The 53,685-nt window shown below is 27.7% G+C and carries 45 protein-coding genes, 5 tRNA genes and 1 pseudogene; 23 read left to right on the top strand and 28 right to left on the bottom strand.

From position 1 onward, the window contains the following. The 5 genes from ACH5BK_RS13455 to ACH5BK_RS13435 all read right to left on the bottom strand — a co-directional run. The coding region (locus ACH5BK_RS13455; RefSeq protein WP_404308261.1) for a tetratricopeptide repeat protein at positions 1 to 551 on the bottom strand (551 nt) is incomplete at its 3' end. A 103-nt stretch (positions 552 to 654) separates the two neighbouring features. Next, positions 655 to 1,020: a hypothetical protein gene (locus tag ACH5BK_RS13450; protein ID WP_404308259.1), complete on the bottom strand. Its 366-nt coding sequence runs from the start codon at positions 1,018 to 1,020 to the stop codon at positions 655 to 657. A gap of 79 nt (positions 1,021 to 1,099) precedes the next feature. Further along, positions 1,100 to 3,361, bottom strand: a complete 2,262-nt coding sequence (locus ACH5BK_RS13445) for a methyl-accepting chemotaxis protein (RefSeq protein WP_404308257.1) — start codon at positions 3,359 to 3,361, stop codon at positions 1,100 to 1,102. Positions 3,362 to 3,454: 93 nt separating this feature from the next. Beyond that, positions 3,455 to 4,960, bottom strand: coding sequence for an HD domain-containing protein (locus ACH5BK_RS13440; RefSeq protein WP_404308255.1), 1,506 nt, complete (start codon positions 4,958 to 4,960; stop codon positions 3,455 to 3,457). A gap of 189 nt (positions 4,961 to 5,149) precedes the next feature. Continuing rightward, positions 5,150 to 6,529, bottom strand: coding sequence for a PhoH family protein (locus tag ACH5BK_RS13435; RefSeq protein WP_404308253.1), 1,380 nt, complete (start codon positions 6,527 to 6,529; stop codon positions 5,150 to 5,152). Between the two features lie 117 nt (positions 6,530 to 6,646). Between ACH5BK_RS13435 and ACH5BK_RS13430 the strand changes: the two genes are divergently transcribed. After that, positions 6,647 to 8,212, top strand: a complete 1,566-nt coding sequence (locus tag ACH5BK_RS13430) for a PAS domain S-box protein (RefSeq protein WP_404308251.1) — start codon at positions 6,647 to 6,649, stop codon at positions 8,210 to 8,212. Between the two features lie 272 nt (positions 8,213 to 8,484). On the opposite strand, the gene ACH5BK_RS13425 is transcribed toward ACH5BK_RS13430, so the two are convergent. From ACH5BK_RS13425 to selA, 14 genes are all read right to left on the bottom strand, one after another. Further along, complete coding sequence (locus tag ACH5BK_RS13425; protein WP_404308249.1) at positions 8,485 to 8,994, bottom strand: NADPH-dependent FMN reductase; 510 nt, start codon at positions 8,992 to 8,994, stop codon at positions 8,485 to 8,487. Between the two features lie 125 nt (positions 8,995 to 9,119). Beyond that, positions 9,120 to 12,131 carry an ATP-binding protein gene (locus ACH5BK_RS13420; protein WP_404308247.1) on the bottom strand — a complete coding sequence of 1,004 codons (3,012 nt, stop codon included), beginning with the start codon at positions 12,129 to 12,131 and terminating at the stop codon, positions 9,120 to 9,122. A 1-nt stretch (position 12,132) separates the two neighbouring features. Next, a complete protein-coding gene (locus ACH5BK_RS13415) occupies positions 12,133 to 13,173 on the bottom strand; it encodes an HD domain-containing phosphohydrolase (RefSeq protein WP_404308245.1) in 1,041 nt (346 codons plus the stop codon). 192 nt (positions 13,174 to 13,365) lie between these two features. After that, positions 13,366 to 13,452 (bottom strand) — tRNA-Leu (locus tag ACH5BK_RS13410). A gap of 26 nt (positions 13,453 to 13,478) precedes the next feature. Next, positions 13,479 to 13,554, bottom strand: a tRNA-Phe gene (locus tag ACH5BK_RS13405). Between the two features lie 10 nt (positions 13,555 to 13,564). Beyond that, positions 13,565 to 13,649, bottom strand: a tRNA-Tyr gene (locus ACH5BK_RS13400). A gap of 22 nt (positions 13,650 to 13,671) precedes the next feature. Continuing rightward, positions 13,672 to 13,746: transfer RNA gene (locus ACH5BK_RS13395), tRNA-Gln, on the bottom strand. A 114-nt stretch (positions 13,747 to 13,860) separates the two neighbouring features. Further along, entirely contained in the window at positions 13,861 to 14,610 is a 750-nt protein-coding gene (locus tag ACH5BK_RS13390; RefSeq protein WP_404308243.1) for a hypothetical protein, read from the bottom strand. Between the two features lie 29 nt (positions 14,611 to 14,639). Next, a complete protein-coding gene (locus tag ACH5BK_RS13385; protein WP_404308241.1) occupies positions 14,640 to 16,793 on the bottom strand; it encodes a hypothetical protein in 2,154 nt (717 codons plus the stop codon). Next, positions 16,790 to 17,728 (bottom strand): hypothetical protein, encoded by a 939-nt coding sequence (locus tag ACH5BK_RS13380; RefSeq protein WP_404308239.1) that lies wholly within the window; start codon positions 17,726 to 17,728, stop codon positions 16,790 to 16,792. The genes ACH5BK_RS13385 and ACH5BK_RS13380 overlap by 4 nt, the downstream gene beginning before the upstream one ends. Next, positions 17,718 to 19,343: a UvrD-helicase domain-containing protein gene (locus ACH5BK_RS13375; protein WP_404308237.1), complete on the bottom strand. Its 1,626-nt coding sequence runs from the start codon at positions 19,341 to 19,343 to the stop codon at positions 17,718 to 17,720. Before ACH5BK_RS13375 ends, ACH5BK_RS13380 begins: the two co-directional genes overlap by 11 nt. A gap of 6 nt (positions 19,344 to 19,349) precedes the next feature. Beyond that, the gene (locus ACH5BK_RS13370) at positions 19,350 to 19,895 is read right to left on the bottom strand and encodes a manganese efflux pump MntP family protein (protein WP_404308235.1); all 546 of its coding nucleotides are present in this window, start codon (positions 19,893 to 19,895) and stop codon (positions 19,350 to 19,352) included. A 62-nt stretch (positions 19,896 to 19,957) separates the two neighbouring features. Beyond that, complete coding sequence (gene selB / locus ACH5BK_RS13365) at positions 19,958 to 21,787, bottom strand: selenocysteine-specific translation elongation factor (protein WP_404308233.1); 1,830 nt, start codon at positions 21,785 to 21,787, stop codon at positions 19,958 to 19,960. Next, positions 21,787 to 23,133 (bottom strand): L-seryl-tRNA(Sec) selenium transferase, encoded by a 1,347-nt coding sequence (selA, locus tag ACH5BK_RS13360; RefSeq protein ID WP_404308231.1) that lies wholly within the window; start codon positions 23,131 to 23,133, stop codon positions 21,787 to 21,789. The genes selB and selA overlap by 1 nt, the downstream gene beginning before the upstream one ends. Positions 23,134 to 23,191: 58 nt before the next feature. Between selA and ACH5BK_RS13355 the strand changes: the two genes are divergently transcribed. Further along, positions 23,192 to 23,290, top strand: a tRNA-Sec gene (locus tag ACH5BK_RS13355). A gap of 134 nt (positions 23,291 to 23,424) precedes the next feature. Here ACH5BK_RS13355 and ACH5BK_RS13350 read toward each other — a convergent pair. Further along, positions 23,425 to 23,700, bottom strand: coding sequence for a cupin domain-containing protein (locus tag ACH5BK_RS13350; RefSeq protein ID WP_404308265.1), 276 nt, complete (start codon positions 23,698 to 23,700; stop codon positions 23,425 to 23,427). Positions 23,701 to 23,968: 268 nt separating this feature from the next. Here ACH5BK_RS13350 and ACH5BK_RS13345 point away from each other — a divergent pair, with 268 nt between their 5' ends. From ACH5BK_RS13345 to ACH5BK_RS13335, 3 genes are all read left to right on the top strand, one after another. Continuing rightward, on the top strand, positions 23,969 to 24,703 hold the full coding sequence (locus tag ACH5BK_RS13345) for an endonuclease (RefSeq protein WP_404308228.1): 735 nt from the start codon (positions 23,969 to 23,971) through the stop codon (positions 24,701 to 24,703). Positions 24,704 to 24,784: 81 nt separating this feature from the next. Beyond that, the gene (locus ACH5BK_RS13340) at positions 24,785 to 25,960 is read left to right on the top strand and encodes a class I SAM-dependent methyltransferase (protein WP_404308226.1); all 1,176 of its coding nucleotides are present in this window, start codon (positions 24,785 to 24,787) and stop codon (positions 25,958 to 25,960) included. Positions 25,961 to 25,978: 18 nt separating this feature from the next. After that, positions 25,979 to 26,380 carry a DUF695 domain-containing protein gene (locus tag ACH5BK_RS13335; protein ID WP_404308224.1) on the top strand — a complete coding sequence of 134 codons (402 nt, stop codon included), beginning with the start codon at positions 25,979 to 25,981 and terminating at the stop codon, positions 26,378 to 26,380. Between the two features lie 10 nt (positions 26,381 to 26,390). On the opposite strand, the gene selD is transcribed toward ACH5BK_RS13335, so the two are convergent. Continuing rightward, complete coding sequence (selD, locus tag ACH5BK_RS13330; protein ID WP_404308222.1) at positions 26,391 to 27,428, bottom strand: selenide, water dikinase SelD; 1,038 nt, start codon at positions 27,426 to 27,428, stop codon at positions 26,391 to 26,393. A 249-nt stretch (positions 27,429 to 27,677) separates the two neighbouring features. Between selD and ACH5BK_RS13325 the strand changes: the two genes are divergently transcribed. The 3 genes from ACH5BK_RS13325 to ACH5BK_RS13315 are packed head-to-tail and all read left to right on the top strand — an operon-like array spanning position 27,678 to position 30,665. Beyond that, positions 27,678 to 28,523: a putative selenate ABC transporter substrate-binding protein gene (locus tag ACH5BK_RS13325; protein ID WP_404308220.1), complete on the top strand. Its 846-nt coding sequence runs from the start codon at positions 27,678 to 27,680 to the stop codon at positions 28,521 to 28,523. Next, the gene (locus tag ACH5BK_RS13320) at positions 28,523 to 29,182 is read left to right on the top strand and encodes an ATP-binding cassette domain-containing protein (RefSeq protein WP_404308218.1); all 660 of its coding nucleotides are present in this window, start codon (positions 28,523 to 28,525) and stop codon (positions 29,180 to 29,182) included. The genes ACH5BK_RS13325 and ACH5BK_RS13320 overlap by 1 nt, the downstream gene beginning before the upstream one ends. Then, entirely contained in the window at positions 29,169 to 30,665 is a 1,497-nt protein-coding gene (locus ACH5BK_RS13315; RefSeq protein WP_404308216.1) for a PhnE/PtxC family ABC transporter permease, read from the top strand. The genes ACH5BK_RS13320 and ACH5BK_RS13315 overlap by 14 nt, the downstream gene beginning before the upstream one ends. On the opposite strand, the gene ACH5BK_RS13310 is transcribed toward ACH5BK_RS13315, so the two are convergent. From ACH5BK_RS13310 to ACH5BK_RS13295, 4 genes are read right to left on the bottom strand one after another with little or no spacing between them, the layout of a single operon-like run. Beyond that, positions 30,657 to 31,340: a metallophosphoesterase gene (locus ACH5BK_RS13310; RefSeq protein ID WP_404308214.1), complete on the bottom strand. Its 684-nt coding sequence runs from the start codon at positions 31,338 to 31,340 to the stop codon at positions 30,657 to 30,659. The genes ACH5BK_RS13315 and ACH5BK_RS13310 overlap by 9 nt on opposite strands. Beyond that, a complete protein-coding gene (locus tag ACH5BK_RS13305; RefSeq protein ID WP_404308212.1) occupies positions 31,340 to 32,002 on the bottom strand; it encodes a response regulator in 663 nt (220 codons plus the stop codon). The genes ACH5BK_RS13310 and ACH5BK_RS13305 overlap by 1 nt, the downstream gene beginning before the upstream one ends. Next, entirely contained in the window at positions 31,995 to 33,593 is a 1,599-nt protein-coding gene (locus tag ACH5BK_RS13300) for a sensor histidine kinase (protein WP_404308210.1), read from the bottom strand. Before ACH5BK_RS13300 ends, ACH5BK_RS13305 begins: the two co-directional genes overlap by 8 nt. Next, positions 33,587 to 34,735 carry an ABC transporter substrate-binding protein gene (locus ACH5BK_RS13295; protein ID WP_404308208.1) on the bottom strand — a complete coding sequence of 383 codons (1,149 nt, stop codon included), beginning with the start codon at positions 34,733 to 34,735 and terminating at the stop codon, positions 33,587 to 33,589. Before ACH5BK_RS13295 ends, ACH5BK_RS13300 begins: the two co-directional genes overlap by 7 nt. Positions 34,736 to 34,940: 205 nt before the next feature. Between ACH5BK_RS13295 and ACH5BK_RS13290 the strand changes: the two genes are divergently transcribed. The 14 genes from ACH5BK_RS13290 to wtpA all read left to right on the top strand — a co-directional run bounded on the left by ACH5BK_RS13290 (position 34,941) and on the right by wtpA (position 49,367). Next, entirely contained in the window at positions 34,941 to 36,638 is a 1,698-nt protein-coding gene (locus ACH5BK_RS13290) for a 4Fe-4S binding protein (RefSeq protein ID WP_404308206.1), read from the top strand. Further along, positions 36,628 to 37,401: a molecular chaperone gene (locus ACH5BK_RS13285; protein WP_404308204.1), complete on the top strand. Its 774-nt coding sequence runs from the start codon at positions 36,628 to 36,630 to the stop codon at positions 37,399 to 37,401. The genes ACH5BK_RS13290 and ACH5BK_RS13285 overlap by 11 nt, the downstream gene beginning before the upstream one ends. Positions 37,402 to 37,503: 102 nt before the next feature. Further along, entirely contained in the window at positions 37,504 to 37,716 is a 213-nt protein-coding gene (locus ACH5BK_RS13280) for a Tat pathway signal protein (protein ID WP_404308202.1), read from the top strand. Positions 37,717 to 37,741: 25 nt separating this feature from the next. Continuing rightward, on the top strand, positions 37,742 to 40,573 hold the full coding sequence (locus ACH5BK_RS13275) for a formate dehydrogenase subunit alpha (protein WP_404308200.1): 2,832 nt from the start codon (positions 37,742 to 37,744) through the stop codon (positions 40,571 to 40,573). A gap of 10 nt (positions 40,574 to 40,583) precedes the next feature. Then, complete coding sequence (fdh3B, locus tag ACH5BK_RS13270; RefSeq protein WP_404308198.1) at positions 40,584 to 41,198, top strand: formate dehydrogenase FDH3 subunit beta; 615 nt, start codon at positions 40,584 to 40,586, stop codon at positions 41,196 to 41,198. After that, a complete protein-coding gene (locus ACH5BK_RS13265) occupies positions 41,188 to 42,147 on the top strand; it encodes a cytochrome b/b6 domain-containing protein (protein WP_404308196.1) in 960 nt (319 codons plus the stop codon). The genes fdh3B and ACH5BK_RS13265 overlap by 11 nt, the downstream gene beginning before the upstream one ends. 201 nt (positions 42,148 to 42,348) lie before the next feature. Beyond that, positions 42,349 to 43,137, top strand: coding sequence for a formate dehydrogenase accessory sulfurtransferase FdhD (gene fdhD / locus ACH5BK_RS13260; protein WP_404308194.1), 789 nt, complete (start codon positions 42,349 to 42,351; stop codon positions 43,135 to 43,137). Positions 43,138 to 43,147: 10 nt separating this feature from the next. Next, positions 43,148 to 43,534 (top strand): winged helix-turn-helix domain-containing protein, encoded by a 387-nt coding sequence (locus ACH5BK_RS13255; protein WP_404308192.1) that lies wholly within the window; start codon positions 43,148 to 43,150, stop codon positions 43,532 to 43,534. Beyond that, positions 43,518 to 44,507: a cysteine desulfurase gene (locus tag ACH5BK_RS13250; RefSeq protein ID WP_404308190.1), complete on the top strand. Its 990-nt coding sequence runs from the start codon at positions 43,518 to 43,520 to the stop codon at positions 44,505 to 44,507. The genes ACH5BK_RS13255 and ACH5BK_RS13250 overlap by 17 nt, the downstream gene beginning before the upstream one ends. Beyond that, the gene (locus ACH5BK_RS13245) at positions 44,497 to 45,744 is read left to right on the top strand and encodes a molybdopterin molybdotransferase MoeA (protein WP_404308188.1); all 1,248 of its coding nucleotides are present in this window, start codon (positions 44,497 to 44,499) and stop codon (positions 45,742 to 45,744) included. The genes ACH5BK_RS13250 and ACH5BK_RS13245 overlap by 11 nt, the downstream gene beginning before the upstream one ends. Before the next feature lie 21 nt (positions 45,745 to 45,765). Then, positions 45,766 to 46,578, top strand: coding sequence for a substrate-binding domain-containing protein (locus tag ACH5BK_RS13240; RefSeq protein ID WP_404308263.1), 813 nt, complete (start codon positions 45,766 to 45,768; stop codon positions 46,576 to 46,578). Positions 46,579 to 46,608: 30 nt separating this feature from the next. After that, a complete protein-coding gene (locus ACH5BK_RS13235; RefSeq protein ID WP_404308186.1) occupies positions 46,609 to 47,304 on the top strand; it encodes an ABC transporter permease in 696 nt (231 codons plus the stop codon). Next, positions 47,301 to 48,320, top strand: coding sequence for an energy-coupling factor ABC transporter ATP-binding protein (locus tag ACH5BK_RS13230; protein WP_404308184.1), 1,020 nt, complete (start codon positions 47,301 to 47,303; stop codon positions 48,318 to 48,320). Before ACH5BK_RS13235 ends, ACH5BK_RS13230 begins: the two co-directional genes overlap by 4 nt. Positions 48,321 to 48,410: 90 nt before the next feature. Continuing rightward, on the top strand, positions 48,411 to 49,367 hold the full coding sequence (wtpA, locus tag ACH5BK_RS13225; RefSeq protein ID WP_404308182.1) for a tungstate ABC transporter substrate-binding protein WtpA: 957 nt from the start codon (positions 48,411 to 48,413) through the stop codon (positions 49,365 to 49,367). Between the two features lie 54 nt (positions 49,368 to 49,421). Here the strand turns inward: wtpA and ACH5BK_RS13220 are convergent, their stop codons facing one another. The 3 genes from ACH5BK_RS13220 to ACH5BK_RS13210 all read right to left on the bottom strand — a co-directional run bounded on the left by ACH5BK_RS13220 (position 49,422) and on the right by ACH5BK_RS13210 (position 53,403). Beyond that, positions 49,422 to 51,713 carry a methyl-accepting chemotaxis protein gene (locus tag ACH5BK_RS13220; protein ID WP_404308180.1) on the bottom strand — a complete coding sequence of 764 codons (2,292 nt, stop codon included), beginning with the start codon at positions 51,711 to 51,713 and terminating at the stop codon, positions 49,422 to 49,424. Positions 51,714 to 51,982: 269 nt separating this feature from the next. After that, entirely contained in the window at positions 51,983 to 52,201 is a 219-nt protein-coding gene (locus ACH5BK_RS13215) for a cold-shock protein (protein ID WP_404308178.1), read from the bottom strand. Positions 52,202 to 52,434: 233 nt separating this feature from the next. Further along, entirely contained in the window at positions 52,435 to 53,403 is a 969-nt protein-coding gene (locus ACH5BK_RS13210) for an aldolase catalytic domain-containing protein (protein ID WP_404308176.1), read from the bottom strand. 155 nt (positions 53,404 to 53,558) lie between these two features. Here ACH5BK_RS13210 and glyA point away from each other — a divergent pair. Beyond that, positions 53,559 to 53,685 (top strand): annotated as a pseudogene (gene glyA, locus ACH5BK_RS13205) (serine hydroxymethyltransferase); the annotation flags it as partial.

The raw sequence follows: 53,685 nt of genomic DNA, 5'->3' as shown, positions 1-53,685 counted from the left end.
CCAGCTTTTTTAAAAGTTTTTATAGCTTCTTCATAATTCTTTTGTTTTCTATAAACATGAGCCATTGCTAAAAGAGAATAGGTATCACCTTTATTAAAAGACTTCTCATACCATTTTAAAGCTTTTTTATATGCAAAGTTTTTATCATAATATACACCTAAATTATGTGCAGCTTTTCCATGTCCATTATTTGCTGCTATTGTAAAATACTCTACAGCTTTTTTATTATCATTTAAAAAGTGTCTATATAAACTTCCTATTTGAGCATAAGACTCTAAACTTCCTTTTTCTTTTCCTTTATAAAAATACTTTTTTGCATTTTTATAATCCTTTGCTCTCATATAATAAATACCAATACAGTTATACCCTTGTATCTCTCCTTGTTCTACAAGTTTTTTATAATCTTCTAAATCTTCTTTTGTATAGCTTTCTTTATTACATTGCTTTATATCATAATTACTTTTTTTTATTTCTACACTTTTACTTTCACTACAAGCAGTTATAGTTAGTAGTACAAAGATAAGTAAAATGGATTTTTTTAGATAGTTCATATAATATACCTTATTAATAATTTTTTAAGATATTATTATATATAAATATATATTCTATATTCTTTAATTTAAAATGTTATTTTAGTATTTTTTTAAAATTGATTTAAAAAGTATCTTTTTCATCAACCTCTTCATCCCATAAAATAGATACACCATACTCTTCATCACTAATTACATATTTAAAATATTCACTTGTTCCTTTTCTTCCATGAAGTCTTACTACTATTTGACCATCTTTTAAAAGTTTTTTCATTTCTCTTTCACTAAAACTTCTTTTATTCCATCTTAAAAAAGCATTTGAATAGACTCTAAATCTGCATGTAGAGTCAGCAGTAAAAACATACTGTTCACTCTCATCGTATTCTTTTTTTGCATTTTGGCATGAATAAAGTTTTGTACTTTTACCTTGTGCTGTAATTTTTTTTGAAGTTACAATCCCATCACAATATGGACAGTTTCCTAATATCATCTAGTATCCTGTTTTTATTTGAGATTTTATCTTAATTTTTGTTAGATTAAAAAAAGTATTTCAATTTGAAAGAAAAGAATTAAACTTCTTTACCTTCAAATTTATTCTTAGCTACATTTTGAACTACTTTTGAAGCTATGTTATTTGTTTGTTTAGCAATATCGTCTGTTTTTTGAGCAATTTTTGTGTTTTCTTGTGCATAGGAATCAAGTTTTTTAACTATGTCATCAATAAAACTTATTTTTCTCTCTTGTTCTTTTGCTGCATTTGTTACATCATCAATAAGATGATTTGTTTGTGTTACTTTTTCTTCTAAGTCTTCAAATCCTTCTATAAGTGAATCACTTATTTGTTTACCTTCATCTGCTTTTGAGGATGCACTTTGTACTAAAGCTGTAATCTCTTTTGCAGCTTGAGCACTTCTATTAGCTAAGTTTCTTACTTCTTGGGCAACAACAGCAAATCCTTTTCCTGCTTCTCCAGCTGTTGCTGCTTCTACTGCCGCATTTAGTGAAAGAATATTTGTTTGGAAAGCAATTTGATCAATAATAGTAATAGCTTCATTTATAGCTTTTACTTTTTCGTTTATGTCATCCATAGATGTAGCTGTTTTTGAAGCTAAATCTTTACCTTTATATGATGATTCTTTTGTAAAAGAAGAAATATCTGACATTTCTTTTGCTCTTGTACTTGTATGTGAAATTGTTGTTGAAATATCATTTATTGCTTCTGTTGTTTCATTTAAAGCATTATTTTGTTTTTGAGCATTTTCATTTAATACTCTTACATCAGTTGTTAATTTTGATGAACTTTCTTTTAAAATCACTCCATCATCTTGGTTAGAAAGTAACATATCTGTAATCATTTTATTCATAGAAATAATTTGCTTACCAATTTCACCATTATTTTCTTCATTTAATTTAGGAGTGAAGTCATTTTTAGAATAACTATTTAAAACCTTTGATAATTGATTAATATCATTCCCCATAAACTTTTGTAAGTTTTCAAGCATTGTATTTATAAGTGTTTTTAGTTCGTTTAAAGATTGAGTATTAGACTCTTTATGAATTCTTTTATTTAAATGTCCTTCTTTTACACTGTTTACTACATCTTTTACATTATTAATTAAAATGTTCTCTTCTTTTATATTTTTACTTATTTCTGAAATATTATCATTAATGTTTTTTGCCATCTGACCAAACTCATCATTTTGAGTTATAAGGATTTGTTTTGCACTATTTGATTCTTTATTTAAAAACTTAAAGAAGTCATCTAGTCCATTTTGAATAGTATTTAGTTTAGTATTTAAAACTCTTGTAGCATAAAATACAACTAAACCTATTAAAATAGTAGTTATTATACCTGCAAAAATGGAGAAGTTTTTGATAATAAAAGCACTTTGTAAATATTCACTATTGGGAACAGAAAGTCCAAATCCCCAGTTCACATCTGAATTTGAAATCATAAATGATGTAAGGTAGTTAAATGAATCTTGATTATTATGTAAAGACTTTTCATCAAAGAAAAAATCTTGGTTTTCTTTAATTCTTTTTATGATTTTTTTACTATTGTTTGTTTTTGAAATTTCTAAAAGATTTTTACCTAAAAGTTTTTCATTTGGGTGAGAAATAACTGTTCCTTTAGAACTTAATATATATCCATATCCATTATCTAAAATCTTAAGCTTTGAAATTCTTTGTACTATTTTATCAAGAGAAATATCAATTCCTACAACGCCTACAAATTTTCCATTATTAAACATAGGAACTGAAACTGTTGTATTTAAAACTTCTTTTTTATTTACATTAAATTTGTAAGGTTCAGTGATATACTCTTTTTTTGTTTCTTTAGGTTTTGTAATCCATATATTGTTTTCTAATACAGGATATTGCCAAACTAGGTTTATTTCTTCGTTATTTTTCATAACATAAGGTGAGAATCTTCCTGTTTCATCATGGGCATATCTATTTGCCATAGATGGGATATTTTCATAAAATGTATTTGGTTCAAAATAAGTCCAAACTCCCACAATATATGGGTTTTTTTCTAAAATAGAACTCATAAGTTCTACAAGGACAGGTTTTGAATACATTACATCTTCTTTTAAAGCAGTTTCTAAAGAAGCACTAAATGTTTTGATTAGAACTACAGATTTCTCAATATCTGCTTTAATTTCAAGGGCATTTTTATATCCAAGTTCTTTCATATAATCTTTTGAAATCATTTGGGTTTCACTAAATACTTTACTTGAAATTAGAAAAGTTGAAATAGCAGATAAAAATACTAATACACCTAAAACACTAAATAATAACTTCTTACTAAAACTTAAATTATTAAACATAATTAAATCCCCTACAAAAAAATAGTCTATATTGTATAAAAATAATGTTTAGTGATTGTTGGTTGTTTGATCAAATAAAAAAGTTCAAAGAACTTAAGAGAATATCTTTAATATAATCTCTTTAAGTTCTTTTTTCATTGCTTCACTTAAATTTTTTTTATTTGAATAAATATAAAAAGGTACAGTATTTAACATAGAGTGTTTAAGTCTTTTTCTAAGTGTTGAAATTTCATCTAAATTGATTAGTGTTTCTCCATCATATAAGCAAAAGTCTTTTTGAACACCTATTTTAAAAGATACAATTTGATAAGTAAAGAATAGTTCTTCTTTTTCATTTTCCCATTTTTTTATAAAAGCATCAAGCTCTTTTTGTAAAGTTTTTGCTCGATTCTCAGTAATATAACCAAAACTTTCTCTAAATTTATATCTTTGTACAGTTTGAAAACCTAATTCTTTATAAAACTCATTAAGGTTCTTCCAGTGTGAATTAAATCTTCTTTTCCCAAAAAGTACATCTTCAAAGCAATAAAGATATTTTTTATCTTGAGCTGTTAAAACTTTTTTATCTTTTATATAAAAATACTCTTTTTTAAATAGTGATATTAGCCAGTTTTCATCTAACATTGAGATTGTATCAAGTTGCTTTTCTACATCTTTATCTTCATTATAATTCCAAAGCATAGAAATATTATCTTCGTTATTAGCTGATTTTATTTTATCATTAAAATAGTTGTTTGATAAATATAGAACTACATTTTCCAGTAGAGCATCTGTTTTTGCAATACCATGATTGTAGATTACTTTTTTATAAAGATTAAATCTCATTTCTAACATGTGTTCAATATCAATTAAAGACATATCAAAAAAGCTTAAATAAAACAAACTGTTTTGTTCTACTAAAACAGTTTGTTTTGTGATTCTAATATGATCACTCGGGCCTGTAATATAACCACTAGCAAGCATATCTCTATTTACATAATCAAGTCTATCTGCATCAACTGTACTATCTATGTAATTATGTAAAACTTTAAAATCAAAACCATTATAAACTTTCTCTTCTAAAATAAGTAAACATAGTTTTTTTATAAGTTTTATATACTCTTTATCAACTGTCTTTTTTAGTAAATCTTCAACTTCATAATCAAAAAGAAGTGTTAAAAGATTTTTTCCTATGGCTTCATGAAGTACTTCTTGTGAGTTTTCTGTAATCTCTTCATATTTGATTTTGAATTCAAGTTCTTTTTTTAATAAAGCTTCTTTGTTTATTTCTTTTTCTAGTATTTTGTGATAGACCTTTTTTAAGGCATACTCTATTTGATGAGAAAAAGGAAGATGTCCAACATCATGTAATAATCCAATTATTCTAATTGTTTGTAAAACAATACAATATGAAACCCTGTGAGCTTTGGATTTTGTAGGAATATTAAATTGATATAAAGCTTTGTTATCAAAATACTCCATATCTTTAAAATCAAGTAATAATGCCTCTTCTTCTATGATTTTTAATATTACATCTTTAAGTGAGTCCAAAAAATCATTTTTCGTTTTTTTATTTGCATTTAAAAGTGAGTTCTTAAACATAAATGAAGCTAAATGCATAGTTCCTAAAGAATGTATAAATCTCTTTGTTGTAATAGATGGGTAAGAAAAATATGCTAAAGCATTTTGTGTAATAAACTGTAATCTATTTACTATTTTTGTTTGTAATAATTTATCTTCTAACTTTGTATACTCTATATGATTATAGATAGTATCATTTATTAATCTATTTTGTATTTTAAATCCTTATTAATTCTCTTTTTTCTTTTCAAAAATTCGTTCTGTAAATTGAGCAAATTTTCCTCTTACTGCTTTATCAAGTTCTATGGCAAACATATTAAGTTCTTCATGTTTATAATTTGTTTGCTTCAATAAAGTTGTAAGACCGTTATTGTATTTATTTAAATATAAATTATCAATTTGTCTATTTGAACCAATTACTATAGCCATACAAGATTCGTCAAGTCTTGAAAGAATTAGTTGTGTTGTTTTTTCACTTGAGTTTTGCCACTCATCCATAATAACAATTGAACTAGAAAGAGTTCGGCCTCTAGCTTCTCCTGGCCATAGAGTTTCAATACAGTATTTTGACTGAAGTTCACTTATTTTTGACTCAATTGATTCTTTATTATCTGTATTTTCACTTTTTTTTAGCTTTTTTTTAGCTATAAATTCTAAAGTATCTTGTAATGCCATATTATAAATTCTAAATTTTTCATCATTCCCTGCTAAATATCCAATATCAGCACCTTTATCAAGTGATTCTATTGAGTTTCGAACATATACGATTTTATCGTATAATCCTATATCAATAAGTCTCATGGCACTTACTATTGACATAAGAGTTTTCCCACTTCCAGCTTTTGCATCTATTACTAAGAGTTCATACATATTTGATAAAATTGCTTTGGTAAATAGTTTTTGTTTTAGATTCACAGGTTTTACAGTCAAAGATTTAAAATCATTCTCTTTTAAAGTATCTATTTTATTATTATAAATAATTGCATAAGTATTATTTCCATCATGACTTTCAAAACTATATGAAAAATTTTCATATAAATAGTTTTCATCTATATTTGTAATATCTTTTTTATCTAAAGTATTAAAATAACTTGAATCTAAAGTTAAGTTTTTTATAAATTCAAAAGTAGGTACAGTTGATTTGTCTTCATGGAGTGTTTCTGTTTTAAGACCTTTAAATAAGGCAAAAGTTCTTGCATAAACATCTAGCGATAAAAAGATAGTTTGATAACCTTTATAATATTCTTGAGCTATTGAAGCTACTTCAATTATTCTTTTATCATTGCTTTCACTTATATGAATTTGTTCAATTTGTGTATCATAGTTATCTTTAGAAATGATATGTAAGTTAAGTTCATCATTAAAAAACTTTACAACTTTAAAACCTGCTTTATAATCAACTTCTTTTATTTTCATTTTGGCTAGTAATCTAGCAAACTCTCTTGAATAAAACCCTAGTTCATTTGTTAATTTTTTCTTATCTTCAAGCTCTAATAAAACAGTTTCTGGGATTACAATATGATTTGTTTTATTGTCAGATATCTTATAAAGATTTTGAATATTTTGTAAAATGATATTTGTGTCTAATACATATACTTTATCTTTCATAAAAAAAGTTTAACACACTAAAGTTACAAGACAATAACACAGTTGCATATTTTTTATACTTTAGATATAATCAATTAAAAATAATATTAAAAAAAATAAATATTTATAGGTTATTTTGTGACTAAGATTAATAAAAACAACATTAAAAATCTTTTAATTACTTCTTTAGAATTAGCGAAAGAATCAATTTATTTGATAGACTCAGAAGGTAAAATACTCCTAGCTAACACAACAGCATGTGACTCTTTGGGATATACAAAAAAAGAAGTGTCAGGCTTAAATATTTGGGACTTAGATGCTTTAGTTATTAGTAAAGAAGCTTATCAAAAGAAGTTTAATGAATTTCAAAAAAATAACTTAAATAATGCATCTGTTTTTGAATCAATACATAAAAGAAAAGATGGTACTACCTTTCCTGTTGAAATAAGTTCTCAAATCATAGATATAGAAGGAATTGAACACTTAATATCTTATGTTTTAGATATCTCTCATAAAGTAAAGCAACAAGAAGAGTTAAAACTTTATTTTGAATTTATAAATGAATCAAGTGATATGATATTTTTAGTAGACTTTGAAACTCAAAAAATAGAGTTTGCAAATAAAAAAGTATGTAATACTCTTGAATACTCTATAAATGAACTAAGACAATTAAGAATATCTGATTTGAGAGAATCTTATTTAGACTCAGAAGATATGTCTGTTATATTTAATAAAATAAAAGACAAAAAAAATCTTATAACTTATGGAAAATATGTAGGGAAAAATAATAATAGTGTATATGTAGAAACTTCACTTAGTTTAAAAAACTATGATGGAAAAGATTATATTATGGCTATATCAAGAGATATGTCAGAACGTCTAGAAATTGAAAAACAACGAGAAAAACTAAATAAAGATTTAGAAAATTATAATAATAGATTAAAACAAGAAGTTTCAAAAATAAAAAAAGAGCTTACAGAATATGAAACAATAATGCAAAGACAGGCAAAAATGGCTGCTATGGGTGAAATGCTTGAAAATATTGCCCATCAATGGCGTCAACCTTTATCTATGATTTCAGTATTATCTACTGGTATGAAAATTCAAAATGACACAGGCACTCTTGATAAAGAAACATTAACAAATGGTTTAAATGATATAAATACAAGCTCACAATATCTTTCTAAAACTATTGATGATTTTAGTGATTTTTTTAAGCCTAGTTATAAAAAGACTTCATTTAATATAAGTGAAGTGATCTCTTACTGTGTTAATCTAACAAAAACAAATTTTAAATCTCATAATATTAAGATAGTAGAAAATATATTGGATTTAAAAGTACATACTTTTAAAAATGAACTAATCCAAGTTTTAGTTAATATTTTAAATAATGCTAGTGATGAATTAATTAAGATAAATAAAAAAAGAAAACTCATTATGATTGAAACATATCAAGATGAAGAATTTTTATGTGTAAAAATATTAGATAATGCTGATGGAATAAATCCTAAAATTATTAATAGAGTATTTGAACCATACTTTACAACTAAACATAAGTCTCAAGGTACAGGAATAGGGTTATATATGTGTGAAACAATTGTAAAGAAACACATGCAAGGTTTTATTGAAGTATCAAATAAAGAGTTTATGTATGAAGAATCAAAATATAGTGGTGCAGAATTTATAATTAAAATTCCAAAGTAATATCTAGCACTCTAATTAATTAAGTGCTAAAATTTATTGAAATTTAAGTTTTTAAAGTTTATACTTTCATTAACTTTAGTCATTAAAACTAAAGTATACTTTTTTATTTCGATAAGGAGGTTACAAAGGTTTGACTTTAAAACTATAAATACATTTTAGTGTGATAACTTTATCAATAAGATTTAGAAGCACTCTATTTTTTAAGTAATTTCCCTGATATTTATTTACAAATCAATAGCATGGTATTAAAATATAGGCATTTTGCCTATATTTTAGATTTTAGTAAGTTTTGTTAATTGTTGAATCATATTTTTAGCAGAATCTTCATTTAACTGTTTTTCATAAGTTGTTAAAATCTCTCTAGCTAAAATATTTGCACCTAAGTGTTGAAACATAATTCTCATTGCTTGAAGCCCTTTAGCTCCACCTCCACCACTATGAGTTGCTAATCCTACAACCTTTTCATTAAATGCATCTCTCCAGTCTTTTGTAGCTCTTGAAGTCCATGCCATTGCATTGTTTAATACAGGAGGCATAACACCATTGTATTCAGGAGCAATTACAATAAATGCTTTTAAATCTAAAATAGTGTTAGCTAAATCTAAAGCCACTTCTGGGATACCGTTTTTTTCTTCTTCAACTGTACTATATAAAGGTAAATTTAAATCAACTAGATTTATTAATTCTACTTCACAGTTTAATTCAAGTGCTAAAGTTTTTAATTTTTCACCTAATTTTCTATTATTATTTGCACTTGCAACTAAAATACCAATTTTTGACATTTTTATTCCTTATAGTTTATTCAATTTTTTAAAGTATATCTTATTTACTTCTTGTTGAGATGAAATTGTCTTATTTTTTTAGTTAAAATATAATAAAGTGAATAAATAAGACTATTTTAGACCTCTTAAATGGAAGCAAATGCATTTTTAATAGAAGAGAAGAGGGTAAATTTTTTTTCAATAGAGACATTTTCACTTTCTAATAGTTGAAGAGAAGAACAAATATCATCTAAAGCAAGATTTAAACAAGAGTTCTTAATATAATGAGCCTTAGAAATAATATTAGAAGAATCCTTAGCCTGAATAAAAGATTCTAACTCATCTAAATCCTTATGAATTTCCTTCTTAAACTTCTCAATAATCATAATAGCAATATTCTGTGATACCCCAAGCTTATTAACAACCTTCTGAATATCAATATCAACTGATAAAATATCCTGAGAATTATCATCAGTAGAATTACTATCATCTTGAAGTAAAGAAAGATTAATATCTTTCTTCTTTAAAAACTTACTAAATAAAGAGACTAACTCATTAGTATTAACAGGCTTAGATAAATACTCATTCATCCCAAGATTTAAGAATTTTTCCCTATCCCCTTTAATAGCATTAGCAGTTAAAGCAATAATAGGAATATTACCTAAAGCATTATTCTTTTCATACTCCCTTATCTTATTGAAAGCCTCAATACCATCCATAACAGGCATATTAATATCCATTAAAACTAAATCATAAGATTCGTGATTAGAAATAAACTCTTCTAAAGTTTCCCAACCATTAGGCTTAATAGTATAATTAAGATTGAAACTTTGTAAAATATAAGAGATTAACTCCTGATTAGCTAAATTGTCCTCAGCAACTAAAATATTACCAATAAAAGACTCACCTAAACTTTCTTCTTGAATAGAAGGAACAGAAGAGGACTTTTTCTGTAGCTCTTGTAAAGCATCATTAACCTTAGAAGCATAAAAAGGTAAAGCTAAACCTTGCTCATTAGAATTTAAAGAAAAAGACTCTAAATCCTCTTCATACTCAAATAAAATTAAAATAGGATTGTCTTTATGAGCTTTTCTAAGCTCATCTAAATTAGAATTTTTATTGAAATTAAAAACAAAAATATCATTAGAAGAAGACTTATTAATATTAATAGTACCAAAAATAGATAAATACCTCTTAATATAATGATATAAATCATTGTCAGTATTCTCAACTTTGAAATTTAAATGATGAAGATAATCTTTATTAGTATGAATAGAATCATCACAAATATCAAAAGTTAAATCAAAAGAGAAAATAGTACCTAAACCAATAGAACTCTTAACATTGATTTTAGAATCTAAAGCTTGAATAATATGAGAACAAATACTTAAACCTAAACCAGTACCTTCAAACTCCCTTGTAGATTTATGATCAACTTGAATAAAAGGTTTAAAAATATTGTCAAGTTTATCATTAGGGATACCAATACCCGTATCTTTAACTTCAAAACTAATAGTAGCCTTACCCTCAGATATATTAAGTAAAGATATATTAAGTTCAACCTTACCATGCTCAGGAGTGAATTTAATAGCATTAGATAAAAGATTAGAAAGGACTTGCCTAATTCTAACCCCATCAGATAGGATACACATAGGTATTTTATGATCAATATTAAAAATAAGTTTAAGATTTTTTTCAATAGCATTTTTAGAGAAAAGCTCAACAACATGTTCAGAGATAAAATATAAATCAGTATTATCAATAGTAATATCAAAATTACCACTTTCAATTTTAGAGATATCAAGGATATCGTTAATAATAGATAATAAAGAGTTAGCACTAGATTGAATAATTCTAGCTTGTTTAACACCATGAATATCTAAAGATTTAGATTTACAAAGGATATCAGAGAAACCAATAATAGCATTTAAAGGAGTTCTAATTTCATGACTCATATTTGCTAGGAATATGGATTTCGCTTCATCTGCTTTTTGAGCTTTTATTTGTGAAGTTATTACATCTGTAATATCAAGCCTTATAGCTAAAAATTCTTCAATCTCATTTTCATAATTTAAAATAGGCACAATAGTTGTATTTACATAATATGCAGTACCATCTTTAGCCTGATTAGTAATTTGACCTTTCCATATTCTTTTATCTAAAATTGTCGCCCATAATTCTTTAAATACACTCATAGGCATATTTGGATGTCTAACAATATTATGACTTTCCCCAAGTAGTTCATCTTTTGTATATTTAGATATCTTGATAAATTCATCATTTACATAGGTAATTTTTCCATTTTTATCTGTTTTTGAAACTATGGCACTTAAATCAACAGCTTTTTTATATTGTCCTAAAAGTTTGTTTGCATTTCTTAAATCTTGAGTTCTTTTTTCAACTTCATTTTCTAATAGTTCTTTTGCTTTTTTATGATTTTTTTTGTTTTTTTCTGAAATAACATTGTAGTGGACTGCTAAAACTAAGATAAAAAATATTAAAATTGAAACCATAATTAATGTTTGTTTTGTTGTTAATATAAATTCATTTTTATAAGGTATACTAACCTCAATAACACCTCTTACATCACCTATTTTCCAATCATCCTTTGGAGTGTCTGCTCTTGTATTATGACAATTTACACAAGACATATCAGTAAAAATATCTGCTATTGCTACTTTATAAAATTTATTTGAATAGTCTTTTATTTCTTTAGTATAGATTTGATTAGGATTATTTACTAAGTAAGAAAGAGTTTCTTTTTCATGTTTACTTAAAACTCTATCTTTTCTATTTGGAAAAGGATAGTTACTATACATTTTAATTTTTATATTATTGTTTGGTAATATTACACTTAAATCATGTAACAATGTGGCAGGTAAAGGTATAGTATTTTTATTTTCTGCATGATTATAGTTTATTGTTATATCTTTATTGTTTTTTATTTTATTTATAACATTTTTTGTATAGTAAGCTCTTGTTTTTTTCAAATTTGTTATAAGCTCTTGAGCTTTTTGTTGCATTTGTTTGTGGTTATTTTGTTTTGTGTATTGAGGGATAATAAAAACCATTGATACTGTTAAAATTATTGTAATAACAAAAATAGGCCCAGTAAAAGGGTTTAGAAATAAGGCAAATATTTTTTTTATAAAGTTCATTTTATTCTTCTTTAAAAGAGTTGTATATATCTTTTACTTCATCAATATTTTCAATAAACAAATCTATGATTTTAGGATCAAAATGTTTACCTTTTTCTTCTATGAGTAAATTAAGAGCATTATCAAAGCTCCAAGCTTTTTTATAAGGTCTGTGTGAAGTTAAAGCATCAAAAACATCAACTATTGCTACGATTCTTCCATAAATATGAATATCCTCTCCTTTTAAACCTTTTGGATAACCTGAACCATCAAACTTCTCATGATGAGTAATAGCAATAATGGCCCCTGCTTGAAGATATTCACTATTTGAGTTTTTAAGTATTTCATATCCAATAGAAGGATGTGTTTTCATAGTTTCAAATTCATTATTATCTAACTTCCCTGGTTTTAGTAAAATATCATCTTCAATTCCTACTTTTCCTAAGTCATGAAAAGGAGAAGCAAAGTAAATTATATCTTGTTCTTTAGGACTTAGACCATATTCTCTTGCTAATATTTTTGAATAGTGTGCCACCCTTGATACATGAGAAGCTGTTTCTGGATCTTTATATTCAGCTGTTTTCCCTAAGATACTTAAAGTCTCATGCTCTCTATCAATAAGTTTTTTAGTTGCTTTTAGAACTTCTTCTTCTAACAATTTAGCTTTGTCTTCTAATAATAATGTATTTTTATATAAGTTTAAAAGATTAAGAACTCTGGCTTTAAATAAAGTAGAGTTTACAGGTTTATTTAAAAAGTCATTTGCTCCTGCTTGAAAAGCTTCATTATGTATCTCTTGATCATTAGCAGCTGTAATCATAATAATAGGTACTTTAGTATTGTTTTTTCTAAACTCTTTAATAAACTCTAGGCCATTTAATTGAGGCATCATATAATCAATCAAAATCATATCAATAGGATTGTTTAGTACGTATAGTAAAGCATCTAAGGGTTCTGAAAAACTTTTTACACTTAGACCCATGTCATTACAAAAAGCTTCTATTAAAAATAGATTGTTTTCATTGTCATCAATAGAAATAATTTTCATTTCTTCTATGTTCAAGCTAGTCCTTTTATATATTTAATAAATTATATATTAAAAAAGTATTTTAATAGTATCAAGTCTAAAGGTATCAAAATAATACAAAAACAGCAACTATTATGAGTTTTGTTATTATATAAAAAATATTTATAAAAGAGTTTAATTTAAATGTATTTTGTGAATTATTTTTTTATTTGAAAGTTATTTAAAAGGTGGTGCGAATGGTGAGAATCGAACTCACACTCCGAAACCGGAATGGGATTTTAAGTCCCACGCGTCTACCTATTCCGCCACACTCGCACACAGTGTATATTGTTATTTATAAGTGGTGGTTCGAGGCAGAATCGAACTGCCGACACAAGGATTTTCAATCCTTTGCTCTACCGACTGAGCTATCGAACCAATACTTAAGTGGTGGTGAGGGAAGGATTTGAACCTTCGAAGCCGTAGGCGGCGGATTTACAATCCGCAGGATTTGACCACTCTCCAACCTCACCAATGATAAAATTGTTACATAAATGGATGGGATAGCAGGATTCGAACCTGCGAATGCTGGTACCAAAAACCAGTGCCTTACCGCTTGGCGATACCCCAATCGCTTATGTGGGTGAAATTATAATAGCTTGTTTATTAAATTTCCCTGAAATTATAAGAGAATTCTATTTTTTTTCTAAATAAGCAAAAAAGACTATTTTTATATAATCTTTTTTACTTATATGGTGTAGGAACAGGTGGAAACTGTTCAAAAGATTTCTTTATTGCTTCACTTATTGAGTTTTTATTTTTTATATTTTGCATTGGATTAGAGAATTGTAAGTACTCAATAGCACCTTCTTTTGATTTTTCTTCTTTAAAAACAAAGGCTTCTTTTTTTCCAAGCTTTAAAACATTTTCATATAATAGCTTTGCATAGTCATTTATATATGGAAATTCTTTTTCTCTAATCTTATCTCCCCATGCAAAAAATACAAATTTTCCGTTTGGTATTAAATTTGCTGCATCTAAATACATAATATCTCTATCAAATTCTGTATTTTGGAAAGAGTTGTATTTTTCTAAATCTGAATTAAACTTCATAAGAAGAGATGAGGCATCGATATTTTGCTCTACAAGATTAAATAGGTTTTTAAACTCTACAATTTTTCCTTTACATTGCTCTTTCATAGCTTGTTTAAAGATAGTTATATAATTTTCACCTTTTATCTCAACAAAATCACCCCATTGATCAAAGTCTTGTTCTAAAAGAAAAGTATTTGAGTCATAACCTACAGGAGTTACAACTGGGTTATATAAGTAAACTGTACCTATGATATTTTTCTTTCTATCTTTGTTTGTTTTGATTTTTTGCTTTAAGTCTTTTGCTGTTATGATGTCATCTTCATCATAATTGAAATACATATAGCTTGAAGTTAAAAAAACTTCTTCATATTTAGTCTCAAATGTTCCAAAATATTGCATTTTTTTCCTTATTTATTTATGTTTGAATGTTATCTAATTTCTTTTTTATATATTCTTAGATTAGCACACTCTTTGATTAGTTCCTCATAGTATTTTGTATTAGAGTATTCTTTGTCTAATTTTTCAAAAAATTTACCATAGCCATTTTTTAAGTATTTTTTATAAACTTTATTTTTTGAATATATCCAAAATCTTTCAGGCTCATAACTTTCTTTTCCTGTGATATAGTAAGGTTCTCTTTTTTTAGAGAATTTTATATCAAAAGAGGCTAGTTCAGATTTTGCTAGCATATATAATATTTTTGCTTTAAACTCTTCGTTTTTTGCATACTCTAAAGCTTGTTTATAGTGTTTTATTGATAAGTCTATTTTTTGCTCTTCTAGGTCTTTATCTTCAAAAGAGTAAACACTTCTATATACAGTGCTTAAGTTATTTGAGTTACCAAAATAGCTTAAGTTATATAAAGCATTTGCATATAGATAGTTATCTATAACACTTTTTTTGTTTAAACTTAGTTGTTTTTTAATCTCTAGTATTTTTTCTAAAAATTGTTTAACTGTATAAGTGTATTGTTTCCCTTGTCTGTTGTTTCCTTTTATGTTTACATTAAAAGGATTAAATCTGATTTTTTCATCTAAAAGTTTTGCATTTATATCAAGAGCTTCTTTAAATTTTAGATTATTTATAAGTAGTTTTGTATTTGTATTTTTTAGATTCTTTGATAAACTAAACCCTTCTTTGTTTTCTAAGATATAAGCTCTTTTTTTATGCTGTTTTATGAAGTATTCTTCAAGTTTTGATTTAGGTTTTAAATTTATAAAGGCTTTAAAATTTTCAATACTTTTTAAGTCAAAAATAGTAGAACTTAAGTAGTTTACACTTGCACTTAAAATCATTTTTAATTCATTATTTTGAGATTTATAAAGCTTTTCTAATTTTTTGAAAGTATAGTTATGAATTGAATCATTATGTATATTTGTATGATGGTGTTCTTTTAAAAGTTCTGTCATTCTCTCATAAATGGTATTTTCTTCTTCTAAAGACACTTCCTTTAAGCCATTTAAATAAATAATATAACTTAATGTTTTTGTTTCGTGAGTTTTATATGATTTAAGCAATTTTTTTGAAAATTCTTGGGCTTTTTTGATATTGCCTTCATACAAATAGAAGTATGCTAGTGATAAATCAATCAAATACATATCATCTTTTCTAATTGATTCTAAAAAGTTAATATATTCTTTTACTTGAAAATCTCTTTCATATAAAGTATGCTCGTCAAAGAAGTGTTGTGTATATAAAAGCTGTCTATAAAGTAAGAAATCAAACCATTTTGAGTTTTTATTTATTTCATATAGGTTTTGAAGTTCTATTAGAGTGTTTGCATTTGTATTTAAAGCTCTAAGAGTTATAAACTTCTCTTTTTCTTCTTTTGATTTTGCATATTTTAGTAGCTCTTTCCAAAGCTCATTTGTATTTATATGATAAAAGTTATAGAAGCTTAATTGCCAGTTTATTTTTGACTTATCAAAAAGTTTTGTAAATCTATAAACTCCTAAAGCTATTTGTTTGTCTTTTATCAAAGCTCCTGCATATAGTGCTTCAATCCAATCTTTTACTATAGTTTTAGAGCTGTTATTTAAAAGATATTTATAACTTTCGTAAATTTCTAAGGCATTTTTATTTTTATAGTGTGCAAGTCTAAATGCAAGATAAAAATATCTTAGTTGTAAATAAGTTGATTTTACTTTTTCTGCTTTTTGTAAAGCTTCTTTTATCAAAACTTGTGGGTCTATGTTTTTTTTCTTTTTTTGATAATAGTAGTAAGTTGGAGCGACTAAGGCTTCTTGTTTATCTACAAAATTTAGGTATTCTAAAATCTCTTTATTTTTTATAAGTTTTAGGTTTTTTCTTTTATAAACTATTTGTTCAATTTGTTTTAATGTAAGTCTATTTTTAAACTGTTTTTGCCACTCTTTTAAGTTGGCTTGTTTATTTCTTTTTTGATATTCCCAATGAATACTATTGTATGTTGCTACATCTTTTAAGTTGCCAGTATGATTTGAAAAAGGAAGTTCTCTTTGTTGTAAAAATACAAACTGTTTATCATGATAATCCCAACCAGAAGCACAAGCAAAAAGGTTTATAGTAAGAAATAAAACAAAAGAGAGTATTTTTAATATCATAAGTTTTCCTTGATTAAATTATTTAGATTATATCTATTTTTATAAGAGTATCTATAAAAAATGATTTCATTAAAAGGAGTTTTAGTTATTGAAAAAAAGTCATTTATAGCAATAGCTAAGTCTTCTTCTAAACTTTGCTCAAACCTAAAAATATCACCTTTGTAAATATATTTTTTTTGAAAATACATACTTTCTTCAACTCTATAAAGATTTTTGTTTAGTTTGACAAAGCTTTTTTTAAAGTCTTCTTCTTTTACACCTTCAAAGATATCTAAAGGTTTATTTTTTCTAAATCTAATGGCTTGATTATATAAAGGCAAAGCTAGTTTTAATTTTAGTGGATATTCATCAAAGTTATAGTGATATTTTTTTGCGATACTATTATCTAAAATAGAGTTTTTTGTATTTATATCTGTGATATTTGACATATTATAGTACATCAAAACTCCATAATCAACAGGTGGAACTCCTGTTTTTGCATAATATTTTATTTGATGAAGTCTTATGGTTGCACTAAGTTTTTTATTTGATTTAGTTTTAAGCTCTTTAAGTAAGTCAAAATAGTTTGCTTTACTTAAAAGTGACCAGTCACAATCTATTTGAAGTTCACTAAAGTCATAAGTCTTTGTCTGCTCTAAAATAAGTTTGCTTATTTTTTTTGAGTCTATATTTTTCATAGCTTCATTTGTGATATAAACAGTAGGAATGAAGTTTTTTGATGGTTTTTTTATAAAGTTTGTCTTTTCAAACTCTAACTTTCCTGAGTATGAAATATCTAAGACTTTTATATAAAGTTTTTCTTTGACATTCTCTTCTTTGAAGCTATTTTCCCAGTGATAAAAAGAGACTTCAATTTTTGGCTTTTGAGCAAAAATAAGATACGAACTTATAATAGCTATAAAAATTACTATTAAAATTAGGACTTTAGAACGCATCGACTTTTTTCACTCTGTTTTTTTTGAGCCACTCTTCTTGTAAATCTTTCATCTTTTTATCACTTGTTTTTTTTGCATATCTTGGTTTGGCTATTGAACTTACCATATCACCTTCTTTATAAGTATAATCAAGATTTAGTGAAGCTAAATCAATAGCTTTTTTTACTCTTGTAGCTGCTACATAGTAGATATTTAACTCTTCATTTATTCTTAAGTGAGATAGTTTACTTTTTGGATTACTTATCTCTTTTTTTGTGATAAAATCATTTGTCATTAAAACTTGGTTATACTCTAAACCCTTTGATTTATGGGTTGTTGTGAAGATAATATTGGCTTCTTCTTTGTTTGTAGTAAGCCTATCTTTAATTTTTTTATTTATATCAAAGATATTATCTCCATAGGTATTGATAAATTTTATGATATTTAAATAGTCTTGATTTTTTGTATCTTTTGCGAACTGTTCTAATTCATAAATGGATTCAAAATCTTTTATTTCATCTAGGGTTACTTTATCATTTTTTTTCTCTTTTAGATAAAAAATAGAGTAAACAGTTTGGTTCATAAATGAATAAGAGTTATATCCTCCCTCAAAATAGAACTTTTTATCTGAATGAATATGTTGAACCAACTCTTGCATAAGACCAAAAGTCGACCTTGAGATAATAGTATATTGTTTATCTTCATCAATACAGTTTCTATTAAAAGAAGTTTTTGAGTCAATACCTGAAATATTTAAAGGTTTAGTACTGTTTTTTTCATAAAGGCTATTGATTCTTCTTTGTAAGTCTTTTGCATATTCATTTGAAAATCTAAAACTTTTTGTAAGATTAAAGCTTGGTAAATCTATTTTATTTAAGGCATTTATTGCATATCTAAAAGAGTAGATTTGCTGAAAAGAATCCCCCACATAAACTCTTCTACAGTTTTGTGATTCGACTATTCCTATCATCACATCTGAAATATCTTGGGCTTCATCCACTAAAATCAAATCATATCCAAGGTTTGAGCTGATTTTTTTGTTTAGATAAAACATCTTTAGATAAAAATCATGGGTTGCGTCTATTTGTTTGTTTTTCATAGAAGATAAGATATGTTTTAGATGGGCTAAAACCCTTGAAGTATCTTTGTTGATAAGCTCTAAAATCTTAGCACTTAAGTCTGATTGTTTTTTGTAGTTTTCTATAAGTTTTAAATCAAGTGCTATTAATGAGCTGTTACAATAAAAGTTTACTAAATCCTTCATAAGAGCAATATACTCAGGAATAGGGTAGTAGTTATTTCTTTGATTTACTGTTTGCTCAAAAGAGCATAAGACTCTTTCAATTACTTGTACCTTTAAATCATGGGCAAGAGTATATCTATATGCTTCTATTTTATTATAGGCTAAAGAGTGAATAGTGCTAATACTCATGTTTGATAAGTTATATTCACTTAGTTTTTTTTGGATTGATTGTTGAAGAGATTTATTGTATGCTAGATATAAAATTTTTAGGTGTTTGTTTTGCTTTGCATACTCTAAAAGAGTAGTGGTTTTACCACTACCTGCAACGGCATTTATTTTAAAAGATGGCTCTTTTGAGAAAATAATCTCTTCTTGTTCTTTTGTAAAAGTCATTTTATATTAAGCTAATCCTTCTATTAGTATCTTAAATCCAAGGGCTATTAATATAAACCCACCTAAATATTCTGCTTTATCTTCTAAATATCCACCTAAATATTTACCAATATATACAGCAACTATACATAAAGTAAAAGTTATTAGAGTGATTAAACTTACAGCATAAAAAATATCAGTATTTGAAAAAGAGAAAGTAACTCCAACTGCAAGTGCATCAATAGATGTAGCAATTGCTAAAATAAAAAGTGTTTTAGTTTTTAAGTCTTTTACTTCATCTTCAAAATCATCTTCTCTTGCTTCTTGTATCATCTTATAACCTAAAAATACTAAAATCACAAAAGCAATATAGTGATCAATACTATCCACAAAATCTGCAAATAAAGCACCTAGATAGTATCCAAGTAGAGGCATTAAACCTTGTGCTATACCAAAAAAAGCTGCTATTTTTAAAGTGTTTGAAAAGTTTATATTTTTATATTTACTTCCACTAGCAATAGACACAGCAACACTATCCATAGCTAATGCAATAGCAATAAGTACAAGTTCCATTTTTTATCCTAAATTTATATAAGATTGGAATTGTACTTATTTTATAATTAAAGCAGTGTTAGTTAGGCTAGAACTCTTCTTTTCCCATCTTTTTTGATATTTGAGAAGTTGTCTAAATAATCAAGGTAAGTAATAAGATATTTTCTACTTAAAGGATGTCTTTCTTTGAAGTTTGAAATTTCAATAAATCCATCTTCTTGAATGATAGCTTTCATCTGTCTTACGATACTATCTAAACTTTCACTATGAATAAATAGATTGTGTTGAAGTCTAATCACAAGCTTTTTTGCTGTTAAAGATTTAAGAATATTATCTCCAAGTTTTCTATCTAAATCTAAATCATCATAGATATTATAAGGTGCTGTTGGTGTAATATGCTCTGTTTTTAATCTTTCTAAAACTATGTTTTTTAGTCTGTCTTCATAATCTTCTTCTATATCTTTACTTTTGTAAAGCTTATTATTTTTTACTAAAAAGCCTTCATCAACTAGGTGTGTTAAAGCATCTTCGATGAAGCTTTCACTTGCCCATTTGATTCTAAGATTTATAGAAGCTGGTGAAAGTAGGGCGTACTTATTTTTAGTATAGATTTCTTTGATAAAGTCAATAATAATTTGTTTTGTTTCAATAGGATAAATCGTAAGTTCTTTTTCATCAATATATACATCTTCTAAATTATTGGCAAACTCGATAGCCTCTTCATGACTTAGTGCAAATCTCTGAGATGATGAAATAAGCCCTAAACCTTTTTTGTGAGCTTCAAGAAGCTTTTTGTAAGCATAAGTAAACTTCTCTTCTTTTAGAGCTTCTAAAAGTTCTCTTTTTTGATTTTTTTTCATAGGATCTGCGATAGGATTTAGAACTTTACCACCAGCAATAGTATCATTTCCTAATCTTAAGATGATTTTCTCACCAAAAATAGTATATAGTTTTTCATCGGCTTTTATAGTGGCAAAGCCTTCTTTTAAGCTAGTAGTTGAATCAAACAGTAAAACTCTAACTTCAAGTTTTTTAGAACCTATGAAAAGTGTATATTTTTGATTGTGTTTTAACTCTTTTTGTTTTAAAGTGTTAAAAGAAATATCAATCATATCAAAGCCTCTTAAAAAGCCTTTTTTACTAAGTAAATCACCTTTTTGAATGGCATTTGCATTTATACCTTGTAAGTTTAAAGCAGCTCTATTTGAGATGTTTGCTTCTAGGGCATTTTCATTGTGAACTTGGATGTTTTTGATTTTGATTTGTTTTTCACTTTGACATAAAAAAACCTTTTCATTTAACTCACAAGGCTTCCCTAAAACTGTACCTGTAACAACTGTACCTATACCTTTTGGAGAGAACACTCTATCTACATAGTACCTAAAGAAGTTTTCTTCTTTTTTTGCTTTATTTTTTATACTAAAAAGTTTATCTTTTAAGGTTTCTATTGAATCCGGTTCATAAACAGAAACAGCTTGTATAAAGTTTATATTAAAGTCATATTCATTAAAAAACTCTTGAATTCTTTTTTCTTGGTCTTTTAGCTCATCTTGTGATACTAAATCTTTTTTAGTTATCACAATAACTACATCTTTGATACCTAAAAGATTGATAATCTCAATATGCTCAACAGTTTGTGGCATGATACCTTCTTGGGCACTAATAGCAAACATAACACAGTTAAATCCAAAAGCACCGGCAATCATGTTTTTGATAAGTTTTTCATGCCCAGGCACATCAATAAATGCTATGTTTTGCTGTCCTCTTGTAAGGTTTGAAAAAGATAAATCAATAGTGATACCTCTTTGTTGCTCTTCCTTTGTAGAGTCACCTTCATAACCGTTTAAAGCTTTGATTAAAGCAGTTTTACCATGGTCAATATGTCCTGCTGTTCCTATAATAATATTTGACATTAGTTAAAAACTCCTCTTATAATCTCTTCTATTTCTTTTACTTCGTGTTCTTGGATACTTCTAAAGTCTATCAGAACTTTTTCATTCTCTATTCTTATTATCAAGTTTTGTTTTCTAAGAAGTTTTTCTATTTTGTTTGCTTTATAATCTTTGTACTCTAAAGTAAGTGCGATAGTTGGTATCTTTTTGTTTGGAGTAGTTCCTCCACCTATTAAAGACTGAGTTTTTATAACTTCACATTTACAAATATCTTCTATACTTTGTTTTAGAGTATTTGCTCTTTGCTCTAAAGTCTTAACATCTTCATGTAACATCTTTAGTGTAGGGATGTTTTGTGTTTGACCTTTTAGATATGAAGTAAGATTATCTTCAAGTATTGCTAAAGTGATTTTATCAACTCTTAGCATTCTTAGAAGTTGGTTTTTTTTGATTTTTGCTATTAAATCTTTTTTACCAACTATGATACCTGCTTGAACTGAACCAAGAAGCTTATCCCCTGAGAAAGATAGTAAGCTTGGTTTGTGTTGCATATATTTTATAAGTGATGGTTCACTTAAGTCAAGATTGTAAGGCAAATCTATGATATGACCACTTCCCATGTCATAATAATCTATAACATTGTGTTCATTGGCTACTTTGATGATGTCTTCATAAGAAACCTCTGATGTAAAGCCTTCAATAGAGTAGTTTGATTTATGAACTTTCATAAGCATCGATGTATTTTCATCAATGGCATTTTCATAATCTCTAAGATGAGTTTTGTTTGTAGTACCTATCTCTTTTAATTTTGCACCACTTTGGCTCATAACCTCAGGAACTCTAAAACTTCCCCCAATCTCTACAAGTTCACCTCGACTTACAACTACGTCTTTGTTTTTAGCAAAGGTATTTAGTATCAAAAATACAGCACTTGCGTTGTTGTTTACAACAATAGCGTCTTCACAGCCTGTAAGAGCTTGAAGAGTAGATACTATATGTTCATATCTTTCACCTCTTTTGCCTTCTTGAAGAGAATACTCTAAGTTATTGTATGAAGTAGCAACTTCTTTTGCTCTATCAAAACTATCAGGATTTATCAAAGACCTACCTAAGTTCGTATGTACGATAATACCTGTAGCATTTATAACTTTTTGAAGTGAAGGTTTTGTGATGTTTTTGTACTTTTTAAGTACATCATTTATAATATCATCTTGTGTAAAATCTTGGATTTTTTCATCTAAGATGTCTTGTCTGTATTGATTTATAGTATCTTTACTAATACTTGTAATCAACTGTTTTGAAAGCTCTTCAAAAGCTTTGTTGTTGACAAACTTGTCAACCTTTGGAAGGTTCTTAAGTAAACCCATATTTACCCTTTCAGATAGTTTTAAAATAAAATGGTGTAAGATTTCAATTCTATTAAGCGGGGGGTATGTGATCCTGGTGGACACCGCAGGCTTCAACCCTGATCGGAGGTTCGTGTGTACGCGCCTCGGTAGGTTCGATTCCTACACCTTCTCGCCATTTCTAAATGGCTATACTCCCCTTAAAATCATACTTTCTTACAAAATAATTCAGAGATTTTATCTAATATATAATTCATTTTAACTTAATGAAATGGTAAAGTTTATTTTACTTTTTTGTCAAATTATGCTTTTCTATATATGCTTAGTTTTTACAAAGATGATAGTTTCTTCTTTTACAAATGGAAAATGCTCACTTAAGTGAGGACTTCTTATCCACGAATTTTTTGGATAGTTACCATATTCATCCATAAATACACCATCTAAAACAAATATCTCTTCACCTCCCCAATGTTTATGAGGAATAAACCTTTCGTCTTTTGGCCATTTAACCAGTGCTGTTTGAACATCAAGAGGTATTACTTTTAGATTGCCTTGTCCTTCTAGCCATTGTGAGGTTTCAGTATCAATAATGATTTTTTGTTCATCTGAAAAATGATATTTTGTTTGTATTTATCAAAGCTCGTTTTTTATAATCACTATTCATGTTAATCCTAAAATTGATTTAGTTGTTTGATTTTAGTCTTTATTTCCTTAACTTATAAATAGATATATTTTTAATAAATAACTATATAAATATAAAACAAATTAAAATATTATTTATTTTAAAACTTCCCATTTTTATAAATCTATAGCAATTATTTATACGTTATACTTCTTCAAAAAGTTTGGAGAGTTTATGCGTTTAGTTTTTATTTTTATTCTATCTTTTGTATTTCTATATGCAAATTCTACTATTGATTCTTTTAGTAAGTCAAAAAAGCTTCTAAAGAAAGTCTATAAAGGTAATCAGATTACTTTTTATGCAGGATGTAAATATAACTATAAAGATAAATCAAATATGATTGATAGAAGCTCATGTGGTTATACACCAAGAAATGAATACACAAAAAAAGGCAAGCAAAACAAAAGAGCAAGAAGAATAGAGTGGGAGCATGTAATTCCTGCACAAAACTTTGGTAGACAGTTTTCTTGTTGGTATGAGGGTGATTCGCAGTGTGTAAAACAAAATGGCAAGTCTTACAAAGGTCGAAAGTGTTGTACTAAAGTAAATCAAAAGTATAGATTTATGCAAGCTGATTTACACAATTTAGTTCCAGCCATTGGTGAGTTAAATGCTGATAGGTCAAACTTTAGATTTTCGCAAATCGAAGGTGAGAGAAGATGGTATGGAAAAGATGTGGATTTTGAAGTGGACTTCAAAAGAAGAGTAGTAGAGCCAAGGGATGAGATAAAAGGAAATATAGCAAGAACATATTTTTATTTTGAAAAGACTTATGATATGAAAATCTCACCAAAAGATAAAAAGATATTAGAAGTTTGGGATAAGCTAGATCCAGTAGATAAGTGGGAAAGACAAAGAAACAAACTAATAGAAAAAATCCAAGGCAACAAAAATGAGTTCATTGATTAATATATAAATGAACTCACTTTAGATATTATACGAAAAAATAGTCTTATAAATAAGCAGTAAGTAACAGGAGTTTAAAACAATATGCAAAGCATAACTCAAGCAATACAAAATATAGTAGATGAAGAAGCGATAATATATTCAGTTTTAAGTGGTATACAAAAAAATGCCCAAAAAACTTTCAACAAAGTAACAATAAAAAAAGTAATCATTCAAAATGAAGAAAAATACCAATTTGAATACTTTTATGACAAAAATGTAGAACATAAAAACTTAAACAATGACGAAACAAAAGAAGATTTATCTAAGCTTATTGAAACATATTTTAAACAAGCTGTTATTCATACAAGCTCTTGGGATTATCATATTTTAGTAAACAAAAAAGGTGAAGCTAAAATAAACAAAAAGCAAGCCACTAGAAAGTTTGAAGAGATAAGTCATAATAGAAAGAAAAAGTATATTATAAATGAGGGTGAAAAATCAGCCTTTTTAATAGAGCTTGGAATTATGACAAAAGAAGGTAAAGTTATCAAATCAAAATACGATAAATTTAAACAAATAAATCGTTATTTAGAGTTGGTTTCTGATTGTATTCCTTATTTAGATAAAAACAAAACTATTAGAATTATTGATTTTGGTTGCGGAAAGGCATACCTAACTTTTGCCCTTTATGATTATCTAGTGTTAAAGATGGGTTACAATGTTGAGATTGTAGGACTTGACTTAAAAGAAAATGTAATCAAGTTTTGTTCAAACCTAGCAAAAAAGTTAAACTATGATAACTTAAGATTTGAGCAAGGTGATATAAAAGGTTTTAAGCAGTACGGTGAGGTTGATATGGTTATTTCACTTCATGCTTGTAATACTGCTACTGATGAAGCATTAGCTCAAGCAGTAAGATGGGGTGCAAAGGTCATCTTAGCAGTGCCTTGTTGTCAACATGAGCTGTTAAAGAAAATCAAAAATGAAAAAATGGCTCCTATTATGAAGTATGGAATCATCAAAGAAAAAGTAGCATCATTACTTACTGATGGTTTAAGAGCAAATGTTTTAGAGATTATGGGATATAGAACACAAGTTTTAGAGTTTATAGATATGGAGCATACTCCTAAAAATATAATGATAAGAGCTTTTTTTGAAGACACGAAAAATATAAGTAAAGTAGTAAACGAATACAAAGAGTTTAAAAACCAATGGCAAATCTCACCATATATAGAAAAAGCATTTGGTGAAAAGCTAATAAATAGACTAGAAAAATAATAAATTTTAGGAGAGAGTATGGAAGAGATTTGGCAACTAAAAGTAACGGATAATTTAAATCAAATGTTAAGAATCAGAAATGATATTGATTTAAAAAGCACTTTAGAAAGTTTTAGTCATTTAGTTACGATAAAGCATAAGTATCATGCAAGTGATGATATTATGTTTCCTGATCCTGCTTGTTTGGCTTTTTTTACTGCATTTGAACAAAATCATCTAAAAGCTTTAGAAGAAAGTGATAGCTTAAAATTAGTTGCTGTTGATATTCATGAAGGACTTATGCAGTATTTTCTTCTTACAAATGACGCTATGAAAACTATAAATGACTCAATTGTATTTCTAAAATCAAACTCTTTATATGCTTGTGATTTTGAGATAGCTCATGAGAAAAAAGATGAGCTTATAAGTAGTATGTATTAAGATATTATAGTTAGTGAACTATAATATCTTTAACACCTTTAGGAATAACTTCCCCAATGATCGAAGCATAACCAAAGCTTAACTCTTCAAGCTCTTTTATATACTCAACTGCGTCTTCTTTTGGCATTGCTATTAGTAAACCACCTGATGTTTGTGCGTCACAAAGCAGTGTTTTACAGTGCTGTGATAAGCCACTCATATAAGATACTTTATCTTCTAAGTATTTCATGTTTTTCTTTGTACCACCTGGAACTACTCCATCATTTGCTAAAGCAATAGCTTCTTCAACCACAGGTACGTTTGAGCACTCTATCATAAATGATGTAGTTTCATTTACAGACTCTAAAGCATGACCTAAAAGTCCAAAACCAGTAATATCAGTACAAGAACTTACTCTATATTTCTTCATAATTTTTGAAGGTAAGTAGTTTAAACTTGCCATAATATCTGCACATTTTCTAATTAGTGCAGGTTCTAATAAATCTCTTTTAATAGCTGTTGTTAAAATACCCATTCCTATTGGTTTTGTAAGAACTAAAACATCACCAATTTTTCCTGTATTGTTTCTTACTATTTCATTTGGATGTATCATACCTGTAACAGAAAGTCCATAATACATCTCAGGTGATTCAATAGTATGACCACCTAGTAAAAGTCCACCACACTCTTTAATCTTCTCATTTCCACCATTTAGAATCTCTCCTAAAGCTTCATAAGATAGATTAGCTTTATCAAATCCTACTATATTTAAAGCAGTTTTAACTTCTGCTCCCATAGCAAATACATCTGATAAAGAATTAGCAGCTGCAATCTGTCCATAAACATAAGGGTCATCAATCACAGGAGTAATAAAATCTAGAGTTTGTACTATAGCTTGTTCATCATTTATTTGGTATACACTAGCGTCTTCACTTGTATCAAAGCCCACTAAAATTCTGCTGTCATTTGGTTTTAAGTCACAAATTGTTTGTTTAAGATCCCCCGGACCCATCTTTGCAGCTCAACCAGCAGCTTTAACGAACTTGGTTAATTTATATTCATTGTTCATAAAACTCCTTATATTAAGATAGTATTCTACTATAATTTATATCTTTTATAATACAGATTTTTCATTTTTAAAAAGCTTAAAAAGTAAAGAAAATTTTACTTTTATGTGTTATATTAAGTTTTATTTTATACAAGATATTATAGTATTTCGACATAAATTAGCATATAGACCTAAGGTTTAGGTTGGACATAAAGTATAATTTTCTATCTTTATTTCTTCATTAATGCTTCAAATATTTGAGGTTTTTTTATGAAAAAAATTCTTGTTTCGGTTGCATTATTAGCAACTACAGTATTCTCACAAACATTTACATTTACAGCTATTCCTGATCAGGATGAAACAAAGCTAAAAGAGAGATTCTCTAAATTAGCAACATATTTAAGTAAAGAACTTAATGTTGATGTAAAATTTGTTCCAGTTAAGTCTTATGCAGCTTCAATCGCAGCTTTTAGAAATAATCAAGTTCAATTAGCATGGTTTGGTGGTTTATCAGGTGTAAAAGCTAGACTTTTAGTAAAAGATTCACAAGCAATCGCACAAGGTGTTGAAGATCCAAATTTCCACTCTTATATTATCGCTCATAAAAGTACAGGTTTAGAAAAATCTGATAACTTAAGCAAAGATATTGCTGGTAAAACTTTCACTTTTGGTTCAAAAGGTTCAACTTCTGGAAGATTAATGCCAGAGTATTTTATTAGAGAGACTTTTAATAAAGCACCAAAAGATGTGTTTAAAAAAGTTGGTTTTTCAGGAAATCACTCTAAAACTATTTCATTAGTTCAAAATGGTGCTTATGAAGTAGGTGCTGTAAACTTTAAAGTATGGGATAGAGAGCTAAAAGCTGGTAATATTGATACTTCAAAAGTAAAAGTTATTTATAAAACTCCTGCATATCCTGATTATAACTTTACAATCAGAGCAGATGTTGATAAAAACTATGGAGCTGGATTTACAAAAAAAGTTCAAGACGCTTTAATCAAGTTAGAAGATAAAACTATTTTAAGTGCATTTCCAAGAGCTAGTTTTATCAAAGCTGAAAATAAAGATTTTGAGCCAGTATTAAAAACAGCAAGACAAATTGGGTTAATCGACTAATGATTTTCAATTTAGAAAATGAAACAATCTCTTATGAGAATAAAAAAGTTTTAGATTCTATAAACTTATCAGTAAAGAAGGGCGAAAAAATAGCCCTTCTTGGTAAGAGTGGGAGTGGGAAATCAACACTTCTAAAAAGACTATATGAACTAAAAAGTGATGAGGTTTCTTATTTGCCACAAGATTTAGGACTTGTACATAATCTTAGTGCATATCACAATATCTATACAGCAAGATTAGAACAAAAATCAACTATTTATAATCTTATAAATCTAATAAGACCTTTTAAACAAAATATGGATGAAATTGTTAAGATTTTGAAAGAGCTTGAAACAGAGGATAAGCTTTTAACTAAGTCTTTAAATTTATCAGGTGGACAAAAACAAAGAGTAGCTATTGCTAAATCTATTTATTCTCAAAAGAAAGTATTACTTGCTGATGAACCTATTTCAGCTTTGGATGAATATATCTGTAAAAAATCAATAGCTTTACTTCATAAATCTTTTGAAACTATAATTTGTGCAATTCATGATGTAAAAATTGCCATTGAATCATTTGACAGAGTTATTGGGATTAAAAATGGAAAAATTATTCTTGATAAACTATCTTGTGATATAAATAGTGAAGACACAAAAAAACTATATTATGTTGCTAGCTAATATCTCAAAAGAACTAAGGGTAAGTCTTATTTTCCTTGGTATTTTTATAATCTCTTTATTTTTTGCTGATTTAGAAATAAGTGCTTATGAGCCTTTTTTGGAGTTTTCAAAATTTATTTTTGCCATAAAAGATATGAGTTTTTCATCGATTGATTTACTTATAGATGCTTCTTTACAGACTATTTATATTGCGACTATTTCTATTGTTTTATCTGCAATTATAGGTTTTATTTTAAGTTTTTATTTCAAGTTTTTATTTGTAAGAGTTGTATTATCTTATATTAGAGCTATACATGAGATATTTTGGGCATTGATTTTTTTACAAATATTTGGCTTCAATACTCTTACAGCAGTTTTAGCCATAGTTTTACCATATAGTGCTATTCTTGCTAAGGTTTATTTTGAAATACTTGAAGTGTATGATAGTTTTGATAAAAGAACTATTTCAAGTAAAGTATCAAAAGTGTGTTTATTTTTTTATACAAAGCTTCCAAATGCAATGCCACATTTAATCTCTTATACTTTATATAGATTTGAGTGTGCAATGAAATCTTCTGCTATTTTAGGTTTTGTTGGGATTACTACTTTGGGTTATTACTTAAGTTCATCTTTTAATCAAGGTTATTACAATGAAGTATGGTTAATGCTTATCATCTTTTACATTTTAATAGCTACTATTAAATACTGGTTTAATAAATACACTATCATACCTCTTTTTGTATTTTCGATTTTTAAAATGCCTATGTCTGTATCATCTTTTTCTTATGATAATTTTATAAGATTTTTTACAAGTGATATTATTCCAAGTCCAATTAAAAATGATTCTACTTTTGTAGAAGGGCTTAACTGGTTTTACAAAATATTTATAAATGAAATAGTTCCAGGAATCTTTAATACTGTAGTTTTAACTCAAATTTCACTTGTAGCAACTGCAATTTTAGCTTTGGTTTTGTTTCCTTTAATCTCTTATAAGTTTGTAGGTAAAACAGGAAGGTTTTTTTCACATATACTTTTAGTAGTTTTAAGATCAACTCCTGAGTATCTTTTAGCTTTTTTATTTTTATCAATATTTGGAGCTTCTATGCTTCCAGCAGTCTTAGCACTTATGCTTCATAATGGAGCGATTATAGCTTTTATTATTGGAAAACAATCAAACGAAATGCAATATGTCTTAGACAAATCAACTCATCTAAATTTATATACTTATGAAGTGTTACCAAAGCTTTATAGTTCCTTTTTAGCTTTTCTTTTTTATAGATGGGAAGTTATTATGAGAGAGTCAGCTATTCTAGGTATTTTAGGAATAGCTACACTAGGATTTTTTATTGATTCAGCAATTGCAGATATTAGACTTGATAAGGTTGTAATACTTTTATTTTTTACAGCACTTTTAAATATTTCTATTGATTTGATATCAAAAAAAGTAAGAGATTATTTAAGAGCAGATGAAAAACTTATTGGTTGTGGATGTGACCTAAAGTAAAACATCTTTTTTTATTAAATCTTGTTGTATTATATCTAATGTAGCAAGATTTAATGCAGTTAATTTCCCTCCATAAACACAAGCTGTATCAATACAAATGTAGTTGTGCTTTTTTATGACATGTTTTGATGATTCATGACCATATATATTTATATAATCGTAACTTTGCCAATCTTTTTCCCAATCCCAAATCCACTCTTTTTCATCTGTTAATCTATTTACCATCATAGCATGGCTTTTTGTTTTATCATCTCTTCTTTTAAAATAAGGCATACAAAAAGCATGGGTAATAAAATATTTTTCTATGATTAGATATTGAGGTAAAGTTTTTAACCAATCAATATGAGAAGAGAGTAAAGATAAATCTTTTTTATAGTTTTCAATGGTTTCAATACCACCCATGTATGATTTTACATTCCATCTAACCAAAGCACCATTTAGACAAGCTTCAATATTATCTAAAAGATAAAAATCATGGTTTCCTAAAATACAAGGATAATTATTACTTTTTACAAATTCTATTACTTCTTTTGAATAAAGTCCTCTATCACATAAATCTCCTAGAAATATTAAGTTTGCATTCTTAGGAAGTTTTTGTAGTAGAGCCATTAGGGTATTATAGCACCCATGCACATCTGAAATGACATAGGTATTTTCTAAATTGTATTTTTGCATTAAATATTCTTTAACGCTGCTTCATTAAATCTATAAGTTTTATGTTGTACTTTTACTAAAATATTCTTTTCTGCTAATTCTTTAAAAAGTTTAATCAATGTAGGTTTTGATATAGAAACTTCTTCCATAATATCACTATATGAGGCTGTAAATAGATTTTGATTATCTAGATTATTTATAATAAATTTTACTATATCAACTTGTTTACTATCAGTTATGGCAGAAATAGTTCTAATTACATTTGAGTTTTTTTGAATTTCTTTTTGCTGTACTATAGGTAGTAGTACATCATGTAAACTATTTAATAGCTCTTTTATATTTATAGGTTTAATTATATAGTTTTCTACTTTTAGTTTTATTGCATCTAGTAAATATTTTGTATCAGTGTGGGCAGTTGTTAAAATCGTAGGAATATTTATATCTTTTTGTTTTATATGCTTTAAAAAGTCTATTCCATTTTCATCTTCAAGTAAAATATCAGAAATTATAACATCAACCTTTTTATTTAATAGTGCATCCATCGCTTCATTTGATGTTTTCACAGCATAGATATTATTAACAAAATCCTCTAAAACATCTTTTGTATGTTTTAAAAGATTTACATCATCTTCCAAATATAAGATATTAAATTGTTGTAAGATATTTAAATCTCTATTATTCATTTGCAGCCTCTTTGTTGTTAGTAATTGGAATTTTTATTGTAAACAATGAACACTTAAAGTTTTCATTACTATCAGGTTTTATTTTATGTACAATGTTTTTATAAGAGATTGAACCATTCATGTGTTTTTCTATTATTTGTTTTGACATATATAAACCTATCCCTGTACCTGCACTTTTATATTTAGTTGTATAATAGGGTTCAAAAATTTTAGAAACAATCTCTTCATTGATTCCTCCACCATTATCTATTAGATTTACAACAGCACTGTGTTTATATTTATTTACAATGATTTTTATGATTCTATCATCTTTATTGGATATGTTACATAAAGCATCTTTTGAATTTGAAATGATATTTAAAAAAACATGAGATAGTTCATTATAGAAAGTATTTAATTTTACATTTTGTTTAATTTCTAATTTTATTTTTATATTTTGCTTCTCTAAAGAATATTTAGAAAGCTCAATTGAGTGATCTAAACAATCTTTTATTTCAAAAGTACTTTTCTGTTTATTAGGACTAAAAAAGTTTTTAAAGTCATCTAGGGTTTGTGACATATTATTTGCTAAAAGTAAAGCATCTTGTACTTTTTCATCTACAAATTTATCTGTTAATTTTCCATGTAACATTTTTGTTTGAAAACTTTGAACTATCATAGTAATAGAACCTAAAGGTTGTCTCCATTGGTGAGCAATATTATTTAACATTTCTCCTAAACTTGCTAGTCTTGCTTGTTGAAACATAATAATATCTTTTTTCCTATTTTGTGCTACTTCTTTTGAAATTTTTATTTCTAAATAAGCATTTAATTCTGTAAGCTCTTTGGTTTTTTCTTCTACTTTTTGCTCTAATGAATTATGTAAAATCTTGAAGTTATTGATAATATAAACTGATAAAACAATTGAAAACAAAAATACCAAAATAATAGAAATAATTGAAAGAATCATAATTATATTAAAAATCTTTTGTGTGTTTCTTTTCTCATTTATAGCTAAAGATAAATCATAATTAATTAAACTAGTTATATAAATTGAAATGGCATTAATTTCAAGGTTTAAGTTCGCATAATCATAGTCAATTTTATTTTGTATCATGTAACTTAAATAGTATTTGATCTTAAACATTTTTTTATCAATGTTTTTCATTATATTTTGTTTTAAAACTTTATTTTCAAAATAGTTTTCATCACTAGTAAAAAACTTTTTTATAAAAGAGATTATATAAAATCTATCATCTTTATTTTCTAGTTCTTTTTTATATGAATTCCAGTTTTTGTTTATAAGTTGTTGTGCTAAAAGTAATACATCTTGTGCTTGACTTATTGTAAGTTCTTCATTTTCTAAATCTTTTATCGTATCTTGAATATTTACATTGTATGTATCTTTTATGTTCTCAAGTTTTATTAAACTTTTTGTTCTTTTATCAAAAAGTACATCAAAATCTTGTTTGATAGTAAATGTAGATATTTGTGATAATAAGACAATACAAATCATTCCTCCTGCTATAATAAATACTAAAAATGAAGTTTTATATTTAAAACTTAGGTTATCAAAATATGAAATTATTTTTTTTAATTTTTTAATTACCATTTTATTTCTTTAAATTTATTATTTTTATATTCAAACAAATAAGTTTTATTAAAAAGTTGAGTATTCTTATAGTTTATATTCAGACCTTTTAACAAATCTTTAGGTGTATTTTTTAACATTAAAATTAATTTTTCTCTTGTTATATCACCTTTTATCCTTGAAATTGCATTTACTAAAATTTTTGTTGCCATAAAGGCTTCAAGAGATATAAATCCTAATTTCTCTTTAGGATAATATTTTTTCATTAAGGCTTGATATTCTTGAATAATAGGTATTTTAATATTTGTATAGTTTGGTACAATTTGAGAAAAAATCAAGTTTTCAGTATCAATATTTAGTTCTTTAATATTGTTAATCATAGCATTTGCATCTCCAAAAGAGATATTACAAAAAACTAAATCTTTTAAATTTTTATTTTGTCTAGCTTTTTTTATAAATAAAGCATTTGTTTTATATGCACCAACCATAATTATTGCTTGGGGATTTGCATGTTTAATTTCATTAAAAGCATGATTTATTGAAAGAGTATTTCTTTTATAAGAACCCTCAGCAACTAAAGGAAGTTTTCTTTTCTCTAAAGATTCAAGTAAAGATATATAACCTTCTTCTCCATAATCATCATTTTGATAAAAAACTGCAATTCTGTCAAGTTTTTTTTCTTCATGTAAGTAACTTACTATTTTCTCTATTTCTTGTTTGTATGAACTTCTAAAATTTATGATATTCTCATTTTTATCATTTCTTAAAAAAGAAGCACCTGAAAAAGCAGCAAAAAAAGGAATATCTTGTTCTTTAATTAATGGTAAGACATTTTTAACTGTTGGTGTTCCTACAAAACCAAATAGTGCATAAACATTGTTATCAAATATTAATCTATTAACATTTTCAATAGTTAATTCAGGTTCATACTTATCATCATACATAATAAGTTGTATTTTTTTATCTCTTAGTATATTTGTTTCATTAGCATAGTTTAAATATGCAGTAGCACCTTTCTCTACTGAATTTCCCCAAGCTTTGATGACCCCTGTTTTGGGTAAGGATATTCCAACTTTAATAGTTTTGTTAGGAAAAATATCATCTTTAAAATAAACATAAATAATTATAAAAATAAATGCGAGTATAGGTAATCTTTTAATCATAGTTTAGTTTACAAAAATATGTAGAAAATACAGCTTTAATATAATTATAGACAATAAAAAAATTGTATCTTAAATTTGCTAAGTGCTTAATAGTAACACCTTAAAAAAAATTGGTAAAATAAAGTTTAATATTTAAGCTATATTTAAAAATATGTTAATAAAATTAGGTAAAATATATTTTACCATTAATGGAAGGGCATAGGTTATGCAAGAATTTATTTACTATAACCCAAAGGGTTTAGATTTCCCTGTTAGCGAAGAGATATTAGTATCAACTAACTTAGATGAAATAAAAGAAGAAAGTTTTTTAATTTCAAACTCTTCTGAAGTTGATGCAGAAGTAAGTGCAGATGAAATAGATTTTTATATTAAAAATACTAAAGACTCAATGGCAGTGCAAATTGAAAATGTTTATAAATTATATGAAATAGCTGCCAACAAATATGATTTTGCTCAAGATATATCTTACTCACAAGAAGTTTCAAAGCAATTATTACTTGTTGCTAATGATAAAGAAGATTACGAAAGATTTGTAGCCTGTATTAAGCCTGATGACTTTGAATTATTTTTTGTACAAGAAAACATAATTAAGTCAATTGAAGGCCATATAGGAAATTTAACAGTAGTTGTTGATGATGAAGGTAAAGATGTAACTTTAAATGTTTCACAAATTGTTTGGTATGATGCTAAACAAGAAGGAATTAAACAAAGTGGATGCTTTGACCCAAAAGAATCTAGTGAAGAAGAAGTAATCTCTCAATTAAAAGAAAATATCAATTCATACTCATACAAAAAATTTACAACTTATGATAAAACAATCTGTCAATACAATGAAAGAAGAGAAGTTATCTGTTCAAAATGTGAAGAAGTTTGTCCTAGTGTTGCTATTACAAAAGATGATACAACAAAAGTTTTAACATTTTCTCAAATAGATTGTCATGGATGTGGAGGTTGTATTTCAGTTTGTCCTAGTGGGGCACTTGATTATGCTCCTTCAAATAGAGACTCAATGTTTGAAATGAGTAGTTTTTTTGCTGATACTCATCCTTTAATAACACCTCAAAAAATGAATATAAAAGATTTAGAAATAGAGTTAAAAGAGGGTGTTTTACCTTATGCTATTGAAGGTGAAAAGTTTTTAGATGAAACAGCATTTTTAACACTAGCACAAATTTCAGGTTCTCAACTTGTATTTTATACAGATTTTATTTCTAAAGGTTCAGGTGATGCTATTAGAATTGTAAATGATATTTATCAAAAAAAATATGGAAAAGATGCAATTATAGTAGCAATGGATGAAGAAGAATTAAAAGCTGCTTTAGAAGAAGTGACATTTATTGAAAACTCTCATTTTAATTTCAATCAAGAAGGACTTAAAAAAAGAGAAATATTCTCACATAGACTACAAAAATTAGTTGGGGAAGATGATTTAGGTGAAGTTCAAACAGGTGAGCATATTCATTATGGACTTGTAAAAGTAAATGAAGATAAATGTACATTATGTTTAGTATGTGTGGGAGCTTGTAATGTAGATGCTCTTCAAGCAGATGCAAGAGATAATACTTTAAGAATAAATCCTTCTTTATGTACGTCATGTGGATACTGTGAAGTATCATGTCCTGAAAGTGACTGTTTAGAGATAGAACGAGATGTAATCAAACTTCAACCAATGTGGTTTAAAGAAAATATTCTAGCCCAAGATGAACTTTTTGCATGTGTTGAATGTGGAAAAGAGTTCGCTACAAAAAAATCTGTTGAAAAAATTGCTTCTATGATGGGACCAATTTTTGCTAGTGATCCTGTTAAAGAGAGATCTTTATATTGCTGTGCAGATTGTAAACCAAAAATCATGATGCAAAATTATTATGATCAAAAAAAACAAGGAATGGCAAATGCAAGATAATCAAGCAGTAAACAAAGCAAGAGCATTATATTACAATCTTTTTGCAAACTTTTTTGTTCCACCTGAAAGTATTGAAAATTATTTAGAGTTAACAAGTTTAATTTATATTTTAAGACAAAACCCTTTAGATAAAACATCAGGAGATGCTTTAGCAAAAATAGAAGACTTGTTAGATAGAAGTTCAAATATTCCTTTATTACAAGAATTTGATGATATTTTTCATAATCCCACAAGTAAAAAAATAAGAACAACAGCTTCTTTTTATGATGAAGGTGTGGAATCAGGTAAAAAAAGAGTTGAAATGATTAATTTTGTTGCTAAAACAAAATTAAGAAGAGATGAAAAAAAGTTTCACGAATATGAAGATTCTGTAGGGTTCATTTTTACTTTAATGTCTGAACTTACAGATTTAATATCACAAGGTGAAAAAGAGTATGAAAATACAGTACATTGTATCTTTGCTCAAATTTTAAATGAATTTATTGATGAGTTCGCAAAAGAATTATATGAACATGATAATGCTGTAATATATAAAGAGCTTATGATTGTTCTTCATTCTTTTGTTGAATTTGAAAGACTTTACCTTGAAGTTTCAAAACCTATACCAAAAGAAAAAATAGAAAAAGTTGAAACTTGTGAAGTAGAAGAAATTTCAGAAGAAGAAAGACAAAGAAGAGAAAGAAACAGAGCATTAAGAGCAATGGGTCCTAAAAAAGAACAAAGACCTACAGATATTGCTTATGATGTAGAAGAGGATATTTAGTAAAAGGTTTCCTTTTACTAAGGGATTTTATAAAGAAAGCTTTAATCTTTTTTTATAAAGTCTCTTATTTCAAGGGGCTTAATTTCTATAAGGAGGTCAGTCATGGAACAAAGCAGAAGAGAATTCGCTAAAAAAACTGCAATTGTTACAGCTGGTGCAGCAGTTGCTGCTGGAACTAGCGTATTGGCTGCTACTGGTAATTCATCACGTCAAGATGATACAAATAATGGTGTTGTAAAAGGGTCTTCTAGAAAAAAAGAGATTCTTTACAGAAAAACTGCGACTTGGGAAGAGTATTACAAGAACGCAAAATAATAATTCAAAATAGTAGGAGAGTCGTATGTCAGCAAATACGTATGAATCTTTGAATGCAAAAGTAGGTAGAAGGTCATTTATGAAAATGGCTGCCGTTGCTACTGCATTTGGAGTAACATCATCTTTTGCTAGTACTACAGCTACAAGAAAAGCTACTGAGGAAGAGATTAAAAATCCATTCCCTGGTTCAAAGATGGTTAAATCTATCTGTACAGCTTGTTCAGTTGGTTGTGGTGTTATGGCAGAAGTGCAAAACGGTGTTTGGGTAAGACAAGAAGTTGCTACTGATCATCCTGTATCACTTGGAGGTCACTGTTGTAAAGGTGCCGATATGATTGATATGGTTAGGTCAGAAGTTAGACTTAAGCACCCAATGGTAAAAAGAGGTGGAAAATGGCAAAGAATTTCTTGGGATGAAGCTTTAGATAATATTGCTAAAAAGCTTGAATCTTTAAGAAAAACAGATGGGCCAGATTCAACAATGTTTTTAGGATCAGCGAAATTTAATACAGAACAATCGTATTATTTTAGAAAATTCGCTGCAATGTTTGGAACTAATAATATAGATCACCAAGCTAGAATTTGACATAGCTCAACAGTTGCCGGGGTGGCAAACACATGGGGTTATGGTGCTATGACAAATTCTTTAGGGGATATTCAAAACTCTAAGGCGATCATTATTTTTGGAGCAAATCCAGCGGTTAATCACCCAGTAGGATTCCAACATTTCTTAAAAGCTAAAGAAAGAAATAATACAAAAATAATAGTTGTAGATCCAAGATATACAAAAACTGCTGCAAAAGCAGATTATTTTGCACAAATTAGACCAGGTACTGATATTCCATTTATGTATGGAATGTTAAATATCATTTTTGAAAATGGTTGGCATGACGAAAACTTTATTAAAGATAGAGTTTACGGTATGGAAGATATCAAAAAAGAGGCTAAAAACTGGCCAATTGAAAGAGTTGCTGATGTTACAGGTGTAAAAGCTGATTTAATTGTACAAATTACTAAGCATTATGCACAAAATACACCAGGTACACTTGTTTGGGCTATGGGATTAACTCAACATAATAATGGTTCTTCAAATACAAGAATTGCTCCAATCGTTCAACTTGCTCTTGGAAACATGGGTAGAGAAGGTGGTGGAACAAACATCTTAAGAGGTCATGATAATGTACAAGGTGCAACAGATATGTGTTGTTTATCTCATACATTACCAGGTTATTATGGGTTAAGTGATGGTTCATGGAAATATTTCGCAAAAATGTGGAATGTAGATTATGAATGGTTAAAAGGTAGATTTAAAGATCCTTCATGGATGAATAAAAAAGGTTTCACACTTGCTAGATGGTGGGCTGGAGTTCTTGGTGGTAAGCCAGGAGAAGATGCTATTCATAATGCAGGTACAAATTTAAAAGCTTTATTTGTTATGGCAAATGGTGTTACATCAACTTCACAGCAAGTAAAAGTAAAAGAAGCTTTAGACAATTTAGATTTAGCAGTATTTGTTGATCCTTTTGTAAATGAAGGTGCAATTATTACAGATAAGCAAGATGATGTTTATATTTTACCAGGTGCAACTCAATTTGAGACTAGTGGTTCAGTAACTGCTACAAATAGATCAGCACAATGGAGAGATAAAATCATTGAGCCAATGTATGAGTCTAAACCTGACCAAGAAATCATGTTTGAATTAGCTAAAAGACTTGGATTCTATGATGAATTAACAGCAGGTATGAAAGTTAAAGAAAACAAAAAAGATTATAAATGGCCAGAAGATGCTACTGATGAAATCGCAAGAACAATTAAAACAATTGGTCTTACAGGTTGGACAGCAGCAAGACTTAAAAAACACCAAAAAAATTGGCACATGTTTGATGAAGTATCTATGAGAGGATACGGTGAAATGACTGGTGAGTACTATGGTTTACCATGGCCTTGTTGGACAGAAGATCATTGTGGTTCTCCTTTATTATATAACATCAATAGAAGTGTTAAAGAAGGTGGTATGGGGTTCAGAAATAGATTTGGACTTGAGCATGATGGACAAGATTTACTTGCAGGAAAAGGTTCAGCACCTAAAAATTCAGCAAATCCAAATGGTTACCCAGAAATCACTAGAGATAACATTGAAGAAGTGCTTGGTATTAAATTAACAGAAGATGAAAAGAAAAGAATTGGTAAAAACTGGAAAGTTGATACTTCAAATATAATTGCCCAAAAATGTATGGAAAAAGGAATTGCTCCTTATGGAAATGCAAGAGCAAGAGCAAAAGTTTGGACATTTGCAGACCCAATTCCTTTACATAGAGAGCCATTACACTCTCCAAGAACAGATTTAGTTAAGAAATATCCATCATTTGCAGATAAAAAGAATCATTATAGAGTTGATACTAGATATGTTTCTGAACAGACTGCATCAGACTGGGCAAAAGACTTCCCTATTAACTTAGTTACAGGAAGACTTGTAAATATGAACGGTGCTGGAATTGAAAATAGAGCAAGTAAGTATTTAGCTAAATTAACACCAGAAATGTTCTGTGATATTCATCCAGATTTAGCAGGAAGACATGGTATTAGAGATGGTTCTATGATGTGGATTCATTCACCTCAAGGAACTAAGATTAAAGTTAAAGCTAAATATTCATTTAGTGTATCAGAAGATAGAGTATTCTTACCATTCCACTTTGCAGGTGTTATGGAAGGTGTTGATTATACTCATAACTTCCCAGATGGTACAAAACCTTTTGCATCAGGTGAAAGTGCAAATACTGTAACTAACTATGGTTATGATATTGTTACTCAAATTCCTGAGACAAAAGGTGGTCTGTGTAGAATTGAAAGAGCGTAGGAGAAGCAACATGAGTAGTAATAATGTAGATTATTCAAGAATGAAATTTTACTGCGATGAAAACAGATGTATTCATTGTGATGGTTGTTCTGTTGCTTGTGCCGAAGCTCACGAGTTACCAGTAGAAATTTCTAGAAGAAAAGTAATAACAGTAAATGAAGGTAAACAAGGCGAAGAGTTTTCTTTATCTGTTGCTTGTATGCATTGTACAGATGCTCCTTGTGAGCAAGTATGTCCAGTAGATTGTTTTTATATTAGAGAAGACGGTATTGTTTTACATGATAAAAATAAATGTATTGGTTGTTCATATTGTCTATATGCTTGTCCATTTGGAGCTCCTCAGTTCCCTAAAGATGGTGCATTTGGAACAAAAGGTGTTATGGATAAATGTACTATGTGTGCAGGTGGCCCTGATGAGACTAATAGTGAGCATGAAAGACATTTATATGGTCAAAACAGAATTTCAGAAGGTAAAGTACCTGTATGTGCAGCGATGTGTTCTACAAAAGCTTTACTAGTTGGTGATTCTGAATCAGTAGCTAATATATATAGAGAAAGAGTTATATCATTTGGTCATGGTGTTCAGTCAATGCCTTACGGATGGGATAAAGCGTATGGAAAATAAAAGTTTTCTTAGCGAGTATAAAGCTTATTTTATAATAGGCTTTATATTTATGCTTCTTACTTATTGGTATTTTTGGTTAGCAACAATTGCAGATATTAATTATGTATATAAATTTTTACTGCAAATGATGCAAGGTAATATTTCTGGTAATGTGGTTCCTGTTGAAAACCTAACTAGGTATGAACAAATGGAAGTTGCACTATTTGGGCCTGATTATGATGCTATTGCTCCTGAGGTTATTAGAGCTTTTGAAGAAAGACAACATTTACTGCCAATAGTTTTTACTGTGGAGTTTTTCTTATTTTTAGGAATGTTCATAATAGCAAAAGGTAGAAAGCAAGCTAATATCACAAGAGAAAATGACAAAGTACAAGTTTACTCTGTATTTCAAAGATTTGTGATTTTATTAAATATTTTAATTATGATTTATCTATTTATCACTGGTTTTTCAATTACATTTGGAAACTGGACAGGTGGTGGAGAAATTGCAAGGTTAATGAGAGCAACACATGAAATAGTTGGGCTTGGATGGATTCCAGTTTGGGCTATCATGACTTTAATTGCTTTTAAAGATCATAAATATTTTATCAGACCAAGTGTAAAAATTTGGAATAAGATTTTCCTAAGAGGAAAATACAAACACATGGATAGAATAAATTATTATATGTATGTGGCATTTGGATTTAAATTAGTACTAAGTGGGTTTATTATTTGGTATTTATTCCCAGATTATACAACACATGCAGAGACTATTCAGTTTAAAAGATTTATTCTGTTTATTCATTTTATGGGAAGTGCGATTATTTCGTTCTTTACATTTGAAACAGTATATTCTTATTTTGTATCTGTAAAAGGATATATTCCTGGTGTAATTACAGGAAAATTACCAGTAGAGTATCTAGAACAGTTAAGACCAGACGTTTTAGAAGAAGAGGATTTAAGAAAATAGATTTAGCATCTAAGTTTCCTAAGAGGAAACTGGATTGCTTTTTCTATTTATTTATTAATATGCAAAATTAGCATATTAACTTTGAGAGCAATAAGTTGCTCTTTTTAGAATTTGTTTTTTAACTAGGAATTATTTTCTATGTTAAAAGAGATTTAGAAATTAAAATATGCAAAATTGGCATATTAAAGAAAAGAAGAAGATATGGATAACGCCAAATATTTAAAAACAGTAGTAATAGACAAACTTATAGAAAATGAAGCAACTGAATTTGAAGATGTGACTATTGATGAGACACGATTAAATTTATATTTAAATGGCCAAAAAACAATATCCATGATGTGTATACCAAAAGATCAAGATGCTCATGCAATTGGATTTTTAATGAGTGAAAATGTGATATCTTCTATTGCTGACATAGAAGATATTTCAATAAGTGAAGATGGTTTAAGAGTTGATATAAAAGCGAAAATAAATGAAGAATCATTACAAAATCTTTATAAAGAAAAAACTTTAACAAGTGGTTGTGGTGGTGGAGTTACAGGTACAGATAGTAGCGAACTTGTAATTCCTTTTAATCAAACTTCATTTCAAGTAACACCTGAGACTATTTCTTCTGAGGTTAAGATTTTTTATAGAGAAAGCGAACTTTATAATTTAACAGGTTGTGTTCATAAAGCAATGATATATTTACTTGATGGAACAACTATAACAGCAGAAGATATTGGAAGACATAATGCAATTGATAAAGCAATTGGAAAATGTAAACTTCAAGGATTAGATACTACTAAATCTGTATTATTTGTATCAGGTAGATTAAGTTCAGAGATGGTTACAAAAGCAGTTATGCACAAAATACCTATTATCGTATCAAGAACAGCTCCTACATATTTAGGTGTTCAAACAGCACATAAACATGGAATAACATTAATTGGTTTTGCACGTGGTAAAAAAATGAACTTATATACACATCAAGGTAGAATAGATTATTAAAGAGGTAATCATGGAAGTAAAAGTAAAAGTTTGGATTGATGATAATGAGAATAATTTAGTTTTCGGTGGTGGAAAAACAGAAGTATTAAAGTATATAGACCAAACAGGCTCAATTTCAAAAGCAGCAAAAATTGTAGGTATGAATTATAAGAAAGCTTGGACTCATATTAAAATATTAGAAGAGCATATAGAAGATGAATTAGTTCAAACAAAAAAAGGTAGGGGAGAGGACAGTGGAAGTTCTCTTACTCCAAAAGCTAGAGAGATTATCAATACTTACGAAGTGTTACAAGAAGATATTAAAGAATATGCTAAAAAAAGATTTGATGAATTGTTTTTAAAAGACAATAAAGAAATCATAAAAGTAAAAGGTGAAAATTGTGATAAAGCTGAATAGTTTACAGTATCAAAATATGCAAAATTTGCATATAAGTAATAATTTATCATTAAATGTTTTAAGCAATAATGAAGAGTTTTTATTTTTACAAGAAGAGTTTTTAAAAACATACAATAAAGAAAAACTTATAACATTTTCTTTTGATAAAGATGGTTTTTTGGGTCTTTTTTTACAACTTAGTAAAAAAGGTAAAATAGCTATTTCAAAGGGAGAATCTCATGCAGTTTATGAAGCTGGGGTATTATTTGAGTCTTTAGGTTTTAATATCACTTGGATAGATTTATTGAAAAATGGAAAAGTAAATACAAAACAAATAAAAGATTCAAATATAGATTTTATTTTTATTTCATCTTATGTTATGGATACTTTTGTAAAAACTGATATAGAAGAAATAAAATCTCTTACAGAAGCGAAAATTATTTCAAATGCAAGTGCTAATTTTAGTAATATTAGTGATGCTATATATTTTGATTCTTATAAATTAACTGGTTTTTCTACTTCAGGAGTTTTACTTTTTAATAAGGAACTTTTTGAAGAAAAAAGCATAGGTTTTATTGACACAATTGCAGTGAACTCTATCTTTGAAGCTCTTAAAAATCAAACTTTTACAAACTTAATAAAAGAGGAATTTAAAAATGCATTAAATGAAGTATTTGATGAAAATATTTACTTTTTTGTAGATTCAAATGATACTTTAGATTTTACTCTTCACTTTGCTTTAAAAGGTATAAAAGCAAGAGAAATAATAAGAACACTAGGTTTAGATTTTATACATATTACAAATGGTGAGGGATGTAGTTTAGGTTTATCAAAACCGTCAAGAATTATTCAAAGTATGGGATATGATGAAACTACAAGTAGAAATGCTTTATCTCTAACTTTTTGTGAGGATTTAGATTCTCAAACTATACAAAAAGTTGTAAATAAAATGGCAAAAAAATATAGACAAATAAGGGTTTTAAATGAGCAATAAATTAACTTACTTGGATTTTGAAGAAGCAGTAAAAAGAAGCTTAGATTTAGCAAAAGCTACTACTTTTACTGAAATTATACCAATTGCACTAGCTATTGGTAGGGTTGTTAGTGAAGATATAATTTGTGTAAAAAATCTTCCTGCTTTTAATAATTCAGCAATGGATGGATTTGCTATAAAAGCAAAAGATGCAGGAAAAACACTAAATATAAAAAAAGTAATTTATGCAGGAGATAAGGGGGAAGCAACAAATGCGTGCCTTTTAGATAATGAGTGTTACAAAATTATGACGGGAGCTAAGGTTCCAAGTGATGCCAATGCAATTATTCCTATTGAAAATTGTTTTGATGTAACTTCTGAAACTGTTAGAATCCCTGAAAATGTAAAAGAAGGTTCAAATTTAAGATTAAAAGGTGAAGAGCAAAAGCAAGGAAATGTTTTATTTCAAAAAGGTGAAATTATTACTTCTTCTCATGTAACACTTTTAGCTTCGCAAGGTCTTACAATGATTAAGGTTTTTAAAAAAATTTCAATAGCAGTTGTTTCAACTGGAAATGAATTAAAAGAGCCTTGGGAAAGCAGTGATGATGAAGAAATTTATAATTGTAATTCTTATGCTTTAGTTTCACTTTTAAAAGAAAATGGTTTTGATGCAACATATAGTGGAGTAATACCTGATAGTTTAGAAAGTTCAAAACAGTATATTTCAAATATGAAAAATTATGATGTAATTATTACAACAGGTGGTATTTCTATGGGGGATGCTGATTTTGTAGGTCAAGCATTTCTTGAAAATGGTCTTGAAACGGCATTTCATGGAGTAAATGTAAAACCAGGACGTCCAATAATGATGGGGAAAATGCAAAATACAGTTGTGATGTGTTTACCTGGAAATCCTTTAACAGCAATGGTAAATATGCACTTATTTGCGATACCAGTTTTACATAAAATGCAAGGAAATAAATGTTTCTATCATGATGTAAATTTTGCTATGAATCATGAGGATTTTAAAACTAAACAAGGAAGAGTAAATGTAGTACTTGGAACTTGTGAAAATGGAGGATTTAGAGTAACTAGAAAAAATAAATATGGTTCAGGAATGATAACAGCATTATATGAAAGTAATTCAATACTTGTAACTAGGGAAGAAACTTCAAGTATTGATGTAGGACAAGAGGTGTATGTTATTAGATTTAATAACAACTTAGTAAATAAACAAACGAATATATTTAATTAAAACAAAAAGGAAACAAACATGATGAAAAAAACTTTAGTAACTTTAGGATTAAGTGCAGTACTAGTATCAGGATTAAATGCAAAAGATTTAATGATGGCTACAACTACAAGTACAGATAATACAGGATTATTAGACTATTTAGCACCAAAATTTGAAAAAGAAACAGGAACTACTTTAAAATGGGTTGCAACAGGAACTGGAAAAGCTTTAAAGATGGGTGGAAATTGTGATGTAGATATTTTATTTGTACACGCTCCTGGTGCTGAAAAGAAATTTGTAGGTACTGGATATGGTGTAAATAGAACACAAGTTATGTATAACGATTTTGTTGTTATTGGACCAAAAGCAGATCCTGCAATGGTTACAGGTATGAAAACAGCAGCAGCACTTAAAAAAATTAATGATAAAGAAGCTAAGTTTTTCTCAAGAGGTGATAACTCTGGAACAAACAAAAAAGAGATTAAACTTTGGAAAGAAGCTATGACTAAAGCTCCTGAAAAAGCATCTTGGTATGTTCAAACTGGTCAAGGTATGTTAAGAACTATTAATATGGCTGCTGAAAAAGGTGGTTATACTATGACAGATAGAGGAACTTGGATTAAATACCAATCTCAAAAAGGTGATAAAAACACTATGAAAATTGTTGTTGAAGGAGATAAAACATTATTTAATCAGTATTCTGTAGTTTCAATCAACAAAGAAAAATGTTCAAATGTTAAACCAGAATTAGCAGCACAGTTTACAAAATGGATTATTAAACCAGAAACTCAAAAAACAATTGCTGATTTTAGATTATTAGGAAAAGCTTTATTTATTCCAAATGCTGGTAAATAAATAAAAAATAAAACTTAGGATTAAAACTGGATGAATCTTTTTACAGATGGCTTTAATGAAGCAATAGAACTACTTGTATCAGGTAATGAGAGTGTATACTCTGCAATTATTACTACAATAACAGTATCCTCTTGGTCTTTATTTATAAGTTTATTAATAGGTCTTCCTCTTGGGTTTGCCTTGGGATATTATAATTTCCCAGGTAAACCAGTAGTTAGAACTATAGTTGATACACTTCTTGCTTTACCAACAGTTGTAATTGGTTTAGTAGCATATACAATGTTGTCAAGGGTTGGACCATTTGGGCAATATGATTTGCTTTTTTCACAAGAAGCAATAATATTAGGTCAAATTGTACTAGGTCTTCCTATAATCATAGCCTTAACAGCAACACAAGTAGAAGCAGTTGATAAAAGACTTTATACTTCTTTAAAGGGCTTAGGAGCTACATCTTTTCAGATATTAAATGCAACATTAGTTGAAGCAAGATTTGGAATTATGACAGCTGCTGTTACTGCTTATGGAAGAATTGTTACAGAAATTGGTATTTCTATGATGGTTGGTGGAAATATAAAGTATCACACAAGAACTGTAACAACAGCAATTGCTTTAGAAACTGGAAAAGGTGAATTTGTAACAGGAATCGCTTTAGGTTTAGTACTTTTTGTAGTTGCACTTATGGTAAATATTGCATTATCAATACTTAAAAGGAAATGGACACAATGAGTTTATATGAATTAAATAATATAGAACAGTACTATGATGGAAAAAGAGTATTAAGTATTGAAAATCTTACTTTAGATAAAAATCAAATTATCGGATTTTTTGGGCCAAATGGTAGTGGTAAATCAACACTTTTTTCACTTTTATCTTTTATAAATAAGCCAACTTTAGGAAATATATCTTTTAATGGTTTATGCAATACAAGACTTGATTTTGAAACAAGACAAAGCGTAGTTATGGTACCTCAAAATCCTTATTTGTTAAAAAGAACAGTTTTTGAGAATATTTCTTATGGTTTAAAGCTTAGAAAACAAAAACAAAACCTAAATGAAAAAGTATTAGAAGCTTTGACTTTAGTAGGACTTGATAGTTCTTTTGCTCAAAGAAAATGGAGTCAACTTTCAGGTGGAGAAGCTCAAAGAGTCGCTCTTGCTGCAAGACTTATACTAAAACCAAAGGTTTTAATCTTAGATGAACCAACAACAGGAGTTGATACAAACTCAGCCCAATTAATAAAAGAAGCAATTTTAACAGCAAAACAAAAATACAATACAACAATACTAATATCAAGCCATGACCATAATTGGTTAAATCATATATGTGATAGGAAAATCGCACTTTTTAGTGGTAGTTTAGTTGAAAGTGGAGGAATTAATCTTCTTTTCTCACCTTGGCAAAAAAATGAAGAAGGAAATCTTGTAAAGCATTTTATAGATGGCCAAAGATTAGAAATTAAAAATAGTGAAGATAAGAAAAGAAATTCAGTAGTTATGATAAATAGTAATGCAATTACTATGTGTAGAGTTGATTGTGAAGAAATGAAAGATGAAAATACATTAATTGCAGAAGTAAGTTCAATTCAACAGCTTAATAGTATGAAAGATTTATTAATTGAGTTTTCAATTGGAGGTATTAGTTTTAATTGTAAAATTTCAAGAAAATTTATGCAAGAACAAAGTTTTTTACCAGGAGACAAAATCAATGTAAATATTGATACTAATAATGTTTGTTGGATATAAAAGTGTAAAGTTAAAACTTTGCATTTTTTTATATTTACTAATGTGCAAAATTTGCATATTACTAAATATAAATATTTTACAAGGAAAAAAATGAAAAAAATTTTATTATCTTCAACATTAATTGCATCACTAGCAGTTACATCAGTAGTAGCGAAGCAGACTATTACTGTATTTCATGCAGGATCACTAAAGGTGCCATTTTCACAAATTGAGAAAGCTTTTGAAGAGAAATATCCTCAATATGATGTTGTAAGAGAAGGCTCTGGTTCTAGAGCAGCAGCAAAAAAAATATATGCACAAGGAAGAGGTGCAGATGTTATGGCAAGTGCTGATTATAAGGTTATTGATAATTTACTAATCCCAAATCATGCAAAATTTAATGCAAGATTTGCCACAAATGAAATGGCAATTGCATATACAAAAAATGCAAAATTTGCAGATGAGATAAATAGTAAAAATTGGCCTGAGATTTTTTTAAGAGATGGAGTAAGAGTAGCCCATTCAGATCCAAATCAAGACCCTTGTGGATATAGATCTATTTTAGTTACAAAATTAGCGCAAGAGTATTATAAAGTACCAAAGTTCTATGATAAATTATTTGGATATGGAAGTTCATATACAAAAGGGGAAGAGAATAAAAGTAAGGTAGTTGTTAGGCCAAAAGAGTCACAACTTTTAAAGATGATTGAAGAAAACAAATATGATTATTTATATATTTATAAATCAGTTGCACAACAACATAACTTAAATTATATTACTTTACCTAAAGAAGTATCTTTAAAAGATAATGAAAATGCAAAATTCTATAAAACAGCTTCTTTTGATATTGATGGAAAAAAACAAGGGAGTTTTATCACTAAAAAAGGTGATGCTATGGTGTATGGAATTACAGTTGTAGAAAATAAAAAATCACCAGTAAATAAAGAAGGTGCAAAAAAGTTTGTAAATTTTGTTTTATCTAAAGAAGGACAAGAAATTATGTTTAAAAATGGGCAAGGTGTAATAAGCCCAGCAAAAATAACAGGGAATGCTTCTATTTTAAAATAGATACTTTTCTTGTATGAGATAAAATCTCATACAAGAATAAACTTCTATAAGTTCTTAAAAGCTTTCCCATTCGTCATTATCAGAAATTTCTTGAATTTTTTGAGGTTCTTCTATATCTGTTTTTGTATTATTTTTTATATTTGTTTCTTGTTTATTAGTAACTCTTTGTTTTTTTATATCTTCTTTTCCTATAAAGTTACTACTACTTGCATTCTTAACTACTGTTTTTGATATTTCATCAGTTTTAACTGCAACTTCTTTTGTTTGAGTAGCTATATTCGCATTTTCTTGAGTTTGTTTATCTAAAGAGTTAATCGCATCGTTTATTTGAACAATACCTGTTTTTTGTTCTCTACTTGCTAATTCTACATCTTCTATTAATTCAATAGTTTTACTAATACTGCTATTTAAACCATTATATCCTGTAATCATTTCATTTGCTATATTTTTTCCATTATTTGCTTTTTGAGTAGCATTTTCTACAAGGTCTTTTATTTCTTTTGCAGCTTCAGCACTTCTTGCTGCTAAGTTTCTTACTTCTTGAGCAACAACGGCAAAACCTTTTCCTGCTTCACCTGCTGTTGCAGCTTCTACTGCTGCATTTAATGATAGAATATTTGTTTGGAAAGCAATTTGATCAATAATTGAAATTGCTTCTGTAATAGCTGTAACTTCTGTATTTATTTCATCCATAGCTTTTGTTGTATCATTTGCTAATTTCTCACCTGTATTTGTAGCTTTTACAACTTCTTTTGCGTGGTTTGACATCTTAATAATATTTTCAGTAGTTCCAGAAACATTTCCAGTAACCTCTTCTAAAGCAGCAGCAGTTTGTTCTAAAGCAGCAGCTGCTTCTGTAGCATTTTTATTTAATAGTTCTACATTAACAAGTAAAGTATCACTACTATTATCTAAAATAATTCCATTTTTCATATTATCAGCAAGCATACTATTGATGATATCTATTAGCTCATTTATTTTATGTGAAAATTCTCCTGAGTCATCTATCTTAGAAGTAAAATCTTTATTTGAACATTTTTGTAGTACTTCTGTTGTTTTATTAAGATCAGTTGCAATTTTTTGTCTTAATGAAGCAAGCATACTGTTAAAAATATCTTTTAATTCATTTAAAGATGGGTTTATAGTATTTTTATTTATATTACCTTTTAAATTTCCTTCTTCAATTTTATTTACTAATTGTTTTACTTCATTTATTAAATCTTCATCTTGTTTAATTGATTGTTCAATTTGAGAAATATTAGTATTAATCATTTTTGCAATTTTTCCAAATTCATCATTTGTTTTTAAATCAATTTCTTCTATAGTATGAGATTTTCTATTTAAGAAATTGAAGAAACTTTCAAGTCCATTGGATACTTTTTCTAAAGAGTTTATGATACCTTTAGGAATAATTAAAGCTAATATAATAGCTAAAACAATTACAAGAACTGAAACTATAGAAATAACAATAATTGAAAATTCATTTGAATTTTGAACCTCAGGTCCTATTTTATCTTGTGCTTTTTTTAGGTCTAGTTTTACACTCTCTGTCAATTTAGCAACTTGTGGGCCTATTTTATCCATTTTATTTTTAATAATATCATTTCTTTTTATAATGATTTGCTTTACATCAGAAAAAGCTTTTTTATAGATATCTATATCTTCAATAATCTTATTTAAAATACTTATTCTAGTAGGATTTTGTATCTCTTTTTTTAGTATTTCTAAGTCATGGCTTAAGTTTTTGAATTCTAAATCAACTCTTTTTGAATCAGCAGTACTATTTGTTTCTAAATATTTAACTGCATATAATCTTGCTAAAAGTAAGTTTCTTAATCCTAAACCTGCTTCATGTGATGCAATAGCATCATTATCATCAAAAGCAGAATTCATTAGTTTTGTAAATAATACTTCTAATTCTTTACCAATTATATTCATTTTATTATTTATAATATTATTTCTTTGCTTCATAAGGTTTTGAATTTCTTTAAAACTGTCGTTATATACTAATAGCTTTTGATCAATTTCTTCAACCATTTTCGCTCTATTTGGATTATTAATTTCTTTTTTTGCTGTAGCTATAAAACCTTCAACTTTTTTAAAATAAGAATTAAATTCATCTATTTCTTTATCTAAACCATTTATAAAATAATCTTTTGCATTCATTCTAACCATAAGCATATTGGCTTGTACACGACCCATTAGTACACCATCTCTTGCCATTTCTCTATAGTCTTTAAATCCATTAGTTGAGGATTTTAATGAATACCAAGCATCTGCACTTAAAATTATTATCATAAGTATAATGGATGAGAACCCTAATAAAAGTTTATTTTTAACACTCATATTTACCTTCTTTCTCTTAATATATTATTTGTTATAAATTGTGTTATTATAGCATTTTAATATGATTGTAAAGTTATAAAAATCAGGAATTGTAAAAATTATTTGTGTATTAATTACACAGATATATAATAATTGTTTTTATGATGTTTTTTAATTTATCGTAGGAATTTTAACTATTTTTATAAAGTCAAAAATTTGTTATATTAGAAATAAAAATTAAGAATGAATAAGTAAAAGAAGAGTTAAATAAATAACCCTTCTATAAAGTATTATAAAACTGTAACGTTTACAGCTTGAATACCTTTATCAGTTTGCTCAGTTTCATAAGATACTTTTTGACCTTCTTCTAAAGAAACTCTTCCATATCCAGTACTGTTTACTTGTCTGTAGTGTACAAATGCGTCTTTGCTACCATCTTCAGGTTGAATAAATCCAAAACCTTTTTCGTCGTTGAACCATTTAATAGTTCCATTTTTTAAATCTGCCATTTTAAATGCCTTATATTAGTGTAATCTTGAAAATATAAAGTAAAGTGTTCTTCAGGGTAGTTCTACTGCAGTTGTGTTCAATAAATCTTAGCTAAAGATGAAACTCTAAACCATCTTTCAATTATGTTATCATAACTAAAAAAGCTTTAATTACATCATAAAATAAAGAAAAGTTTTGAAATTTAAATATCTATGTGTAAAAAGACCTATATAATAAGTCTTTTTACTAAGTTTTATTCTTTTAATAAATCTCTATAGAATTCTCTATATTCCGTATTTTTTTCGTCTCTTGCTTTCATGGCAGGTCTTGGATGTTCATTTAATTGTCCTGTTAGCATATATGGAATTGAATAACCCCAGTCTAACTCTTTTTCTAAAGGTACTATGTACTCTTCTATGAACTTAAGTACAGGCATTAATTTATATTTTGGGTTTTTTAAGAAACCAATTAATAACTCCATTGGACAATTTCCTGCTCCTCTTCCTAATCCTGAAACAGTAACATCTAAGAAACTTGCTCCATAAGTCATAGCTTCAATTGTATTAGCATAGGCTAATTGAAGATTATTATGTGCATGAATACCTATTTTTTTGCCACTTGCTTCTGCAACTTTTAAATATTTTTCTGTTAATTTTACTATTTGTTCTGGATAAAAAGAACCAAAACTATCAGCAATATAAATAACATCTACAGATGTTTTTGCTAGTTGATCTAAAACCTCAGTTAATTCATCATCAAATGATTTTGATACTGCCATAACATTTACTGTTGTTTCGTATCCTTTTGCATGAGCATCTTCTATTAACTCAATAGCAGCTGGTAATTGATGAATATAAGTAGCAATTCTAATCATATCAACAACTGATTCTTCTTTTGGTCTTAACTCTTCTTTTAATGATCTACCAATATCAGACATAACAGCAATTTTCATATCTGTGTTATTTTCACCAACAATTCTTCTAATATCTTCTTCTTTACAGAAATTCCATGGTCCATATTCATCTTCACTCATAATAGTAGGAGATACATTTTTCCCTATTTCCATATAATCAACACCAGCAGCAACACAGGCTTCATAGTGTGCTTTTACAAACTCATCAGAAAATTGATAATTGTTTACAAGACCGCCATCTCTAATAGTACAATCAAAAACTTTCACATCTTCTCTTACTGAAAGTATAGAACCTTTTCTTTCTATCATAATACTCTTCCTAATTCTTCTTTATTTGAAATTACTTGTATCTTATCTTAAAATCAGTCAAAGTATTATTAATAAAAGTGAAATTTAGCAATATTTGGATTGTTTGAATTTAAAGTTTTGGTTATACTTTTGAAAATTTTATATAAAGGTAGAAAATGAGCTACATATCAAGCGCAAACTTAGAGACAGCAGATAAAGAGATATTTGATATCGTTGAGCAAGAGTTAGAAAGACAAACAACACACTTAGAAATGATTGCTAGTGAAAACTTTACTTCACCAG

This window comes from Arcobacter sp. YIC-80 (assembly GCF_044841725.1).
Classification (GTDB): domain Bacteria; phylum Campylobacterota; class Campylobacteria; order Campylobacterales; family Arcobacteraceae; genus Arcobacter_B.
Note: the sequence above shows the minus strand (reverse complement) of the source record. Positions and strands in the feature narration are given on the sequence as shown.

What these genes read in the sequence shown, in the direction of transcription:
- ACH5BK_RS13420 (WP_404308247.1), bottom strand. Translation starts at nt 12,131, where the DNA reads ATGAACTTTATAAAAAAAATATTTGCCTTATTTCTAAACCCTTTTACT.
- fdhD (WP_404308194.1), top strand. Translation starts at nt 42,349, where the DNA reads ATGGATAACGCCAAATATTTAAAAACAGTAGTAATAGACAAACTTATA.
- ACH5BK_RS13320 (WP_404308218.1), top strand. Translation starts at nt 28,523, where the DNA reads ATGATTTTCAATTTAGAAAATGAAACAATCTCTTATGAGAATAAAAAA.
- ACH5BK_RS13235 (WP_404308186.1), top strand. Translation starts at nt 46,609, where the DNA reads ATGAATCTTTTTACAGATGGCTTTAATGAAGCAATAGAACTACTTGTA.
- ACH5BK_RS13425 (WP_404308249.1), bottom strand. Translation starts at nt 8,994, where the DNA reads ATGTCAAAAATTGGTATTTTAGTTGCAAGTGCAAATAATAATAGAAAA.
- ACH5BK_RS13435 (WP_404308253.1), bottom strand. Translation starts at nt 6,529, where the DNA reads ATGAAAGATAAAGTATATGTATTAGACACAAATATCATTTTACAAAAT.
- ACH5BK_RS13285 (WP_404308204.1), top strand. Translation starts at nt 36,628, where the DNA reads ATGCAAGATAATCAAGCAGTAAACAAAGCAAGAGCATTATATTACAAT.
- wtpA (WP_404308182.1), top strand. Translation starts at nt 48,411, where the DNA reads ATGAAAAAAATTTTATTATCTTCAACATTAATTGCATCACTAGCAGTT.
- ACH5BK_RS13300 (WP_404308210.1), bottom strand. Translation starts at nt 33,593, where the DNA reads ATGGTAATTAAAAAATTAAAAAAAATAATTTCATATTTTGATAACCTA.
- ACH5BK_RS13230 (WP_404308184.1), top strand. Translation starts at nt 47,301, where the DNA reads ATGAGTTTATATGAATTAAATAATATAGAACAGTACTATGATGGAAAA.
- selA (WP_404308231.1), bottom strand. Translation starts at nt 23,133, where the DNA reads ATGGGTTTACTTAAGAACCTTCCAAAGGTTGACAAGTTTGTCAACAAC.
- ACH5BK_RS13445 (WP_404308257.1), bottom strand. Translation starts at nt 3,361, where the DNA reads ATGTTTAATAATTTAAGTTTTAGTAAGAAGTTATTATTTAGTGTTTTA.
- ACH5BK_RS13375 (WP_404308237.1), bottom strand. Translation starts at nt 19,343, where the DNA reads ATGACTTTTACAAAAGAACAAGAAGAGATTATTTTCTCAAAAGAGCCA.
- ACH5BK_RS13390 (WP_404308243.1), bottom strand. Translation starts at nt 14,610, where the DNA reads ATGCAATATTTTGGAACATTTGAGACTAAATATGAAGAAGTTTTTTTA.
- fdh3B (WP_404308198.1), top strand. Translation starts at nt 40,584, where the DNA reads ATGAGTAGTAATAATGTAGATTATTCAAGAATGAAATTTTACTGCGAT.
- ACH5BK_RS13255 (WP_404308192.1), top strand. Translation starts at nt 43,148, where the DNA reads ATGGAAGTAAAAGTAAAAGTTTGGATTGATGATAATGAGAATAATTTA.
- ACH5BK_RS13325 (WP_404308220.1), top strand. Translation starts at nt 27,678, where the DNA reads ATGAAAAAAATTCTTGTTTCGGTTGCATTATTAGCAACTACAGTATTC.
- ACH5BK_RS13440 (WP_404308255.1), bottom strand. Translation starts at nt 4,960, where the DNA reads ATGCATTTAGCTTCATTTATGTTTAAGAACTCACTTTTAAATGCAAAT.
- selB (WP_404308233.1), bottom strand. Translation starts at nt 21,787, where the DNA reads ATGTCAAATATTATTATAGGAACAGCAGGACATATTGACCATGGTAAA.
- ACH5BK_RS13215 (WP_404308178.1), bottom strand. Translation starts at nt 52,201, where the DNA reads ATGGCAGATTTAAAAAATGGAACTATTAAATGGTTCAACGACGAAAAA.
- ACH5BK_RS13245 (WP_404308188.1), top strand. Translation starts at nt 44,497, where the DNA reads ATGAGCAATAAATTAACTTACTTGGATTTTGAAGAAGCAGTAAAAAGA.
- ACH5BK_RS13450 (WP_404308259.1), bottom strand. Translation starts at nt 1,020, where the DNA reads ATGATATTAGGAAACTGTCCATATTGTGATGGGATTGTAACTTCAAAA.
- ACH5BK_RS13370 (WP_404308235.1), bottom strand. Translation starts at nt 19,895, where the DNA reads ATGGAACTTGTACTTATTGCTATTGCATTAGCTATGGATAGTGTTGCT.
- ACH5BK_RS13310 (WP_404308214.1), bottom strand. Translation starts at nt 31,340, where the DNA reads ATGCAAAAATACAATTTAGAAAATACCTATGTCATTTCAGATGTGCAT.
- ACH5BK_RS13380 (WP_404308239.1), bottom strand. Translation starts at nt 17,728, where the DNA reads ATGCGTTCTAAAGTCCTAATTTTAATAGTAATTTTTATAGCTATTATA.
- ACH5BK_RS13210 (WP_404308176.1), bottom strand. Translation starts at nt 53,403, where the DNA reads ATGATAGAAAGAAAAGGTTCTATACTTTCAGTAAGAGAAGATGTGAAA.
- ACH5BK_RS13240 (WP_404308263.1), top strand. Translation starts at nt 45,766, where the DNA reads ATGAAAAAAACTTTAGTAACTTTAGGATTAAGTGCAGTACTAGTATCA.
- ACH5BK_RS13345 (WP_404308228.1), top strand. Translation starts at nt 23,969, where the DNA reads ATGCGTTTAGTTTTTATTTTTATTCTATCTTTTGTATTTCTATATGCA.
- ACH5BK_RS13305 (WP_404308212.1), bottom strand. Translation starts at nt 32,002, where the DNA reads ATGAATAATAGAGATTTAAATATCTTACAACAATTTAATATCTTATAT.
- ACH5BK_RS13220 (WP_404308180.1), bottom strand. Translation starts at nt 51,713, where the DNA reads ATGAGTGTTAAAAATAAACTTTTATTAGGGTTCTCATCCATTATACTT.
- ACH5BK_RS13280 (WP_404308202.1), top strand. Translation starts at nt 37,504, where the DNA reads ATGGAACAAAGCAGAAGAGAATTCGCTAAAAAAACTGCAATTGTTACA.
- ACH5BK_RS13295 (WP_404308208.1), bottom strand. Translation starts at nt 34,735, where the DNA reads ATGATTAAAAGATTACCTATACTCGCATTTATTTTTATAATTATTTAT.
- ACH5BK_RS13335 (WP_404308224.1), top strand. Translation starts at nt 25,979, where the DNA reads ATGGAAGAGATTTGGCAACTAAAAGTAACGGATAATTTAAATCAAATG.
- ACH5BK_RS13315 (WP_404308216.1), top strand. Translation starts at nt 29,169, where the DNA reads ATGTTGCTAGCTAATATCTCAAAAGAACTAAGGGTAAGTCTTATTTTC.
- ACH5BK_RS13340 (WP_404308226.1), top strand. Translation starts at nt 24,785, where the DNA reads ATGCAAAGCATAACTCAAGCAATACAAAATATAGTAGATGAAGAAGCG.
- ACH5BK_RS13265 (WP_404308196.1), top strand. Translation starts at nt 41,188, where the DNA reads ATGGAAAATAAAAGTTTTCTTAGCGAGTATAAAGCTTATTTTATAATA.
- ACH5BK_RS13385 (WP_404308241.1), bottom strand. Translation starts at nt 16,793, where the DNA reads ATGATATTAAAAATACTCTCTTTTGTTTTATTTCTTACTATAAACCTT.
- ACH5BK_RS13290 (WP_404308206.1), top strand. Translation starts at nt 34,941, where the DNA reads ATGCAAGAATTTATTTACTATAACCCAAAGGGTTTAGATTTCCCTGTT.